This is a genomic window from Flavobacterium sp. RSB2_4_14, assembly GCF_051547085.1.
Lineage (GTDB): Bacteria > Bacteroidota > Bacteroidia > Flavobacteriales > Flavobacteriaceae > Flavobacterium.
The window spans coordinates 115344-173014 of the sequence record NZ_JBPTTL010000006.1; the positions used below are offsets into that span (position 1 = coordinate 115344).

Consider the following 57671-nt stretch of genomic DNA (forward strand, 5'->3'; position numbering starts at 1 on the left):
TAGCACCATTATTTTCGAGTGCTCAAGTTCTTCTTTCAGAAGATTTTAATGCATTGACTGTAGGTGATGTTTCTACAGAAATAACGGGAACAATTCCAGGGCAAGGTGATTATTTATTTTTTGCAAGTAATGGTACTGCTCCTACAACTTCAACAAATGCTGGTGTTACTAATTCACAGATTGTTTCTGGAGGTAATGCAAGTTTAGGTTTGCAATTTGAAGGGCCAAATGGAGACAAAGGAAGTCGTTACATGTGGCAAGATGGTTTTCCTGCGCTTTGGGCGGCTAGAGTGTCTGGTAACAATATTGTTGAGTTGGAATTAGATATTAATCCAGGTGCTGGAACAACAACTAGTAGAAATACTTTTGGAGCTTACATTTTTAATGCTGCTGGTGATAGAGTATTAGCAGGTTTCACAGTTAGAGCTGCTACACGTGAGTTATTTTTAGTAGCTTATTCTACACCAACAGGTAACCCTGTTGGAAGCTATACCTATTCATTGGCTGCCGCTCCAGGTATTCAATTACCAGCTGACACATTCAGTAGAATCGGAATTTCTTATAACAAAACTACAGGACAAGTTCTAATTAAAGGACCAGGAATTGCTGCTGCTGGTATATCAGTAAACGGAAGCGCAACAGGAACTGATCCTGCAGAAGTTGATTTTATTTCTTTTTCAGGTAATACTACTGCAGCACCTAATTCATCATCAGCTACAATGGTAATGGATAACCTTCAAGTTAAAGCTGTTTCAACTGGTTCGCTTTTAAGTGTTAACCAAGTTACAAATAATGTTGATTTTTCTGTTTATCCAAATCCATCAAGAGATTTAGTTACTATTTCAAATGATATGAATGCTGTTATTGAAACAATCGAAATGACAGACTTGAATGGAAGAGTTGTAAAATCTCAAAAAATAAATGCTACTGACGCTCAAGTTTCTATTAGTGATTTATCAACAGGAGTTTACATGATGAAAATCGTTACTGATCAAGGTACAGCTACTAAAAAAGTTGTTAAAGAATAACTTTTTTACAATAATTTATAAAAAAAGACTAAGCATTGCTTAGTCTTTTTTCTTTGTATCACTTCCCATCATTAGGAAAACAGCGCCAATTAATCCAATTATAACTAAAGCAAATACTCCAATCATAATGAAAGATCCATTTTCATGAGAATACAACGGTAACATCAAGTTGTTCATGATTTCTATTGTTTAGGTAATCAAAAGTATTTAAAATTGAACAATAGAAATATGACAATTGTCATACTAAAGAAATTTTGTTCTTAATTCCTCTGTGGGAATTAGGCAACTTTCTTTTTTACCATACCATTTGTAACGGTTTTTGGCAATGTAGTCGTAAATAGTATTGGTAATAACTTTAGGAAAAATGGAGCATAAACCTAAAATGCGGTATATTCCGCTTAACTCTTTGGCAATTTTAAAAGCGGCTTCCGATTTGAGGTTATAGGCAATTTCAGGTTCATACAAAATAATGCTATCTACCTTTTTGCTATCGACTCCTATATAATTTAAAATTTCTTGTCCTAGTTGTGATTGAATAGAAACGAAACGGAAAACATCTTTTTTATCGTGTTTTATAATTAATTGAACTGAGCTATCACAAAGATTACAAATCCCATCGAAGAGAATTATTTTTTTGTCTTTTGGAAGAGTTGAAATTTCCATATTTATGCTGAATTTAGTTGTTCTGATTTCATTTCAGAAACTCAGTATTATTTTGCTTGGACATATTCAAGTTGTTCTAAGTTTACTTTTGAAGTAAATACACCATAATTCACCACCGCTTTGTTTTTTTCAATTTTATCAATTGTTCCAACGGCTTTACCATCAAACATTCTTACTCGATCACCAACTTTCAAAATTACTTTTGGTTTTTCAGCTTCTGTTTTTTGGGCTTTTATTTTCTTTTCTTTTTTGACTTCTCTAATGGCTTCAACTTTAACTTGAACTTCCTCAATCACTTTCTTTTTGATGATTTCTTTTTCTACTCTTTCTTTAGCGGTAGCTTTTTTTCGTTTGGAATTTTCTATTTCCACTATTTTTAAAAACTCTCCAATCAATACTTTTTTATCTTTATTGTTAAAGTATTTCTCGGCAATATCATCAATTTTTTGTCCCATATAAATCAACCGTTGATTGGCATCATATAGCTCTTGGTAACGTTCTAATTTGTCCTGAATTTTAATGTTAATAGTTTCCATTTTTTTGCTTTCCTCTCGAGCTTTACTTTCTTCTTCTTTAAGATTTTGAGAGGTTTTCTCCAGTTTGGAACGCTCTTTTTGTAGTGTGGCAATCGTTTTGTCAAAGCGTACTTTTCCGCCTTCAATTTTCTTTTTAGCACGATTAATTAATCCATAAGGAATGCCATTTTTTTGTGCTACTTCAAAAGTAAATGAACTTCCTGCTTGACCAAGTATCAGTTTGTACATAGGTTCCAAAGACTTTTCATCAAAAAGCATGTTAGCATTACTGGCAAATGGCAATTCGTTGGCTAAAATTTTTAAATTGGAATAATGAGTTGTAATAATTCCATACGCTTCCCGATGATAAAACTCTTCCAAGAAAATTTCAGCCAAAGCGCCACCCAATTCTGGGTCTGAACCAGTTCCGAATTCATCAATCAAAAACAACGTTTTGGCATTACATTTTTTTAAAAAGTAATTCATATTTTTCAATCGATAACTGTATGTGCTCAAGTGATTTTCTATGGATTGATTATCGCCAATATCTGTTAGAATACGATCAAAAAGAAAGGTTTCGCTGCGTTCATGAACCGGAATTAAAATGCCACATTGCAACATTAATTGTAACAGTCCAACGGTTTTTAACGAAATGGTTTTTCCACCTGCGTTTGGTCCTGAAATGACGATAATTCTATTTTCCTTGTTTAATTCAATAGTTTGAGGATAAGTTGTTTCTTTTTTTTCGCTATTGTTTAAATATAAAATAGGATGATAAGCATCTCTAAAATACAATCGCTTTTCCTCTATAATATTGGGTAAAATCGCATTGATTTTTCGTGCGTATTTTGCTTTGGCAGCAACTACATCCATATCGCTTAAAAAGTCTTGGTATTGTTTTAATAAATCAATAAAAGGACGAATTTCATTGGAAAGTTTTTTTAAAATTCTGGTAATTTCTTCTCGCTCTTCATATTCAAGATTACTCAATTCTCTTGAATAGCGTAATGTTGCTTCTGGTTCAATGTAGGCAATACTTCCTGTCTTGGAACTGCCTAAAATAGAACCTTTTACTTTTCTTCTATACATTGCCAAAACCGCTAAAACTCTACGATTTTCAACAAAACTTTCTTTAATTTCATCTAAATATCCCAACGAATTGTATTGGCTCATGGCTTGGCCAAAACTTTGATTAACTTTGCCTCGAACCACACTCATGTCTCTTCGAATATTAATCAAATCAGGTGAAGCATTATCTTTGATTTCGCCATATTTATCAACTACTTCATCTATTTTTTGGATGATGTATTTGGTGTATTCAACTTGTGATGCTTTTTCGTTTAGCTTAGGATAGTAATCGTTGAATTTTTTTAGGAACAATAACATTGCATTCACTGTTTCCGAAAGAGTTGCTATTTTTCTAAAGCTACTTACTTCTAGAAAACTATCTTCAATGGCCAGGAATTTAATATCATTGGTAAGATTGTCAAATCCGTGATTGGGAATTGCATTGTTATTGGTAAACGAGGAAAGAAATTCAGAAGTTTGTATCAAAGCATTCACTAGTGTTTCCTTATTTTTAAAAGGAACTATTGCAAGCGCTTTTTCTTTCCCAATTTCAGTGTTGCATCGCTCTGAAATGGTTTGTAAAACCGTATTAAATTCTAAATCTTGTAATGTTTTATCTGTTATCGAAATCATTAAATCAATGTCTTTGCTTCAAAGTTACAAAGGATAAAATCCATATTGCAATTGAAAATAGTATTTTTGATAAAATTTTAAGAGATGTTAATCAAAATGCATTCTTCATGGCATGATATACTAAAGCCAGAATTTGAAAAACCCTATTTTCAACAACTTATTTCGTTTGTAAAATCGGAATATGAAACTAAAAAGTGTTTTCCTAAAGCGGACCATATTTTTGCTGCATTTAACCATTGTACTTTTGACAAAGTCAAAGTAGTAATTATTGGTCAAGATCCATATCACGGATTAGGACAAGCTAATGGTTTGTGTTTTTCGGTGAATGAAGGCATTGCTTTTCCACCATCGTTAATCAATATTTTTAAAGAAATCGCAACTGATTTGGATGTACCATTTCCTAAATCGGGCAACTTGGAACGTTGGGCAGACCAAGGAGTTTTACTGCTCAATGCTACACTAACCGTTAGAGAAAGTGAAGCAGGAAGTCATCAAAATAAAGGTTGGGAACTATTTACTGATGCCGTAATTCAAAAAATATCGGATGAAAAAGAGCATGTAGTTTTTCTTCTTTGGGGTGGATTTGCCAAAAAGAAAGGGGCGAAAATTGATAGAAATAAACATTTGGTTTTGGAAACCGGACATCCATCACCATTAAGTGCTAATCGTGGATTATGGTTTGGAAATAAACATTTTAGTAAAACAAATGATTATCTTAAAAGTATAGTAAAGGAAACAATTAATTGGTAAATATTAATTTACATTAAAATAATAATAACCTGCAGCATCAATATTCGCTGCAACAGAATTGATATTTACAATTAGATTACTAGAAGAACTTTCAGAACGCAATTCTACACTATTGGTTGAAGCACTATTGTATCCAAAACTCAAACGGTATTCACCAGCATTCAACAAAGGAAAACCAACATTATATTCATAGGTTTGGTCAGTATTATTGTATTCACAGATAGCATAAATATAGGAACCATTTTGAGCACTTCCTAAATTAATATCGAGTTGACTATCATTTACGGTGACAACTTCCCATTCGGTTGCATTTATTTTTCTTTCAATAAGATAAGTAAAAGTGAATTGAGTAGCGCCACCAGTTGAGTGATAGATATCTAATAATTCGCTTTGACCAACTTCGGGTAAGTATCTTGAGAAATCTGCATTTACATAAATAAAGTCACCAACACTGTAGGTTGGTTGTGTTTGAATGGTAACTAAATTGGGTACATCTATATAAATGTTATTGTAGAAACCATCATCGTTTGTGTCACAATTTGAAAGTAAAAATGCAAACGCTATGAGCAATAATTTTTTCATACTATTTTGTTTAAAATCTATACCCTAAATTAATACCAACTCTCGAAATCACATCGGGACTTTTTTCTCTATTAAAAAGATTGGAACCAAAACCTACCAAAACTTCTAAGGCAAAACTATCGTGAAAATACATTTTATATCCTAAACTGCCACCCAATCCAAAATCGGTGTATTGTGACTTTTCGGTAGCATAATAGGCATCCCCATTTTCATCAATTAGTCTGACTATTTCTTTATAATCGCCACCATTATAGGAACCAAAAATTTCGGCAAAATAATATCTCGTTTTACTTTTTGATAAAGCATAGCGAACATAAGGATTGAACTCATACTTAGGAACATTGTTTCTGTAGCCATTGTCAAAGTCTTCATTTAATTTATCGCTGTCTGAATAATTCACATTGATACCTATAGAATAGTCGTTGTCAAAAAATCTTTCATAGCTTACACTTAATTTGGTATAAACTATTGCAGATAAAACATCCACACGCAATTCGGTTTTTTTATTGGAAATTATTGAATTCTCCTGGGCTTGCGTGGCTAATGATGCTAAAAGCAGTAGACAAAATAATTTTTTCATTAAAGATTGTTTTATTTGAAAACGAATATAGTAAATAAAGTATTGTGTACTTGTTAAATATATAAAAGAATTAATCCAAGGTTAAAGCACCTAATATTTCTTCATTCATAAACGGACCACCAGGATATTTAGCAGTATAATCTAGATTGAGCCAAATATTACCTCTTTCATCTATGTGATAATGAATGGCATTATTTTTACTTTCTAGTGGGAAAAGTATTTTTTTTATAAGATAGTTGATACGCTCTAAATCTCTTTTGTTGCCAATATAAAGTTCGGGATAGATATGTCCTTTGGTATGAATTAATCTTGAAGTTCCTCCAATAGATTTTATACAAGCCACCATTAAAATAGAGTGGTCATCACAATCTCCTGAGAGATATTTTAGCGACTCAGTAGCTTTAGCAATGTAGTCATGACCTTTTGGATCGCTAACATAATTCCAGTTAGCATTTATTTCTTTGAAAATGGCAAAAGATTGTATGATTGTGAAATAGTCATGGTAACCTTTAATTTTTTTGAAATGTTTATTAATTGCCATAAAGGCAAAATCTCTGACTTTTGGGTTTTGATATTCTACCGCATCTAAAATTTTCGATTTATTGGGAAAAGGCATTAGTCTAGAAATGATAATGTCTTGCGGATATGGGTTTTCATCCATGGTATACATCATCGAACGGTAATCTTCAAAAATATTTTGAAAACCATACTTACCAGATAAGGTTCCAAATAAAAGCAAAATCAGATAGAGAATAACCGAAATTAAAGTCACTCTTCTCATAGCTCTTAAAATTAACTGAATAATTACAAGGATGAGAATAAATAATATAATTCTATCAACGTTATGTGCCCATTGGAGCGTGATGAAATTATTATGAGCAATGATGAATACAGGAATGGTTATTAAGACATTCAAGATAAATATGATAATCAAATCCCAAGGACTTTTTATCCTGAATATTTCTTTCAGACGCGGATAAGTGAGATTATTTAATTTGATCATGATGCCAATGGCAAAAGCTAAATGGCTTTTACTATTTCAGCAAAAGTACCCTTTTTATCTATAATTTTTAGGTCAAACAACTGATTTTGAATTTTGTTTAACACTTTTTCGTCTAGTGTTTTTTGAGACCATTTAGTAAGCGAAAGCCATTCCTGAATATCTTGTAATTGCTGATGGTATTTTGATGCCAAAGTCCTATCAATACTTGGAATTTCTTTAAATTCTGTAGTAGTGTTGTTAATAATGTCAATTATAAGAGAAAGGGTTTGCTTATTGTGTTCTAAAAATTCATTTCTTACCGCAATTACAAAGCAAGGCCAAGGAGTTGGACAATCGGCAACGCGACGAAAAATTCCTTTATCTACTAATGGTTTGGTCATAAATCGTTCCCACATAAAGTAATCAGCAGCGCCATTAGTCAGAGCTTCAATGGCACCATCAATGGTATTTACTATTTCAAATTGCAGGTTATTGGTATCCCAATTTTGATTTTGAGCATTGACATATGCCATTAAATGCGAACCTGAACCATAGCGTGAGATAGCTACTTTGGTGTTTTCTAAATCAGCTAGTGTTTGGTATTTTGAATTAGCAGCAACATGAATCCCCCAAATCAATGGACTTTCCACATAAACTTGTACTATCGAACTTGGATTTCCTCCAACAATATCTTTTACAATTCCTTCGGTTAAAATAACAGCGATATCCGTTTCACCATCACGTAGCATTTGACACATTTTACCTGTGCCTTCTGGAATGTCTGTCCATTGTAAATCAATACCAACTTGTTCAAACTCGCCATTGTCAATACACATATGCCAAGGCAAGTTAAAATGTTCTGGAACTCCAACGATTTTGACTTTCTTCATGTTATTTTTTCAAGTTAGGATTTTCCATCAACCACCAATTCCAAATAACACCATCTTTATCTGGATAACTTTCCATCATTTTCATACCTACTTTACTAAGGATATGATTGGAAGCACCATTTTCATGATGTGTATAGGCGTTCATTTTGTCAATGTTCATTTGATTAAAACCATAATCAAGCCAAGCGATGGAAGCTTCGGTAGCATAACCTTTGCCCCAATGTTTTTCATTCAAACGATAACCATAATCATAGAAATTAGTATTCCCGTTTTCAACATGGTCATCTATATATTTTATGCCTGTCCAACCAATAAATTCTCCAGTTTCTTTGAGTATTGTAGCAAAACGACCAATAGTATTTCTTTCATATTGGCTACGAACATACTCAATGGTTTTAATGCTTTCTTCTATGGCTTGTGTCGGATTTTGCCAAAGGTATTTGTGTACTTCTGGATTACTATCCATAGCAAACATGTCTTCAGCATCAGAAAGTTCCAATGGTCTTAATAGTAATCGTTCTGTTTCCAATACTAATGTCATAGTTTATCCCGCCAATTTATCTAATGCATATGCAATCAAAGCATCAACCGCTTTATAAGGATCTTCACTAAATGTTCCTGTAGCTCTATTAGCAATGATGGCGTTTAAGGACAAACACTCATGACCTAACAATTTACCCAAGCCATAAATAGCGCCAGTCTCCATTTCTAGATTGGTCATTTTTATTCCATTGTAGTCAAAGCTATCCATTTTGCTATTTAAGTTTGCATCTTGAATTTCGAGACGTAAAACGCGTCCTTGTGGACCATAAAATCCACCTGCAGTTCCAGTAAAACCTTTATAAATTTGAGTACTTTCCAAGCGTTTTTCTAGTGTTTCAGAACAAGATATTACATAAGGTCTGCCTTTTCGCATATCCCAATCGGTTTGTTTTATAAAAGCATCTTCTATGTCTTTTTCAGATATATCATCTATCAGATAGGAGCGAAGCATATTGTCTAAGCCTAATCCATAGGTACTCATAACCATACTATCGCAAGGAATATCTGCTTGTAATGAACCCGAAGTTCCTATTCGAATGATGTTTAACGAAGTTAAATTTGCTTTAGGTTTACGGGTTTCTAAATCTATATTCACTAAGGCATCCAATTCATTCATAACAATATCAATGTTATCCGGACCAATTCCGGTGGACATGACAGTCATTTTTTTACCTTTGTAATAGCCTGTTTGGGTTTTAAATTCACGCTTTTGAGTAGAGAATTCAATACTATCAAAGAATTGCGTTATTTTTTCCACTCGGTTTTGATCACCTACAAAGATGATGTCGTGTGCAATATGTTCGGGTTTCAGATTTAAGTGGTAAACACTACCGTCTGGGTTTAATATTAATTCTGAAGATTGTATCATTGTTTTTTTTGTTTATAGTTTCAAGTTTGTGGTTTATAGTTTCAAGTTTCTGACCACTAAATACTGATCACTGAATGCTACTTTATCCACCAACACGTTTGGTTTTAAAACCTTTATCCTTTAGGATGTTCATTATTTTATCGCGATAATCGCCTTGAATGATGATAGCTCCATCTTTGAAAGTGCCACCTACACTGAGTTTTGTCTTTATTTCTTTGGCTAATATTTTAAAATCTTCATCACTGCCTTCATAGCCTTCTATGATGGTAGTGGCTTTGCCTTTTCGCTTTTCGTATTTGCAAATCATAGGTTCCTTTTGAATAAAAAGTTCATGTTCTTCTTGAAACACTTCCTCTTTTTCGGTGGATGGTTCGTGGTCTGGAAAAAGTTTTTTTAGTTGTTCCTGTAAATCCATTATATTTTATAAAAAACCAAAAAAGACATCAAGCAAATAACTCAATGTCTTTAATGAAATTATTGAATTAACCTTTATTTTTTCTTTAATCCTAATTCTACTAGTCTTTCATCAAGGTATTCACCTGCTGTGATGTCCTCAAATCCCTTTGGATTATTAGCATCAATACACTTCTCTAGACAGTTTAAAGGCATATCACTAACGGGATGCATAAAAAACGGAATAGAAAAACGCGATGTTCCCCATAACTCTCTTGGCGGATTCACCACTTGGTGAATAGTAGATTTCAATTTATTGTTGGTGTGACGGGATAACATATCGCCTACATTAATCATTAACTCATCGGGTTGTGCCATAGCATCAATCCATTCGCCATCATGATTTTGTACTTGTAACCCTTTGCCTTGTGCACCCATTAATAGTGTAATCAAGTTGATATCACCATGAGCAGCTGCACGAACAGCACCGTCTTTTGGCTCATCGGTAATAGGTGGATAGTGAATTGGTCTCAGGATACTGTTACCGTCTTTGATGTAATTATCAAAATAAAATTCATCTAAACCAATGTACAATGCCAACGCTCTCAATACATAAATACCTGTTTTTTCCAGCATTTTGTAGGCTTCTTTTCCCACTTCATTAAAGTGTGGTAATTCAGCAACCGTTACATTATCTGGGTATTCATGAGCGTATTTTGACCCTTCGCTAACATATTGTCCAAAGTGCCAAAACTCTTTCAAGTCTCCAGCCGAACGCCCTTTGGCATGCTCTTTTCCAAAAGAAACATAACCACGTTGTCCACCAATACCCGGAATTTCATATTTCTCTTTGGTTTCCAATGGAAGTCCAAAGAAGTTGCGTACTTCCGAATATAAATCTCCAACTAATTTGTCATCTAAAAAATGACCTTTTAACGCTACGAAGCCAATATCTTCATAAGCTCTTCCGATTTCATTTACAAACTTTTGTTTACGTGCCGGCTCATCCGACAGGAAATCACGTAAGTCAACACTAGGAATTTGTTGCATACTAAAACTTTATTGTTAATAACTTAAACTGGAAAAATTCCAATCATAACTACAAATGTAACGATTTTTTAAATATGCAAAACCAAAGTTATTAACAATAAGCAAGACTGAATGGTCTACTCAGTCATTGATAATGAGTTAGCTTTTATCTATATTCTTTTCTGTATTTTCTGTTTTCTATTTACCAAATAACTAAACACTTTTTAGTACTTTTGGTCGACTTTATAATCCAACAAACCAACATGAATTTCGATAGAAAAGAGTTGTCCAATATTCAATTATTGGATTTATATAAAAGACTGCTTAAACCCAGATTGATAGAAGAGAAGATGTTAATCTTATTGCGTCAAGGAAAAGTGTCTAAATGGTTTTCTGGCATTGGGCAGGAAGCGATATCCGTAGGTATTACTGCTGCCTTGGATAAAGACGAATACATTTTACCGATGCACCGCAACTTAGGAGTATTTACCGGAAGAGACATACCATTACACCGCTTATTTTCGCAATGGCAAGGCAAGAAGACTGGCTTTACCAAAGGAAGAGACCGCTCGTTTCACTTTGGTACGCAAGAGTTCAATATTGTGGGTATGATATCGCATCTCGGTCCGCAAATGGGTGTTGCCGATGGAATTGCACTAGCCAGTAAACTTAAAAAGAACGGAAAAGTTACTGCTGTATTTACTGGTGAAGGCGCTACTTCTGAAGGTGATTTCCACGAGGCGTTGAACATAGCTGCCGTATGGGATTTGCCTGTGTTGTTTGTCATTGAAAATAATGGCTATGGTTTGTCTACACCAACTAATGAGCAATACCGTTGTGAGAACTTAGCTGATAAAGGTGTGGGTTATGGTATGGAAAGTCATATCATAGATGGGAATAATATTTTGGACGTTTATACTAAAATAGCCGAGCTAAAAGCGTCAATGGTTGCCAATCCTCGACCAGTGTTATTGGAGTTTAAAACTTTCCGTATGCGTGGGCACGAAGAGGCGAGTGGTACTAAATATGTCCCACAAGAGTTGATGGATATGTGGGCTATCAAAGACCCAATTGCCAATTATAGAGAGTATTTACTTCGCATTAGCGTTTTATCTGAGGAAGAAGACGAGAAAATAAAAGCGGCTATAAAATCAGAAATCGATGAACATTGGGCGATTACACAAGCCGAACCAGAGTGCGTAGCTGACTTAGCCGAAGAGCTTACCGACATGTATGAACCTTATGAATTTGAAGCTATTACTCATGGTGATACAGTAGAGAATATCCGTGTGGTAGATGCTATATCGAATGCTTTACGTCAATCAATGGAACGTCATGAGAACTTGGTTATCATGGGACAAGACATAGCGGAGTATGGTGGCGCATTTAAAATTACCGATGGTTTTGTAGAACAGTTTGGTAAAGACCGTGTTCGCAATACACCCATCTGTGAAAGTGCTATAGTATCTGCAGCCAATGGTTTATCCATAAACGGTTTCAAAGCAGTTGTAGAAATGCAATTTGCCGATTTCGTTTCTTCTGGTTTCAATCCTATTGTTAACCTTTTGGCAAAACAACATTACCGTTGGAATGAAAAAGCCGATGTAGTAGTGCGCATGCCATGTGGTGGTGGCACACAAGCCGGACCGTTTCACTCACAGACTAATGAAGCTTGGTTTACTAAAACACCCGGACTAAAAGTAGTCTATCCTGCTTTTCCTTATGATGCCAAAGGCTTATTAAACACGGCCATCAACGACCCAAATCCGGTGATGTATTTTGAGCACAAGCAACTATATCGTTCCGTTTACCAAGACGTACCAACTGATTATTACACGATACCTTTTGGCAAAGCGGCACTTTTGAAAGAAGGAAATGATGTCACTATCATCTCTTTTGGTGCTGGAGTTCACTGGGCATTAGAAACTTTAGCCAAACATCCTCAAGTGAATGCTGACCTAATTGACTTACGTAGCTTACAACCGTTAGATACTGACGCTATTTTTGCCTCAGTGAAGAAAACCAATAAAGTAATTATACTGCAAGAAGACACGCTTTTTGGTAGTGTGTCTAGTGATATTTCAGCCATGATTATGGAACAATGTTTCGAACATCTCGATGCGCCTGTGCGCAGAGTAGGTAGTCTTGAAACCGCTATTCCGTTTGTAAAAGCACTTGAAGACCAATACTTACCTAAAGACCGTTTTGAAAGCACTTTGTTAGATTTATTGGCTTATTAAAGTTATCAAAATCTATACTTATTTATAATATTTAAATACAAAATAATCATAGAATGAAAATTGACCAATTAACCTTTACCAGATTTATAGCTTCAATTTCAATAGTTATATTTCATTTTGGAGGAGGTAGTTATGTCTTTAATAATGTTTTTCTATCTTTTATTTTTGAGCAAGCTAATCTTGGAGTAAGTTATTTTTTTATACTTTCAGGTTTTGTAATGATAATAGCTTATTATCAAAAAGAAAGCATTCCTTTTTTTAGTTATATAAAAAATAGGTTAGCACGTATTTATCCCATTTATTTTGTTGCTATCTTTTTATTAATTCGGATTAGTATTTTTTCGGGGATTTCTTTAACCGATGTTTTCTTAAATTTATTAATGCTACAAGCATGGATACCTGGGAAAGCATTAGGTATAAATTTCCCGGGTTGGTCGCTATCAGTTGAACTTTTTTTTTATTTAATATTCCCTTTTGTATTTAACTACTTTTATAAAAAAGTAAACTTTAAAATAACTGCAATTTGTATAATAGTTTTTTGGGTTTTAAGCCAAGTATTGTTTTATTTTACTACTCAAAACCAAGTAATTAATCTATTTTATTACACTCCTAAAGATCTAAGTTATCAACCTTTTATGCACTTAAACCAATTCTTAATTGGAAATCTTCTAGGATTGTATTTTGTAAATAATTATAAGAAAGAGACAAAAGATTTTACGTTACCAATTGTTTTGATTTTAGGACTATTATTATTTGTATTTAAATTTAATATTGGCATGTCTTATCACAATGGATTATTAGCTTTTTTATTTGCGCCTTTAATCTATTTTATAGCAATAAGTTCTGGAAAAATTGCTGCTTTTTTTAGTAAAAAGATATGCATATTCTTAGGTGAAATAAGTTATGGTATTTATATTTATCAATGGCCTGTTTGGAGTATAATTTCGGATTATAAATTAAATAAATACTTCGGAATAGACAAAGTAACTGATTTTACATTTTCATTTTTATTACGCTTATCTATATTGATATTTATAGCAGCAATGAGCTATGTGTATTTTGAAAAACCTATACGGAATAGATTAAAACAGTTAATCTAATATATAGACTATCAAATACTTAAAAATCATAAAAGATAGTAATATTACAGATTGAAATAAAAAATAAAATACTTTTATTACTTATATCTTTGATGGTTTTTAGATAATTTTAATTCAATTTCTTTCTTCTATTTTGTTTCCAGCTAATAAAAAAGAGTGTTCCAATACAAAAAAGAGGACCAGAAATGAAGAGATAGGCAGTCCAATCAAATCTTCCCCATGCGATAATAATGTACAATATACCTAATATGGAATAAATTATTGCACCCAATAATTCTTTATACCAAGCTATAAAAAGAACTAAAAGTACTAAATAAGTTGGTGTTAAATGCACTAAAAACGCGAGTGCTTTATCCCAAAATTCTAAATTTTCCTCAAAAACATCCAAAGCAAAAATACTCACAAAAAGCGCAAAACAGATACTCAACACTCGAGCCAACCATGTAACTTTAGTAGTATTATGATTAATTATTCTCATCCTGTTATTGTTGTGAATTTAACAGAATAAAGTTACTCAATTTCTTTTGAAAACAGTATGACAATTGTCATGCTATTACCGTTTTGTGCAAGGTTTTTTGCTTTTAAATTTTAGCCCACACACTACCAAAAGTTTGTTTTAAACAGGGTTGTTCACTTCATCGTCTTCTTTGTCCTCTACCTCAAATTCATTGTTAAGAAAGGTCTCTAATTCTTGCTCATCCTTTCGGTTTTTTTGAATTAAAAACACCACTAAAACAATAACTAAAATGCTTAATCCTCCTATGATATACCAATTGATTTCCATGACGTTTTGTTTTTAATAAAGATACAAAAAATATGTAATGTAATTGTTATCAGCACATTGCTAAATGGTTACTTCAAAAGTTAAAAATACTAGCTAAGAAAAAAAAATATGATTTTTTTTTGTTTAACAAAAAATATTTATATAATTTTACCTACATATACATTAGATACCCCACTATCTACCTAAAACAAATGCTTATGACATCTAAAGAATTCAAAGTGTTGTGGGAAGCTATTACAGAGCTTCGAACTATTGTCTTAATGACAACGCCATCAACTTCCGAGGAAGTTTTTTTGACAAGCAATCAAGTGATGAAAATGCTCAACATTAGCAAAAGCACGCTCTACCGAATGCGTGTTAACAAATTCATTACGCCAGTAATGGTTCATAAAAGGTATTATTATCCAAAAAGTCTCATTACACAGGAAATTCTTGAACGAGCACAAAGAATTCAAGACCAGTCCAACTTTTTTGATGAAAGTTAGTCTTCGACTAAACTGTTTAAAATAGCTAGGGATGGAAACTTGATTGCTAGTGTTTTTATTATTTGAAAAGTATAGAAAAATGGATTACAACACAGGGCCAAAAGAATTGGAACTACCGTTTCTCGTATCCATTATTTTTCCTGCCATATACGCCATAGGCATATAAGCTACAAACAAGTCTAACATCGAAAACCAAACCGGTGAAGGCAAAGATAATACCATATAAAAACCACCCACCAGAAACACCAATCCGATACTCAAAGCAATTTTAAAACGATGTGTGGCAGCAATTCCAGCTGCTACCAATGCGCCCACAAAGGTACCCAAGGCATGAGCCAGAAAGGGAAAGATAAAATGTTGTGGTTCAAATAAGCGCATCGAAGCCGCTAATCCTTCTACAGTAGTAACATCTGCGCCCTCGGGTGGCGGAATTATGGATGGTCCTATGGCTATAAACAGTGAATTGACAGCACTGCCAATGACAAGCCCTAACACAACGGCTATCGTATTTTTTACAGTAGTATTCATAAAAAAATGGTTTTACAGGTTGGTATTGTAAAGATACAAATTAAATGAATGACGAATAATTTTAATGTAATGATGTTGGTTTTTGCATTGTTTATAGTACTCCCCAACGGATTGAAAAGTTATATAACCAAGTGTACCATTATTCTAGAACTAGCACAACCAAGAAGTTTGACGAACCATTTTCTTTCCATCTCAACGCTATGATAAATGCCACAAACTTTTTTCATACCTTTATTCTTGTAAGCAAACCAACAAGATGAACAGTCTAGACCAATTACACTATATAGCCCAAACGTTTCCTAATACCGATAGAATGCCGGTATTCTTCTTTGGTCACGGAAGTCCTATGAACGCCATTCAGGAAAATCAATTTGTAAAAGGGTTCAGAAATAGTATTAAAGATTGTGTAAAACCAACAGCTATCCTCTGCATTTCTGCTCACTGGTATACCAAAGGCACCAAAGTAACCGCCATGGAATTGCCTACAACCATACATGATTTTGGTGGTTTTCCTCAAGCCCTTTTTGACGTGCAATATCCTGCACATGGAAGTCCTTTACTCGCCAAAGAGACCAAACACTTGTTGCAACCAATTCCTGTAGAGCTTAACGACAATTGGGGATTAGACCACGGTACTTGGTCGGTGGTAAAACACCTATATCCGCTTGCTGATGTACCCGTTATTCAACTCAGTATTGATTACTCGCAACCGCCAGAGTATCATTACCAACTGGCACAAAAGCTACATGCCTTGCGCCACAAAGGGGTACTCATTATAGGTAGTGGCAACATAGTGCATAATCTTAGATTGGTAGATTTTTATAATATGGACAAAGATAACTATGGCTATGATTGGGCGATAGAAGCTCATGACACCATTAATAAATACCTATTGGAAGGCAACTACAAACCACTATTGCACTATGAAAAACAGGGTAAAGCACTGCAACTAGCCATTCCAACACCCGAACATTACTTGCCTTTACTCTACGCATTAGGACTGCAACAAAAAGGAGAAAGCATCACCCTTTTTAATGATAAGATGGTTGGAGGAAGCCTAAGCATGACCTCATTAAAAATTGCTTAAAGATTATAAGGTATTTTTACAATTTTCTCCAACGGATTGAAATCTGTATTTATGATTTACCCCAACGGATTAAAATCCGTTGTTACAATATCTTCCGTCCCTCTGGAACTTGGACAACGGTATAGAGCCATCGGCTCGGCACATTTTGTAGGGTAGGGTTTTAACCCTATCCATAAAACAAAACACAAATAATAATTAAATCAAATCATTAAACAAATAACGTTCATCGTAGGGAATTTCAAATTTATTCAGATAATCCAAATATTCATCTTTAAAGGATTGATTGGCGTGATGTTGTTCTTGATTGGCTACATATTTATAAACCGCGTCAATTTGGGAATGACTGTATGAGAAAACACCATACCCATCTTGCCATTCAAATCGATCTAAAATCAATTTATTATCATTGATATATTTTGATGATTTGGCTTTTACAGTTTTCATCAATTCTGATATGGATACTGTGGGTTTAAGTGCTAAGAAACAATGAACATGGTCTTCTGTACCATTTACAATAATAGTTTTACAGCCAGTTTCGTTTATCAAATTGCCAATGACTCCAAAAATGGTTTGTCTCCAGTCTTTATGTAAAACACTTTCTCGGTATTTAACCGCAAAAATAAATTGTAGGTACACTTGGTGATAGGTATTTGCCATTTTATTTTCTTTTTATAATGGTTGTATTATGAATGTAATTTTCTTGGTATGTTATTTTTTAATTGGTTAAAATCTACCGAATCTTCGGGACTACAAAATGTATCGTTCCTATGTCAATGGTTTAAAACCTCCCGAATCCTCAGGACTACAAAATGAATTGTTCCTACGGAACTTTATATGAATTTTGCATTATTCCCCAACGGATTGAAACGTTTTGATATCATATTCCCCAACGGATTAAAATCCGTTGCTACAATATTTTCCGTTCCTCCGGAACTTGGACAACGGCATAGAGCCATCGGCTCGGCACATATTGTAGGGTAGGGTTTTAACCCTATCCGTATAGCAAAACAAATATTTTTTATTTATTTCTACAATATTCCCCAACGGATTAAAATCCGTTGCTACAATATCTTCCGTTCCTCCGGAACTAAAACAACGGCACAGAGCCATTGGCTCGGCACATTTTGTAGGGTAGGGTTTTAACCCTATCCATTAAACGAAACACGTCTTGTAGGGTAGGATTTTAACCCTATCCACAATAAAAAATTAATCTAATTATTTAACGCTAATCTACCAAATCCCTTCCAATCTTCCTACAAAAGTGAATATTTTTTCCATTTCTGTTCGCCTTTTCTTCGGGTCTTCTTCGGAAAAAAGGCCTGTTTTCCGAACAAAACCCAACCCATACCCGAACAACACCCGAACAAACATCAAAATAGGACTGTTTTAGGGGTCAATAGGTGTCATGTGAGTTCAAAAGGGTTTCTTTGGGTTCAAAAGCGTTCAATACCGTTCAAGCTATTGTGCAGTGTGTGAGCTTGTTATAGCTTTGTTTTCAATCAGTTACCTCATGGGCTGACACGTTTTAGTAATAACCCAAAAAAACACAAAAACTATGGGAACGTACAACAAAGGAATTTTAGGCCCTTTTTCAGGGAAAGTAGGAACGGTAGTAGGAGCCAATTGGCGCGGTAAGTTCATTATGCGCTCTTTGCCCGTTAAAACCGATCGATTACCCACCAATACACAACTTTTGCAACGCGAAAAGTTTACCTTGGTCAGTGAATTTTTAACCCCAATGTCACCAGTTATTACCCGCTATTACGGTCTTAATACTGGCGATAAAACCAGAATGAACCAAGCCATGTCGTATCATCTTAAAGAAGCGGTGACCTATGTTGACCCTGATTTTATCATTGACTTCAACAAGGTGCAAATCAGTAAAGGTGATTTGATTGGGGTACAAAATCCTACGGTGGCTGCCGTGGGTAGTGACAGTGTCAAGTACAATTGGCTCAATAACTCAGGGCAAGGTGCAGCGAAAGCAACTGACCAACTCGTGGTCGTGCTTTATGCGCCACTATCGGGTTTGTATTATTATTTATTGACTGCTGCTGCCCGTGTTGATGAGTCTGTTACGGTGGTATTGCCAACATTCTTCAATGGGCTAGAGGTACAAAGCTGGATTACTTTTGCTTCTGAAGATGAAAAAAGCTACGCTACCAGTATTTATATGGGTAGTGTAGTGGTGAGTTAAGCGTGTAGTTCAAAGATCAAAGTAGGCAGAATAAAACCTGATGGGTATTGGTTTCCTATCAGGTTTTATTAGGTTTTATAGTGTTATTATTTTGTATTTATTTGATTTCCAATGTTACCTTTTCGTTGAAATGTAAAACTTAACATTGAATTTTGGATATATAACCTACATTTGTTAATACTAAGTCAATATTGAATTAACAATATTAAATAAATAGCATTATGATAAAACGAACGACACCTGCAAAAGCCAAGGCAACACCTGTCACTGAACCAGACACTACAACCGCTGCTGCACCCGTTATAGAAGAAACAATTGATATTGTAACAGTAACAGTTATTGAAGAAACACCAACAGAAGAAACACCAAATGAAACAGAAGTCAGCAATGACGAAAACACCACAACTATGACGGATAAAGAGAAAGAAAAAGCAAAAAAAGCTAAGGATAAAGCCAAAGCCAAAAAAGCTGCTGAGAAGAAAAAGGAAAAAGCTAAAAAAGAAAAAGCAAAGGATAAGGCAAAAGCGAAAGCCAAAAAAGAAAAGGAAAAGAAAAAAGAAAAAGCAAAGAAAGCCAAGGCTAAAGCTAAAAAGAAAAAGAATTCTAAAAAGAAAAAATAGTAATTATCCCCAATATGTTTTTGACCTATTGGGGATTTTTTTTTGAGGTAGTTATAAAAATTAACCCAAACAAAGATTTAAATCCTGTTTGGGTTTAACTAATGTAGGTTTACATTAAGGACAAACTATTTTTATTTTTCCAAATCCATTTTACATTTCGGACATTGACCCGGTTTATCGCTAGTTACTTCTTTGTGCATAGGACAGGAATACTTGCCTTTACTTTCATTGTTACAACAATTGCCTTTTCCTTTTCCGTTTCCTTTGGCAGCACACATAGTACCACTCATATCGATGCAGTCACCTTCTTTCATTTTCATTTTCTTACCGTCTTTCATAACGCATTCCCCATTTTTCATGCATTTGGTGCCATTTTTTAGGGTTACGTCTTTGTTCATCGCTCCCATTTTACCGTCTTTCAAACACATCATTTTACCTTCTTTCATCGTGTAGCAGGTTGTGGATGATGTTGCTTTGGTTTGAGTTTGACTATACGAAGATGTTGTTGTCATAAAAAATGCAAATACCATTATAGTAACTAAACCCGATGTAAATCTGTTAATTTTTTTCATAATCAATATCATTTAATTTCCGTCAGTGCCGCTGTTGCTCGTTCTTCAGTATTGCTGTTGCCCACATTAATTTTGCTGAATAGTGCACTATAAATTTACAAAAAAATTGTTGAGCTAACTGGGTTTCTATCTTATTACTTGCTTAAGAATGAAAAGGAAATAGAGGAATATGGGTGCTATTTAAAAGTAAAAAACCACTCGCTTTTGCGAATGGTTTTCAGTATCAGTTATCATGTTAATCCGTTGGGTTTAGTTAACCAAATCTTTAATTATTGATTACCTAAAAAATGCAACCACATAGGCACAAAGAAAAAAAGATTGAGATAGCCCAATTCTTGGGTTCATATAGCTATGGTTTTCTCGAATTAAGTGAAACGACTTTCATTGTTTACAAAAACTTTGTTCTTAATTAGTTAAAAAAGCTATGAAAATTTCTTAATACCTATCGGATAATGTTATTAAATTAGTTATGTGCATGTTTAGCGCCACAGCATTGTTGGTGCATATAGCTTTCACTTTCTTCATGCCAAGGGAAGTTGGCATTGTATTTCGAGTTTTCCCAATAGAAAGGTTTACGGTTTTTTGGTTCGTTGCCTTCCTCGTTCATGGTTTCTGAATTATACATTCTACCATTGGCAATGGTATAGCGCAGTGATGCCGAATTTTGAATGTCGTCCAAAGGATTTTTGTCCAATACCAATACATCGGCTAGTTTACCTACTTCTAAAGAACCAATGTCTTTGCCAGCACCGATATAGTTGGCACTATTGATAGTAGCCGTTTTTAAACTCTCTAGGTTGCTCATACCACCTTGGTTGATACTCCACAATTCCCAGTGTGCTCCCATACCTTGCAACTGACCGTGAGCTCCCATATTGACTTTTACTCCTTTATCGGCTAACGATTTTACGGCTTTAGAAGTTAGGATGTGGTCGTTTTGATAATCTTCTTCTGGAGCCATGATGCGGTAACGTGAACGGGAATCAATAATAGCTCTTGGGGTAAATTGTAAAAGCTTTTTGTTTTCCCAAACGTTGGTTTTTTGATACCAATAGTATTCTGAATTTAATCCGCCATAATTTACAATTAGGGTAGGCGTATATCCTACTTTGCTAGTACCCCAAAGTTCCAAAACATCTTTATAAACGGGTGTTACAGGAATGTTGTGTTCTACTCCTGTGTGTCCGTCAATCACCATAGTCATATTGTGAAAGAAGTTAGAACCACCTTCGGGAACTACATTGATACCTTCTTCACGAGCAGCTTGCAGTACTTGTTGGCGTTGGTCACGACGCGGTTGGTTATAGCTTTTCACCGATAGGGCACCAAAGGCTTTAGTTCGTTTAATGGAAGAACGTGCATCGTCAAGATTGTTAACTACTGCTTTAAAATCGCCATCGGCACCATATAATATAAATCCGGTAGAGTAGATACGTGGTCCTACAATGGCACCACTTTTCACCATTTCCGAAAGGGTAAATATTGATTCAGTGTTGGATGATGGGTCGTGTAAAGTAGTAACTCCAAAGGCAAGGTTAGCATAAAATTGCCAGTTTTGTTGTGTGGTTAAACCATAACGGAATGCACCTACGTGTGCATGGGCATCCACCATACCAGGCATTAGGGTTTTGCCTTCTAAGTTATATACTCTAGCATCAGTAGGAATGGCAATTTCTGTTGCTGAACCCACGGCTTCAATTCGGTTTTGATTGATGATAAGTGTCCCTTTTTCTATCACTTTATCACCACTCATAGTGATGATTCGCGCATTGGTCAATGCCAATCGCCCTTTTGGTTTGTCAACCTTTGATGTTAATCCTATTTTAATACCACTATTGGTTGGTTTTTCAACTTTCTCTGGCGATCCTGGCAAAAAAGTAAAACGATCCTTTATATCATTGGCATAATAAACATCACCCAATGTCCAAAGTACTTTTTGGCTGTTGCCACTCCAATGAATGTTTATACCCGAGTCTTGTGTCAATTCTGAAACTGGTACAGCCGTAGTTTTGTTGTCTAAATCTACTTCTTGTCCGTTCATGTTTAAAGGCGCTACGTAGGCTTTGTGTAGATGGGTAAAGGCAATCCATTGGTTATCAGGACTAGGCACTAATCGGTTGGCATATTTTGATTTGATGTGTGTGCGTTCGTCTTTGCCATTCAAATCCACACTTTTTAATTCTTTGGTTAAACTTCCAAAAAACACACCACCAGTTTGGTAGAAAATGCGAGTGCCTTCTTTAGTAAAAATTGGAAACTCTCCAGCAGGAGTTATAAACTTACCAGCACCACCAGAAGCATTCATGGTGTAAATACCTGGTTTTACTGTAAAAGCATTCCCTTGGTCAAGGTTTCCATTTTCTTTTCGATATACTATAGTCTTGCCGTCAGGTGATAGAGAAGGTGTTCTGTAAATCCCTTTTGTATTGGTAAGTTTTACAGCATTTTTGCCATCTATCCCTATTTTTCTAATGCTACCCAGTTCTATATCATTCCAGGTTACATACAAAATACTTTTACTATCTGAAGTGAAAGTCGGTTCCGCTTCAAAGTCGGTTCCGTTGGTCAATCGTTTAGGAGTACCATTAGGTAATTCTTTTTTCCATAAATAGCCTAGTGCTCTAAAGACAAGAGTCTTTCCATCTGGAGAGGTTACCGCATCGCGTATCATCTTTACCGTGAAATCAGTATCAGGCACTTGTGTTTCAAAATGCACTCTATCGGCAATGTCAATCGCTACATCAACTGTGAAAGGTATAGTAGTAGCTACCGAAGTTTTGGTATTTAACTTTTGAATTTTCCCTCCAAACCAGATGATGATGTCTTCATTATTAGGCATCCAATTGAAGTTGGGATACACACCAAACATAGCCCATGCGGTTTGTTGGTCTTTATCGAGTTTGTCGCATACAGGCCATTCTTCGCCAGTTTCTAAATCGTGTAAGTACAACACCGTTTTAGTTCTTACGCGTTTGATAAAAGCAAGCTTTTTACCATCTCTCGATAGTTGAGGTCGAGCCGCACCACCTGGTCCGCCAGTAACGGTTTCTGTTTTTCCCGTTTCAAATTCGTAGCGATAGATGACATAGATTTGACTGTTAGGATCTTTGTTGTATTGAAAAACACCGCCTGGAGCCATATCTTCGCTGTAATACATATATTTTCCGTCAGGTGAGATTATAGGTTCATTGACATCTTGTTGGTCATTTTTACGTTTGGTAAGTTGCACGCCTGTACCACCACTAATGTGGTATTGCCACATTTCTCCAGCACCAGCAGAACGTTGCGAAGTAAAGTTCTTTCTTCCTACTAGATAATTGCCATTGGGCATCCAAGCTGGATTAGTCATCAATCTAAAATCTTCTTTGGTAACTTGCTTGGCATTGCTACCATCGGTATTCATTACCCAAAGGTTATCACCGCCACCAGCATCGCTCGTAAAGGCAATCTTTTTGCCATCGGGACTAAAACGCGGTTGGATTTCAAAAGGAATTCCCGAACGCAACACTTTGGCTTTGCCACCAGCTATGGGTAAACTATAGATATCACCCAATAAATCAAAAACAATAGTACTACCATCTGGACTAACATCTAGATTCATCCAAGTGCCTTCGGTAGTAGTAAAGTTGTGAGTTTTGTAGTTAAAGCTATCACCAGGTTTGGCTACATCCCATTTGGGTGGTTCTTTATCGGTTTTAGCAGGTTCTTGAGCATTGGAAATTTCAATTGAAAATAGACAAACGAGTAGATAAATTATTTTTTTGTACATATGAAAATGGTGAGTTTTAATTAGAGTTGATAAAGATATAAATAAAAAGATTCTGTTTCAAAAACTAGTGAGAAGTAAAAGATAAATCAAAGTGTTAAAGTTGAATTTGTTTTAAAAAGTATATCCTTAACCATTTGATAACAAAGTAATTTCAAAATTGATGTAACATTTATAGAAGTTGATTTACTAATGTTTTCAAAAGTTAACAAAAGAAATTATTTTATTTAAAATATTAAGATTTATAAATAGGTATAACAACGGTATTGCTATTAACCACTTAAAATACAACACTATGACAAAACTAGTATTCAAAACCACTTTTTTAATTATGATAGCCGTTGCATCAGCGGTTGGTCAAGAAATGACTTGGAAAAAACTAACAACAGAACCTTATGCTGGAAAACAAGATGACATCACTTTTGTTGATAAGAACACGGGTTGGTATGTTAACGGCTATGGCAAGATATTCCACACAGCAGATGGAGGAACTACATGGGAAAAACAACTAGAACAAAAAGGGACATTCTTCAGATGTATTGCATTTGTAGATAAAAATATTGGCTTTGCAGGTACTGTAGGCACCGATTATTTTCCGAATGTAACCGATACTATTCCGTTGTATGGCACCAGAGATGGTGGAAAAACATGGAAACCTGTTGCTTATAAAGGACCTTATGTAAAAGGATTGTGTGCTATAGAAGTAGTAAAAGAACAGTACATCAACCATGGGAAAATTGATAACAAAGTGCATTTGTTTGCCGTGGGAAGAGTAGGTACACCAGCCAACATGATGGTGTCACATGATGGTGGTACCACTTGGACTTCTAAGAGTATGAATGAAGACTGCAAAATGCTCTTTGATATAAAGATGTTAAATAAGAATGAAGGTTTTGCTGCAGCTGCTACCAATGAAGACATCACTTTATCAAATGCTTTGATATTAAAAACAGCTGATGGCGGAAAAACATGGCAAAAGGTTTATCAATCTACTCGACCATATGAAACTACTTGGAAGATTGCCTTTCCTTCACTCAAAGTAGGCTATGTAACCATACAGTCTTATAATCCTGATACCAATGTAAAACAACAGCGTGTGGCAAAAACCACAGACGGAGGAAACACTTGGGTTGAATTGAACTTGGTAGAAGATGCTGGAGCTCGGGAGTTTGGAATAGCTTTTATAGATGAAAATCATGGTTTTGTAGGCACTATGAATAGCGGTTTTGAAACTTTTGATGGCGGTTTAACTTGGCAAAAAATAGATTTAGGAAGAGCTTGTAATAAAATCAGATTGTATAAGGACGAACAAGGAACTACTTATGGTTATGCCATAGGAGTGAATGTATTTAAACTTTAAAACTATAAATATGGAACCAAAAAAAGTAAGATCAATAACTCCGTTTAACAGAGTGTTGTATGTTTTATTTATTCTATTAGCAGTGTATCAAATTTTTGTAAAAAAGGATTATATAGATGCTACAGCTAGTTTAGGAATAGGATTGATTTTCGACCCTTTCAATCCAAATCAGCCATGGCAAGAGAGACCAATGTGGCAGAAAGTTTGGTTATTTGTTCACTTAGCAATTGTAGCATTAGTATTTGGTTTAGGTGTTGGACTAGGAGATAGATAATTTAGCTTATACGATTTGTAAATTAGAAATTATAAAAGAGTAATTATTAATACGACCTGATAGGTGATTTATCCCTATCAGGTTTTTTTATAACTATTTTAATTTTTTACTTTTCACAAATTATTATTTTGTAACTTAGAGTAAATAATAGTTTTAAAAAATAAATATATGTGGTGGCATTACGTTTTAGTTTTTATAGGTGCCTTTATTTTTGATGTAGTGCCTTTTCCATTTCCTCCAGCTTTTACCATCATGGTATTTATGCAAATAGTGTTTAAGTTAAATGTTTGGTTGGTAATATTAATTGGAGTAGCGGGTTCTATATTTGGCCGATATGTCCTCACACTATATATTCCTCGAATTGCTGGGAGTATTTTCAACCCCGATAAGAATGAAGATGTTCGGTTTTTGGGTAAAGTTTTGAAAGAAAAAGGATGGAAAAGTCAAATGGTAATCATTGCTTATTCTTTATTGCCGTTACCAACAACACCTTTGTTTATAGCTGCAGGTATGGCAAAGTTAAGACCAATATATATTATTCCGGCATTCTTTGTGGGCAAATTTACTAGTGATACAGTATTGGTTTTTTTTGGAAAATATGGCACAGAAAACACTGAAAAAATGCTTCAAGGCGCCTTTTCATGGCAATCTTTTCTTAGTTTAGTTATTGGGATTTTATTATTAAGTGCTTTGTTATTTATAGATTGGCGTTCACTTATTCAAAAAAGAAAATTCAAGTTAAACTTCAGAATTTGGAATTAAAAAATCCCGATTACTCGGGATGTAATAAGTTATTTTTTATTCAGTTTACTGTTATTGTATCCATATAAAAAGTAGAATACTAATCCAATAACAAGCCACATTCCAAACCATTGCCAATTAGAAACCGCCATACCTGTTAGTAAATAACAACAAGAAATAAGACCAAGTAAAGGTATGAGTGATAAGTTTTTAAGATATGCCAAAACTGCCATCACAATACACAGTATAATGAAAACCACCATTGGTATATTGGTCATAAAAAAATCATCAGAATAGCTAAAAGTATCTGGAAAGAAAGTAGGTAAGTAGTATTGCACTAAACCGAAAGCTCCTAGACATAGTAATGGGAAAATATATTTTGAGTTGATGTAAGGTATTCTAAATTTCCCTTTAGTAGCACGTTCTGCTAGCTCACTTTCGCTTTGTGGGGAAAGCATCAATACACCACCACAAACTAATACAAAAGCAAACAAGGTTCCAATACTTGTGAAGTCTAGAACAAAGTTTTCATCGGTAAAGAAAATAGGAATACCTACAACCATCCCGGTTATTATGGTGGCAAATCCAGGTGTTTTGTATTTAGGATGTATTTCGGCAAACTTCTTTGGCATAAGACCATCACGACTCATGGTCATCCAGATACGCGGTTGTCCCATTTGGAATACTAATAATACGCTAGTCATCGCTACCACAGCTGCAATAGATACTATGAATAACATCCATTTTACGCCCTTCAAGGCAAAGATTTCAGCTAAAGGATCACTCACGCCTAATAAGGTATAAGATACCATTCCGGTGATGACTAAAGCCAAAACAATATAGACAACAGTACAAATCACCAAAGAATTAATCATCCCTTTGGGTAAGTCGCGTTGCGGGTTTTTGCTTTCCTCTGCTAAAGTCGATACCGCATCAAAGCCAATATAGGCAAAAAACACAGCAGAAACACCACCCATAACACCGCCAAAACCATTTGGCATAAATGGTGTCCAGTTGTCAATGTCAATATAAAAAGCACCAACAACAATTACCAAAACGATAATAGCCAACTTAATATAAACCATTAAGTTGCTGATGTTTCTAGATTCTTTTGTACCACGATAAACTAAATACGTTATCAAAATATTGATTAAAACCGCAGGTAAATCGAAGATAATACGCAATCCACTTACCATTGGAGCGGTATTCCAAGCGTTAAAACCTTCACCTGCTTTATTGGCAAGTATAGCATCATAAGCCGATTGGTAGTTGATAGTTAGCCATGCAGGCAAGTGAATACCAAAGGTTTCCAATAGGTTAGTAAAATAACCACTCCACGAAAAAGCTATATAAATATTTCCAATAGAATACTCCATGATTAGTGCCCAGCCAATTATCCAAGCAAACAATTCACCAAAAGAAACATAGGCATAGGTATATGCACTACCCGAAACAGGAACACGAGAGGCAAATTCAGCGTAACACATAGCGGTAAATCCACAGGCAACGGCGCAAATGATATATAAAAAAATAACTCCTGGTCCACCAGAAAAACAAGCATTACCAATAGCACTAAAGGTACCACCACCAATAATGGCAGCTATTCCAAAGAACGTTAAATCTTTTACGGTTAAAACTTTGTGTAGTCCAGTATGTTCTCCATCTCCACCTTCTTTTACGATAACTGTAGTTGATTTTTTTCTAAAAAGGTTAGCTATTGACATGGTTTTGATTTTAGTTAAGTTAGGAAACAAATATATAAAACTATATTTAAAAGAAATGAGCCCGACTTACTATCGAGCTCACTATCATTTAAATTAATTATTCTTCTTGTTTCACTTTAATTTAAGGACGTTTTTTTATGGAGTAAAGATTGTTTTATAATTACTCCAATACCGATAAATCATGAATAGATTACCTAGGAATAATAAACCTGCTATGGGTAAATTATCGGGTGTCATAAAATAATTAATCAAAAGAATATTCAATGTAACAGGCAATATAACAATATTGGCTAAGGTTACATACTTGCCACTCACATACGAAAGGCCACACAACAGTTCAACGCTCTTAGCCAATGGCATTAAATAGGAAGAAGCAATAAGCCCAACTTGAAAGGCCTTGAAGTCACCAGTGGTGACTGGTTCTGGAAAAAGTTTCAGAAAGAAACCAATTGAAACAAAAAGTAAAAATAACCCAATTAGTGTACGAATAATAATAGTTACGATTTTCATAATTATTGAAGTTTTTTTGGTTGGTCTTTCAAAGTTAAACAAAAAATACCAAAGGTGTGCACCAATGGTATTTATTTCATTATCAGTAAACTGTGTTTTATTTTTTTAAATATTTTTTATAAATTAACAAGCCTAGCACTACCAACACAATAATAGACCAAAGTTGTACAACAAAGGCAATAATGCTTTCCAATATAAACCAACCCGTTTTCAAACTGTCAAGGATTTGTAAACCAATGTGTGGTCGATACCTATTGATACTTTTTTCATTGGCAACCAATTCTTGTTTGATAACTTCTCTTTGATACAAATACAAAGTAACGGTACTGAAATTGACTTGATCTTCCAAGCTGAGGTTGTTAATCACCGTATTGTCATTCTCCGTTTCCTTGTCTAAAAGATTGTTTTCTGCTTCATTAATTTCTTTTAGCTTTTTTCCTTTGCTATCAATGTCTTTTTCTAATCGTTTTTGATGGTTGTTAAGCCTTTTTTGAGCCAGTTTATTGGATAATAATTGCAACGCAACATCATCTGCTTTTATCAATCGGCTATCCAAAAAATCAATTTCTTTTGCCATCGATTTTAAAACTGTGTCTAGTTGTATGTTGGGAACACGAAGCGTAATGGTATTATCAACGGTGTAATGAGTGGTTTCCAAAATACTGTCTTGACTTACTTGTGTTTCATCATGATTGTTGATGTTGCTTTTTAAATCGGTAAAGGTTATAAAACCACCATGTTTAGCTACTATATTTTCGATAGCATAAGTTGACTTGGTTACGTTCTTAACTTTAAACTTTAAATCGGCAGTTCGCACAAACTTTCGATGGCTTTCTTTTTTTTCTAAAGCTGCTTTGGAGGAAATAATTTCAGTACTAGTAGTGTCACCAGTTGTTACAGAATTTGCTTCTTCTGAAGCGTCAGCTTGTTTACACGCAAAGGCAATTCCAAGTAGGAGTAATGCCAAACCCAATTTTGATACCTGTTTCATTTTAAAATTTGTTTAAATAGTTATTAATAGATTACAATTCTTGTATTTACTTTGTTTTCAAAAAGGTTAGTGTAATTTTCTATCAATACTATTCAAATGAATTTTGGGTTACATGCTTTCTTAATTCCTACTAAAAAGCATGCCAAAATTTTCAGCTTTCTTCATAAGTAGTAAGAATTATTTTTGTCGTAATTTTGAATGCCAAAAAATACAACTACTTGAGAACTGTTATTTCGAAAAAAATTGAAAATCCCGAAGCATTCAAAAGCCAATTGTTGGTTTGGTCTCAGCAGTTTCGAGAAGTAGTTTTTTTGGATTCTAATAACTATCCATCCCAGTATTCTAGCTTTGATTATGCTCTTGCAGTTGATGCTTTTACGGCTATCAAAACTGATTGTCACAATGCCTTTGAGGATGTAAAGCAGTACCAACAGCAAACCAAAGATTGGTTGTTTGGCTATTTGTCCTATGATTTAAAAAATGATGTAGAAGCATTGCAGTCGGCTAATTTTGATGGTTTAGATTTTCCCGATTTGTTTTTCTTTCAACCTAAAAAGTTGTTTTTTGTAAAAGGGAATGAACTCGAAATCCACTACTTGTTTTTATGTGATGATGAACTCGAAAGTGACTTTCATGATATCATCAACTACAAACCACAAACCACAAACCACAAACCATTAGACATCAAACAACGAACTTCTAAAGAAAGTTATCTCCACAAAGTAAGCGCAATGCTTGAACACATTCATCGTGGCGATATCTATGAAGCTAATTTTTGTATGGAATTTTATGCTGAAAATGCCAGTATAAATCCGTTAGACATATACCAAAAATTAAACAGTATTTCCAAACCACCATTGGCAACTTTCTTTAAAAATAATCATCATTATTTGCTTTGTGCTTCTCCTGAACGCTATTTAAGAAAAGAAGGAAACAAAGTTATTTCGCAACCCATCAAAGGAACAGCCAAACGTTATTTGGATACTGTTTTAGACGAAAACTCCAAAAAGGAATTGTCAGAAAACCCAAAAGAACGTTCGGAAAATATCATGATAGTTGATTTAGTGCGCAATGATTTATCACACACTGCTTCCAAAGGTTCTGTGGAAGTGGAAGAGTTATGCAAAATTTATTCTTTTGAACAAGTGCATCAAATGATTTCCACTGTAGTGTCAACAGTAGATATTGCAACATCTCCAATAGAAATTATCAGAACCACTTTCCCTATGGGAAGTATGACCGGCGCACCAAAAATCTCCGCAATGAAAATCATAGAAGAATTAGAAGATACCAAGCGTGGTTTGTATAGTGGCGCTGTGGGTTATTTCACCCCAACCAATGATTTTGATTTCAATGTTGTTATCCGAAGTATTTTGTATAATGCCCAAAATGAGTATTCATCATTCTCGGTGGGAAGTGCCATTACCTCACAAGCTATTCCCGAACAGGAATATGAAGAGTGCTTGTTGAAAGCAAAAGCCATGTTTGAGGTACTTAGTGAATAAATAGGTAAGTTGATAATCCTTTTAAAATAATAGTATAAATATCTTTATATTTACAATTAATCATTAATTAGATTCAAAATGAGAAAACATTTAATTATCCTGCTACTTGTTATTTCTTATAATTTATTCTCACAAGAGAATCTAGTAAACCTTTCTAAAATAAACTTTTGCCCACTAACATTAGATGATTTAAAAAAGTTAGACCCTGATATTAAACTCGTAGCCATTGAACAAAAGGATTTTTGTCGTGGTAATTCTACAGAAGATGGAAGTTCAGAAATTAGATTTGGATATAAAAGTAATTTATTTCCAGGAGTAAGATTTTACGAACCAAAAAATGACCAAAATTTAATTCAAAAGATACATTTAACTAATGAATTCAAAGGGTATTTACCCGATGGAAAATTTGTAGAAATTAAAACTTTACTTGTGTCAAATGTTATACAGATGTACACTTCACAGATTATATCGACACCAAATAAATGTTTTAATTATTACGAGATGATAAAAGATGAAGGTCAAGATATTGTTTTGACAATTTATAAAACAAACAAAGTTATACAAGATAGAAATCAAGTTACATATCAGGAACAGTTAACACAATCAATAGATGTTTCATTTGAGTGCTATTATGATTATGTAGAAGAAAAATATAAACCACTTTACATTATTGATGGAAAAGAAACTAATGAAAAAGAATTTTTGGCTTTGAATCCAGAAAGAATTAAGTCGGTGAATGTTTTAAAAGACAAAAATGCAGAAACTAAATATGGTAAAAAAGGGAAGAATGGAGTAATTGAAATTAAAACTCTGTAAATATCTACTTTCAAAAATGCTAACTAAATTCCAAAATCATATTAACACTAACCTTCCTTTTCTCAAAGAAAAGAAATTGTTGCTTGCTGTTAGTGGCGGAATTGACAGCATGGTTTTAGTGCATTTGTGTCATCAATTACAGTTAGATATTGCGGTAGCACATTGTAATTTTCAGTTGCGTGGCACTGAAAGTGATGATGATGAAAACTTCGTCAAATCACATACTGAAAAATTACAAATTCCAATATATTTTCAAAAATTTGATACTGCGGCTTTTGCCAAAAAGCAAAAGTTATCCATCCAAGTTGTGGCGCGAAACCTGCGTTACGAGTGGTTTTATTCTCTTTTGGCCAATCATAATTTTGATTATATTCTAACAGCACATCACCTAGATGATAGTGTGGAAACCTTTTTAATCAACTTTACTCGTGGCTCTGGAATAGAAGGTTTAACAGGAATTCCAGAACAAAATGATAAAATTATTCGGCCTTTATTACCTTTTTCCAGAAATGAAATTGAAATTTTTGCCAAAGAAAATGCTATCCAATGGCGAGAAGACAGCAGTAATACTTCGGATAAATATTTGAGAAATAAACTGCGACACAATGTAATACCGATACTGAAGGAACTCAATCCCAGTTTTCTGGCTTCGTTTGAAAATACCATTAGCCATTTGAAACAAACCCAAGCATTAGCTGCTGATGCATCTAAAAGTCTGTATTCAAAAGTTGTTACCGAGGAAGAAAATCATACCACTATAGACTTAGTGAAACTATTGAAACAAGAAAATTACAAAGCTTATTTATTTGAATGGTTGCAACCTTTTGGTTTTTCTGATTGGATAGCGGTTTATGATTTAATCAATGCACAATCAGGTAAACAAGTATTATCTGCATCACACATTCTTTTAAAAAATCGCGATAGTTTACTCTTATTTCCAAAGCAACACGCTACCAATGATGCTGTTTTTTGGGTGCAAAAGGAACAGTATGAAGTTAAATTTCCCTTAAAACTATCTTTTTGTAACATAGATTACATTTCTAATCCTTCAAGTCATACTATATTTGTTGACGAAAATAAATTACAGTTTCCGTTAACCATTCGTCGTTGGAATGAAGGTGATATTTTTCATCCTTTTGGCATGTCTGGAAAAAAGAAATTGAGTAAATATTTCAAAGACGAGAAGTTTTCGCTTCTAGATAAAGCAAATACATGGTTGCTCTGTTCCAATAATGAAATCGTTTGGATAATTGGGAAAAGGCAAGATGACCGATTTAAAATACAAGAAAGCACAACTTCAATTTTAAAAATAAACTACACTGAATAATGAGAAAAGCACTTTTTTTTCTTTTAACGATTTTGGCTTTTGCCAATGGAAATGCACAAATTGTAAAACCTGTTAAATGGTCAACTAAAGTAGAAAAACTATCGGATTCCGAATTTAATTTGGTGATGGAAGGAAAGATTGATGATGGTTGGCATGTATATTCTCAATTCACTCCAGAAAATGGTCCTTTGCCTGCCGTATTTAGTTTTGAAAACAGCAAGGGTAACTATGAATTAGTTGGCAAGACCAAAGAAAGTCCCTATAAAAAACAATACAATGATATATTTGAAGTAAACGAATATTATTTTGAAAAGAAAGTTACGTTTACCCAAAAAGTAAAAATTACCAATTCCAATATAACTGCTATAAAAGCCAAATTGGATTACCAAGTGTGTCTAAATTCTTGTATTAATGATGACGCTGCATTTACTTTTGCCATACCAAAAAGTACAGCAACAACTTCAGTTTCAAATACTGTAAATGCAGATACCGTAAACGTTGATACTACACAAACGGTTCAAGAAGTAGTAAAAGCTACACCAACTGTGGAAACTACTGAACCCAAAAAAGCAGACGATAGAGGATTGTGGACTATTTTCTTTTTGGCATTTCTTGGTGGGTTTGCCGCTTTGCTAACACCATGTGTTTTTCCTATGATACCAATGACAGTGAGTTTTTTCACCAAACAAAGTAAAAACCCTGGACAAGGAAAGCGTAATGCTATTTTCTATGGAATTTCAATCATAGCTATTTATGTTTTATTAGGTTCTATTGTAACCACAATTTTTGGTGCCGAAGCGTTAAATGCTCTGTCAACTAATGTTTGGTTTAATTTATTTTTCTTTTTATTATTAGTAGTTTTTGCGGCTTCATTTTTAGGAGCTTTTGAAATAATGTTACCTAATTCTTGGGCAAATAAAGTAGATAAACAAGCCGATAGAGGCGGAATTGTTGGTATACTTTTCATGGCATTGGCCTTAGCTATAGTTTCTTTTTCTTGTACTGGACCAATTGTAGGAACGCTTTTAGTTGAATCGGCTTCCAAAGGTGGCATTGCGCCAATTGTTGGAATGCTTGGTTTTTCATCAGCATTAGCGTTGCCGTTTATGTTGTTTGCTATGTTTCCAAGTTGGATGCATTCGTTACCAAAATCTGGTGGATGGTTAAATACCGTTAAAGTTTCCCTTGGATTTTTAGAATTGGCTTTGGCATTTAAATTTTTATCCAATGCCGATTTGGTTTTGCAATTACATTTATTGGAAAGAGAAGTATTTTTAGCCATTTGGATTGGGGTTTTTGGAGTTTGGGCATTGTATTTATTTGGAAAAATAACAACACCACATGATAGTCCATTAGCACATATTTCTGTGGGTAGATTGTCTCTAGGAATGTTGGTTTTAGCATTTACCGTTTATATGATACCTGGATTATTTGGCGCACCATTAAAACTTATTAGTGCTTTTCCACCACCACAATCATACAGTGAAAGCCCAACAGGATTTTTTGGAAGTGCATCCGATCTTAAAGAAGATTTACCCAATGGAGCAAAAGTTGGAGAACATGGTATTATTACCTTCACTGATTATGAAAAGGGTTTTGCTTACGCCAAAGAAGTAAATAAACCTATCATGCTTGATTTTACAGGTTTTGCTTGCGTCAACTGTCGTAAAATGGAAATCAATGTTTGGTCTGATGAAAAAGTGTTATACCATCTTAAAAACGAAGTGGTTTTAATTTCGCTATATGTAGATGATAAACGTGAGTTACCAAAAAATGAACAATATATTTCCAAAGAAACAGGTAAAAAAGTGGTTACTATTGGAAACAAATGGACCGATTTTATCATTACGCGTTATAAAACCAACACGCAACCCTATTATGTTTTAACGGATTTGAACGAGCAAAAACTAAACGAACCTATAAGCTATACGCCAAACATTGAGGAATATGAAGCTTGGATGAAAGAAGGAATTAGTAAATTCAAGAAATAATTTCTTTTCAGACATATTGACGCAACCAATTAGGGTTTTTCATATCTTTAGTGTAAACTAAAACTATCCTTATGAAAAAATTACATTTTATTTTCTGTTTACTTGTAATACTAGTTTCGATTTCAAGTTGTAATCCAAATGATGATTTCAATAATAATTCCGAACCAAACGATGACACTTTTGCTGAGAATTTCGGTAGTACAGTTTCAAGAGATTTTATTGGTCAAGTAGTTGATATATATAATGATCCAATTCAAGGTGTTACCATTAAAATTGGAACTTCCACAACCCAAACCGATGTGAATGGTATTTTCATTATCAATGGTGCCAATGTGTATCAAAAGTTTGCATACATCACTGCCAAAAGTCCTGGATATATTGATGGTTCACGTTCAATGGTTCCCACTACAGGTAAAAACAATGTAAAAATTATGTTATTGCCCAATGCTCCATTGGAAACTGTTCAATCTGGAGTTGCAAGCGAAGTATCTATTTATTCTGGAACAAAAGTGGCTTTTGATGGTGCTTTTGAGGATGAAAATGGCAACAATTATTCTGGTGCCGTTCAAGTTTCGATGTTTCATTTAACACCAACCGATGAAAATATTAGCAAACTGATGCCAGGAATGTTATACGCACAAACAGAAACCAATCAAGAAGCTGTTTTGGAAACCTTTGGGATGATGAACGTTGAACTTCGTGGAAGCGCAGGGCAAAAACTTAATATCAAAGAAGGTCACACTGCCGAAATAACCATGCGAATTGACGACAGTCAAATAGCAACAGCGCCAAGTTCTATTCCGCTTTGGCATTTTGATGAAGAAAAAGGCTATTGGAAACAAGATGGTGTTGCTACAAAAGTGGGTAACAAATATGTGGGCGAAGTTTCCCATTTTTCATGGTGGAATTGTGATGCTTTTGCACAAATGGTAACGTTAACAGTAACAGTAGTTGATGGTAATGGAAATCCAGTTTCTAATGCAGGTGTTGGTTTGATTGTAACAGGAAATACTTGGCCAGCCATGGGTTTTACTAATAATAACGGACAAGTTTCGGGTTTAATTCCTGCCAATCAAACGTTGACTTTAAATGTATATGCTTCCTATTACACTTGTGGAGCGAATAATATTATTTATACCACAGCTATTGGTCCGTTTAGTTCTAATACTACGTTACCTAATATTGTTATCAATAATTCATCCACCACTTTAAGTTCAAATGTAGTAGGAACTTTAGTAAAATGTAATAATACGCCTGTTACCAATGGCTATGTATTATTAAATAGATATGGAACTACTTCTATTTCAACGGTAACAAATGGTGCCTTTAGTTTTAATGAAATTTATTGTCCAAATGATACCCAGTTCACCTTGAAAGGGTTTGATGTAGAGAACTTACAGCAAACAGATTCTATAGCTTATAATTTTACAGCTCCAATCACCAATATTGGTAATCTTCAAGCGTGTACCGCTATTAATGAATTTATTTCCTATCAAATTGATAATGAGCCAACGGTATTTTTAATTCAAAACGTTAGTGGTGGAGCATCAGGAATAGGAACACCAAATACAAATGGGTTCTATTTAATTGCTTCTAATGCGTCAGGAAGTTTATATATTTGGGGAAACACTAATATTCCAGGAATTTATACCACAGCACAATTCTCAATAGAAGGTCAAGGCATTGGTGATATTTCTTCCACTACTAACAATACAATTCAGTTTAATTTAAATCAGGTTGGTGCTGTGGGAGAATATATTGATATGACTTTTAGCGGTACTTTTACTGATAGTAACGGATTACATACTTTAACTGGTGTAGCTCACGTTATCCGAGATAATTAAAGCAAAACTAGTTCAAACAAAAAATCCCAACATCGGTTGGGATTTTTTTATAATATATCTTTCACTTCACTTTTCAAGAAACTCAATGCAAAATTACTCGGTGATTGACTTTCTAATAAATTATTGAGGATCGTTTCACGAAGTTTATCAGCGCTATCTACTTTATCGCTCATATTGGTTTGCATAATATTTTGAATAGTAGTGTTTTTTGCTGTTAAGATGATGGTCCAACATTCATCAGAAACATAAATCTGTTGGGTTAAATTGTGTTCATACTCTTGTTCGATATGTTGAATAAGCAATCTTTCGTACTCTTTTTTGTCTGTACTCAAAGGTGCCACTCTAATCAATAATTTAGCTGCATTGATTCGTTCTAGGAACAAAGCTAATCTTTCATAAGCTTGCAGTCTAAGTGGCAAGGATTGTTTTTGGTTTTGTCTTTGTACTAACCAACGTCTTGTGTTTTGTTGGTCATTAAAGTAGGATTGAAATAAATAATAGGCAACACCACCAGTAATCAATGCAGGTAAAGTGTAAAAAGCAAGTTCAAGGATTTTATCTGAGTTCATAATAAATATTGACTTAAATTGTTGACAAATATAATAGAAATACCGGTAAATCTGTATTGCATTTCAAGTCAACTAACATTAAATTTGTCCAAAACGATTTTCAACCTTAGCACCTCAAAATGCAACAATACATTTCTCAACTAAACGAAGCCCAACAAGCGCCAGTATACCAAAAAGATGGTCCAATGATTATCATTGCCGGTGCTGGTTCTGGAAAAACGCGAGTGCTTACGGTGCGTATTGCCTATTTAATGAGTTTGGGTGTGGATGCGTTTAATATTTTGGCACTAACATTTACCAACAAAGCCGCACGCGAAATGAAAAAGCGTATTGGAGATATTGTTGGTGCTGCAGAAGCCAAAAACCTTTGGATGGGAACATTTCACTCTGTATTTGCTCGAATTCTTAGAAGCGAGTCTGATAAACTTGGTTATCCATCAAATTTTACCATTTATGATACGCAAGATAGTGTGCGATTGATTTCGGCCATTATTAAAGAATTGCAATTGGATAAAGATATTTATAAGCCAAAACAAATTTTAGGCAGAATATCATCCTATAAAAACTCTTTAATTACCGTAAAAGCCTATTTCAATAACCCCGAATTGCAAGAAGCTGATGCCATGAGCAAAAAACCGCGTTTGGGCGAAATCTATCAGCATTATGTAGAGCGTTGTTTCAAAGCTGGTGCGATGGATTTTGATGATTTGTTGTTAAAGACCAATGAACTTCTCAACCGTTTTCCCGATGTTTTGGCAAAATACCAAGATCGATTTCGATACATTTTAGTAGATGAGTACCAAGATACTAATCATTCGCAGTACTTAATTGTACGCGCTTTGAGTGATCGATTTCAAAATATTTGTGTCGTAGGCGATGATGCCCAAAGTATTTATGCGTTTCGTGGCGCCAATATCAATAACATTCTCAACTTCCAAAAAGATTATGAAAATGTAAAAACCTATCGGTTAGAACAGAATTATCGTTCCACAAAGAATATTGTAGAAGCCGCTAATTCTATTATTGATAAGAATAAAACCAAGCTGGATAAAATTGTTTGGACTGCCAACGATCATGGTGCCAAAATAAAAGTACACCGCAGTGTTACCGATGGTGAAGAAGGACGATTTGTAGCTAGTGAAATCTTTGAACAAAAGATGCGCAATCAAATGTTGAACGGACAATTTGCTATTTTGTACCGAACCAATGCACAATCACGTGCTATGGAAGATGCGTTGCGCAAACGAGATATTCCGTATCGAATTTATGGTGGTTTGTCTTTTTATCAAAGAAAAGAAATCAAAGATGTGTTGTGCTATTTGCGTTTGGTTATTAATCCAAAAGATGAAGAAGCATTAGTTCGTGTTATCAATTATCCGGCAAGAGGAATTGGAGACACTACGGTCGAAAAATTGACTGTTGCTGCCAATCATTACAAGCGTTCCATTTTTGAAGTCATGGAAAATATCGATAAAATTGATTTGAAACTCAATTCGGGAACCAAACAAAAGATAGAAGATTTTGTTACCATGATTAAGAGTTTTCAAGTGATCAATGAGCAACAAGATGCTTTTGTGTTGACTGAACATGTGGCAAAGAAAACAGGACTAGTTCAGGAACTTAAAAAAGATGCAACACCCGAAGGAATTGCCCGCATTGAGAACATAGAAACCCTTATGGGTGGAATAAAAGATTTCATCGAAGGACAAAGAGAAATTGATGGTGCTCGTGGTGCGTTATCTGAATTTTTAGAAGACGTTGCACTCGCCACCGATTTAGATAAAGACACTGGCGATGATGATAGAGTAGCGCTGATGACCATTCACTTGGCAAAAGGTTTGGAATTTCCATACGTTTTTATAGTAGGATTGGAAGAAGATTTATTTCCAAGTGCGATGAGTTTGAATACACGAAGCGAACTGGAAGAAGAACGCCGATTGTTTTATGTAGCGTTAACTCGTGCCGAACATCAAGCGTATTTAACTTATGCACAATCAAGATATCGTTGGGGAAAATTGACCGATGCCGAACCTTCGCGTTTTATAGAAGAAATAAAAGACGACTATTTGGAATACATTAATCCATCAGATGCTGGAGGTTATCGTTATAAACCAACAATGGATTTAGATATTTTTGGAGATATTGATAAATCCAAACTCCGATTGGCAAAACCCATTGGCGGAACACCACCAAAAAAATATGGAGAAGAACCTGTTTCCTCCGCTAATATTCGTAAATTGAAACCGGTTGGCAAAGCTCCAAGCAATACCAATTTGTTTGATAACAAATTAACTGTAGGTAATATAGTCATGCACGAACGTTTTGGAAAAGGAGAAATTGTAAACCTCGAAGGTAATGGTGCCGATAGAAAAGCCGAAATCAAATTTGAAGTAGGCGGAATTAAAAAACTCTTATTGCGATTTGCGAAGTTGGATGTGATTGGATAAAATTAGTTTCAAGCTGTTTTGTAACCCGAAACCCGAAACTTGAAACCCCGAAATAAAAAAAATGAGTGAATTCATAAAAATATACGAAGATAAACCCAACGAAGCTGCGATTAAAAAAGTTGTGGATGTGTTGCGTAACGGAGGTTTAATTATTTATCCAACCGATACTGTTTATGGTTTGGGGTGTGATATTACCAATACGAGAGCATTGGAACGCATTGCCAAAATAAAAGATATTAAATTAGAAAAAGCTAATTTCTCTTTTATCTGTCATGATTTAAGTAACTTATCCGATTATGTGAAACAAATTGACACCGCTACTTTCAAAATATTAAAAAGAGCTTTGCCTGGACCATACACTTTTATTTTGCCAGGGAATAATGATTTGCCAAAAGAATTCCGAAAAAAGAAAACCGTTGGAATTCGTGTTCCCGATAACAATATTGCACTCGAAATAGTTAAAATGCTAGGTAACCCAATAGTTTCAACTTCTATTCATGATGAAGATGAAGTATTAGAATATTCCACTGACCCAGAATTGATTTTTGAGAAATGGCAAAACAAAGTGGATTTAGTTATTGATGGTGGTTATGGTGACAATATTGGTTCAACTATTATTGATTTATCGGGCTACGAACCAGTAGTCGTTAGAGAAGGAAAAGGCGATCCAGATATTTTTTAGTAATCAGCATACAGTCGCAGTATTCAGAAAATAAAAGCATAAAAAAAACGTCCCAATTTCTCGGAACGCTTTAGTCTATTATCTATAAGTCTATTTTCTATAATCTCCTCAAAAACTATTGTTTCGTTGGAGTTTTCATTTCTTTTTCAATCATTTCATAGAACTCATCAATTTTTGGAAGTACAACAATACGAGTTCTTCTGTTTTTAGCTCTATTATCAGCTGAATTATTATCTACTAAAGGAATGTACTCACCACGACCTGCAGCAATTAACTGAGATGGTTTTACACCTAATTCTTTAGTTAATACTCGGATAATAGCCGTTGAACGTTTCACGCTCAAATCCCAATTATCAAGTAATACGCCATTTCCAACATAAGGAACATTATCAGTGTGACCTTCCACCATACATTCAAATGTTGGTTTGTCATTTACAACTTTTGCTACTTTACCTAATATTTCTTTAGCTCTGTCGCTCACATTGTAACTGCCACTTTTAAATAATAGTTTATCAGCGATAGAAATGAAAACTACTCCTTTTTCTACGTTAACTTCAATATCTGGATCAGAAATACCCACTGAACTTTTTAAACTGGTAACCAAAGCTAGAGTAACGCTATCTTTTTTTGTTAATGCATCTTGCATTCTGGAAATTTTCAAATCTTTTTCTTTGATAGTTTCTAATGCTTTTTCGATATTTTGAGCACCTTTTGTAGATAAAACAGTCATTTCTTTTGAACTGTTTATTAAGTCGGAGTTTGTTTGCTTCAAATATTCAGCTTGTTTAGCCAATGCGTCTTTTTCAGATAAACATACATTTAGTTTTACTGTGGCTGAATTCAATAAATCTTGACATTCCTTGTTTTTTGCTTCAAGTGCAGCAAATTCTTTCTTTGAAACACAAGAAGTCAATGTCAGGAAAACTAACGAAAGGGAAATAAATACTTTTTTCATAAGATATAAAGATTAAATTTTAACAAATTTACGAATTATTTAAGATTACAAGATCATTTTTAAATGATAAAATCTTGTTAAAAAAGCTTTCCAAAAACAGTGCCGTTTTTTATGAAATAGCGATACACAATGCTTTTCGTGTGATAGTAGTTCACACTATGTTTTCCATTTCTTTTCTTTAAAGTTTTATTAATCAATCCGTAAAATGAAAAATGTGCTTTCAGTATGGCAAAGCAATGCACAAACTTTCCAGTAAAAATAAATTGAATCCCAGCCAAACCATCTAGACAAAGTCTTGTAAATAGAATGGGAACCAATTTGTTTTCAGGTAAGTTTTTGGTGAGCATCAACAATGAATTCCTAAAGTTAAGAAATGTTTTCTTGGGATTGCTTTCTTGTAAAGTGGCAGCACCTACATGATAGACTACTGATTTTGGAGTATATTTTGCTTTGTAGCCAAGGTTAAAAGCACGCCAACACAAATCAATCTCTTCCTGATGGGCAAAAAAATCATCATCAAAACCATTTAGTTTTCGGTAGACTTCTTTTCTGATAAAAAAACAAGCACCACTAGCCCAAAAGATTTCTATTTCATCATTATATTGACCGTTGTCTTTTTCAATAGTGTCAAAAATACGTCCACGACAATAAGGGTATCCATATTGGTCTATAAATCCACCAGCAGCACCAGCATATTCAAAATAATCTTTACGTTTATAATCTAACAATTTCGGTTGGATGATACCAATGTTAGGTTCATTTTCAAATAATGATAGAATAGGAGTGAGCCAACCTTCAGTAACTTCTATATCAGAGTTTACCAAAGCATAATATTCCTCTTCAACTTGTTGTAATGCCACATTGTATCCTTTGGCAAAACCATAATTACCCTCATTATGAATGATTTTTACACTCGGAAATTTGGTTTTAATTACTTCAATTGAGGTATCTGTTGAAGCATTATCCACCACATAAATTGTAGCTTCATTCGAATACTTCACCACCGAAGGCAAAAACAACTCCAATAATGTTGCTCCATTCCAGTTTAATATGACTACGGCTATTTTCTTTTCTATCATATATTCGTACTATTATCTAAAATCGGGTAGTTCTTCTAAAAAAACATAAGTTTCTTTCTCAAAGTCCATTTGACAAAAGTAATGATTTAGTCCATTAGTAACCATCAAGTATTGGGCATTCAGTTTCAAGTTGTAACGTGCAATTTGGTCAAAAGTATCTTGGTTTATTCTCACTTGAGGCGCTTTGCATTCTATCAATAAAAATAATTCGCCATTTGGTTTAAAAACAACAATATCATAACGCTTGTTGATGTCATTTATTTTAATCAACTTTTCTACGTTGAGGTATGATTTGGGATATTTTTTTTCTTGTAGCAAGAACTGAACTGTGTGTTGACGCACCCATTCTTCTGGAGTAAGAATGATGAATTTTTTCCTAATGTCATCAAAAATAGACACTTTATTTTCACTATTTTTGAAGCGAAAGTTATAGGAAGGAAAATTGAGTTTTTGCATTATTAGTGTTTATTGTTTTTGGTTTATAGTTTATTGTTATGGCGAAGATATTAAAATTTGAGGATTTAGAAATTTGGCAACAAGGAAGAGAGATTTGTAAATTTGTTGAATATTTATTTGAAGAAACAAATTTAGGTAAAAGATATTCTTTGATGAATCAAATGGATAGAAGTTCAGGTTCTGTTATGGATAATATAGCAGAAGGTTTTGAGAGAAATGGAAATAGAGAGTTCATACAATTTTTAAGTATAGCTAAAGGTTCTTGCGGCGAAGTCAAATCACAAAATTATAGGGCTTTTGATAAAAATTTAATTTCAGAAGAACAATTTGAAAAATTGAACGTCATGACAGATGAATGTAAAAACAGAATTGCAGCCATGATGAATTATTTAAATAACTGTGAGATTAAAGGTTTAAAGTTTAAATAACAACAAACCATAAACTATAAACCACAAACATAAAATGGACGAAGTAGTTAAAATCATCAACGACATCAAAGCGGGTAACATCAAACCAATCTATTTTTTGATGGGGGAAGAACCTTATTACATTGACAAAATAACAGAGTATTTGGAAAACAATCTTCTAACCGAAGATGAAAAAGGATTTAACCAAATGGTGTTGTATGGAGTTGACACTACCATTGAAGATATTGTGTCGAATGCTAAACGTTATCCAATGATGGCTGAACGTCAAGTAGTGATTGTAAAAGAAGCACAAAATTTAGTCAAAACTATCGATAAACTAGAGTCTTATGCCGAAAATCCTCAACCTACAACGGTTTTGGTTATGGCTTATAAATACAAAACACTCGACAAACGCAAAAAGATTACCAAAACGCTCGACAAACACGGTTTAGTTTACGAGAGTAAAAAAATGTATGAAAACCAAGTGGGACAATGGATTAACCGTTTGTTGCACACTAGAGGTTATAGTATAGAACCAAAAGCTAACGCTATGTTGGTGGCATTTCTTGGTAACGACTTAAGCCGAATTGCCAATGAACTCAATAAACTAGAAATAATTTTACCAAAAGGAAGCACTATAACTCCACACCATATCGAAGAGAATATAGGATTCAGCAAAGACTTTAATGTGTTTGAATTCCGAAAAGCCATTGGCGAGAAAAATCAATTAAAAGCGTATCAAATAGCCGATTTCTTTGCTCAAAATCAAAAAGAAAATCCGATGGTATTGATAAATGGCCAAGTGTTTTCGTTTTTCTCTGGTTTATTGCAATATCATGGACTAAAAGATAAAACACCTAATAATGTTGCTAAAGTCCTTAGAGTAAATCCTTATTTTGTTAATGATTATATTAGTGCTGCCAAGAATTTTCCAATGAAAAAAGTGAGCAGTATCATTGCTGCCTTGCGTGATATTGATGTTAAAAGTAAAGGAGTTGGGGCTAATGCATTACCTTTAAGTGATTTGTATAAAGAAATGCTGATTAAGATTTTTAATTAGCTACCCGCTATTGCTGTACCAAAAATACCAACGGCAAGTTCTGCCCAAACAAGCACAAGTAACATAAGTAGTACCAAGCAAATAACAATGCGATGACTTCTTTTTGGCACTTTCCTTATTACAAACTCACATAGTAAACCTATTCCCAATAGTAATACACCAGCAATTATAAAATCAGCTAGTGTCCAGTTTACTTCTGTTGAGAACTGCATCGCTACTAATGGAATAAGTAATAAGAATGCTACGGCAACAACTATTGCAAAAAGTCTTTTATTCTCTTTAGTCATTGGTTCTTTATTAATTGAAAGAAAAGGTATTCCCATAACAGAAGGGATTTACTTTACTGCCCTGAAGAAACTCCGTTTTTAATTGGAGAGGAAAAAGTGGCAGTTCCGTTCCAGTTACCAGCACCTCCTGTTGGACTAACATAATAACCCTTTGCTTCTGTGTCTGAATAAACTATTATTACATCACCTGAAGCAAAAGCTCCTTTAATGGGTGAAGTGAATGTCACAGTGCCATTCCAATTACCTGCTCCTCCGGTTGGACTTACAAAATAACCTTTTGCTTCTGTATCTGAATATAAAACAGTTATGAAATTTGATGAAATTGCACCTTTTATAGGCGAAGAAAAAGTTGCAGTTCCATTCCAATTACCAGCACCTCCTGATGGACTAACATAATAACCTCTAGCTTCAGTTGCTGAATAAATAATGTTTGTATAATTTGATGAAACTCCACCAATAATAGGCGAAGAAAAAGTTACAGTCCCATTCCAGGCACCAGCTCCGCCGGTCGGACTTACATAATAACCTTTAGCCTCTGTATTTGAATACACTATAATTGTATAATTAGATGCTGTAGTTCCCATAATAGGTGTCGAAAAAGTTGCAGTACCATTCCAACTACCAGCTCCACCAGATGGACTAACATAATAGCCTTTGGCTTCTGTATCTGAATAAATAACAGTTAAACCACCTTTGATAGCACTATTTTTATTTTCAGAAACAATAACGTTATTGATACTTTGTTGCGAAGAAACATTTCCGGATAACAATGCATACGGCACACTCATTAATTGATTTGTTCCTACATTAGTATAATTAGTTCCACCTGCTGGATCAACTTCTACTTTTAAAAACTTAGAATTTGTACCCCAATTAATTGTTGAAAAGGTGCCTAATGAAGGTGTACCTTGTCCAATATTTAAATTAAACAACCCTTGTGCGTTTGTTGTTTTTGTATACGTTTCTGAATAAACAACTGTGCCTGTAATGGAATTGTCAAGAATGCTAATTTTTACGCCAACATTTCCATTGGTAATGGGATTTCCACCCGAGTTAAATGCAACTGCTTGATAACTTATTCCTTGTGGAATTTGTGAATAACTACTAATTGTTATTAGAAATGTCAATACTAAAAATATTGATTTTTTCATGAATTTAACGTTTAATGATTTTAAATGATTTAATTTTATGATTATCTGTTTTAATAATGTAAGTGCCTGTTTGTAAATTAGATAAATTAATTTGATTAATAACAACATTCTTATTTTCGATTAATTTTCCGTTTAAATCGAAAATATAAATCTTTTTAATGTTTTCATTTTTTAATTCGAGAAAAACCGAATGTGAAGTTGGGTTAGGATAAAATTTTAATATTTCTGATGCTTCTACATCAGCAATACCCAGTGAAGTAAATTCAATCCTTGAAACAACACCAATAACTCCAGAACTTGCCTCATTTTGATTTATTGGAGTTACAAATACTTCGCCAACAGAATAAATAAGATCATTATTTGAAACAGCGCCCGAATTTGTTGAAGATAACGTTTGTCCATAAATAATCGGGATAAATCCAAGACTAATTATAGTTATGTAAGTTCTGTTCATTTATAATAAGTGTTTTTTTGCCATCTCAATTTAGTAATTTGTAAATATAGAAAATAATATTTGGATATTTATGCTTCTATTTTGTGTGTAGTTGTAGGTTTTAGCAACAGGCTTAAGGCAGTTAGGTTTTTTACTTTTATACATCCAAACTAAACTGTGAAGAAATGAAATCGGATAGTTTGTAATCCAATTCGGTTATCCCATTTTTATCATGAGTAAATAAAGAAAACGTTACTTTTGAGCACTGAAAAACCTCATAATCAGGATGGTGATGAATTTCATCAGCATATTTTGCAATTTTAACTAAAAAGGTTGCCAATTCAGTTTGAGATTTAAATTCAAAGGTGTTGACTAGTTTACCGTTTTTTATTATCCAAGACATATTTTAATATTTACCGTTTAATAATTCCCCACCAATAGCTGATCTTGCTTCAATTCCCAATTTTTTCATCATTTCATAAGTTGTACATACTGCTGCCGAAGTCACTGGAATGCCACATTCCGCTTGAATTAAATCGATAGCTTCCAAAGAAGGCATTTGCACACAAGCCGAAGCCACTAAAACATCCACATCCGTTAAATCCAATTGTTTGTAGATTTCCAATAAGTTCATTGGATTTTGGGCTGCAACTTCTAAATTATCGGGAATTTCTAAAGCAATACTTTGTTTCACTTTGATGCCTTGGTTTTCGATATAATCTACCACCATGTCTGTAAGTGGTCGCATGTATGGTGTGATTATTGAGATTTGTTTGGCACCTAAAACTTTCAAACCATTAATTAATGCTCCAGCCGAAGTGACAATTGGAGTAGGGAAATCATTCGCCACAGTTTCTTGATGTAAATTCACTTCCGAAACACAATGATAACCTCTTCCCATGCTCATGATAGCTACTAAGCACGCATAACCCATTACATCAACATGCGCATCTGACAATTCTTGTGCACACTTTAAACTCATAGCATCCATAGCTTCAAGTTCTTCTTTGGTTACTTTTTTCATGCGCATTCTACTGCTGTGAAACGTGAAACGTTCGGGTAGAATGGTTTCACGGGAACGAAAAATTGCTGGTATTTCAGTTTCCATCGTTACGTTCGATGATGGAACTATTTGTCCTATTCTGTATTTCATTTTTTTATTTTTTTGGAACACAGATTTGAGAAATTTGAGAAATTTTAATAATTATTCTAATTTCTCAAATCTGTGTTTCTTTTAAATTAAATTTCTTTTACTGTATTCACAATCGTACCAATTCCTTCTACAGTGGCTTCTACAACATCGCCATCACACAACCATTCTTGAGGATTACGTCCTGCGCCAACACCTGCTGGAGTTCCAGTGGCAATGATATCGCCAGGTTCAAGTGTGAAAACTGTACTTAAATCTTCAATCAAATCATTAATGTTGAACAATAGAAATTTGGTGTTTGAATTTTGTTTTTCTACACCATTTACTTTTAACGATAAATTTAAATTATGTGGATTTTCAATTTCGTCTTTGGTTACTAAAATTGGTCCCATTGGGGCGAACGTATCTTGTCCTTTGGAAACAATCCATTGTCCTTCACGACGGCAATCACGAGCCGAAATATCGTTGATAACCGTGTAGCCAAAAACATAATCCATTGCTTCGGCTTTTGGCACATATTTTCCTTTTTTACCGATAACCACTGCTAGTTCCACTTCCCAATCTAATTGTGACGTCAGTTTGGTGTTTTTGATGATTTCAGTATTGGTTCCTGTAACGGTTGTAGGTGGTTTTGAAAAGATAATAGGTTTTGCTGGTAATTTTCCAGTGGTGTCTAATGTTCGTGCACTTTCTGCAACATGTTCTGTATAGTTTAAACCAATTCCAATGATATTTTTCCTTGGTTTTTGAATAGGAGCAAGGATGGTAATTTCGTCAATCGAATAGGCAATTTCTTCAAAGAAATCTTCAGGAGTTTCGGCAATCATAACATTGAGTTCTTCGATAAGTTCAATACCCATATCGATAAGCTCCAACATGTCTGTTGGTAACGGAAAATTGGATATTTCTCCAAAATCTTCCATGTCAACCACTTGATTGTTATGAATAAACCCTAATCGTGGTTCGGTGTCTTTAGTTTTATAAGTAAGTAGTTTCATAGCTGTTGTTTTTCAATTTTTAGGGTTTTTATTGTGTTTTCTTTGGTTTTAATTTCGAGAGAATAGCTGAGTTTTTTTTGTCCTTCTCTTTTCAAATTCAAAATGTCACAAAAATTTAGGTCACTTATTTTTTTGGCATCAATACTTAATATTTCATCACCAAAACTCATTTCTTTAGCCAAATTTTCATCCCAAACTAATCCGATTACAAATTTATTATCTAAAACCGTTGGAACATATTTTGGAATAGTATTTTCTAAGGAAATCGTTTCATTGGCCTCGAAGTAGGCATTCTTATTTTTGAAATCAATAATTAAATCGGAATAATTTAAAAACTCTAAACCAATTCTCGAATTATTATCATCAGTAGTATTGATAACTAAATTTTTTATGGAAGTATTATTCAATATTGCTTTTTCTACAGTCAATAAATGTTGTAAAGTTGGCTTTCCAGCACCAAAAAGACCAACACTGTTTAAACCTTCTGATTTACCCAAAATTTCAAAAATTTTATGTTCTTCAAAAATGGTAAAAGCTCTATTTGACATTTCATACAAACCATCCATTCCTGTATCTATCAAAACCATATCAGATGCTTTTTCTTTATTCTTTCCGATAAAATCAAACTCAATATAAGGTGATTTTTGACTTCCTATTAATTTAATTTTTGATGGTTTTACTCTAGGATTTATGTTTTTTATGTTATCGGTTAAAGTGATTTTTTTTTCAGATTTACTTATTTTAATGACAGAATTCAGCAATAAATTACTGCCTATAAAACCATCAATTTTAAAACATCCCAATAAGTTGTGATTGTCTAAATCATAAACCAATGCTGCTTGATTTTCAAATATCAATCTACCAATTTCTAATTTTGGAATTTGAACAGATTGCATGGATTGATTTAAATTATTGGCGTCATTTACATTAATAGTTTTTGTTTTTTCTAATTTTAAGTCATCAAAAACTTTTTTAGAAATAATGTTTGGTGCGCCAGTATCTAATAAAAAATGATATTCTTTCCCGTTAATCATAACAGGAAAAACTATTTTGTCATACACTAATTCAAAGTTAATTTCCTCAAAATATTTTTTTTCATTTATAGCGCCAATATCAAAATTGACCTCTTGAGAAAAAATAGTTGTGGTAATGAATAGTATAAAAAAGGATATAAATTTAGTTTTCATTCAATGCTTACTATTACACTAATTTTAAAATCGTTGGTTAGTTTTAATTAAAATATTTGATGTCCGTTATTTTCTTCAAATTCTCTTCCTTGAAATAATCCTAATTTTTCAATTACTGGCAAATCATTGAAATTAAACAAACAAGCATCTTCGGTTTCTGATAAATTATGATGTTCATGCCATGCCCACGAAGGAACACAGAATATATCCCTTTCTTTCCAGTCAAAGCGTTGTCCGTTGATAATAGAATAACCTTTTCCTTTAGCACATTGATAGACAAAAGAACCAGTGTGTTTGTGTGCTTTTCCTTTGAAACCTGCTGGTAATAATTGCATGGAAGCGCTCATGGTTTGCATCACATGTCCGCCAGTTAACGGATTGGAATACTGCATTAAAATTCCATCAAAAGGATTGACATCAGTTACTTTTTGTGTTTCCAATAACGCAGGATACACTTTACTCCATGAATATTTGAATAAAGGAGAATACGGTTTGTCCCAAGATTTATCAGCTGGAATTAAACCCGAACAACCATAAGCAATTGGGGAGTAATTTATTGGTGCAACCAAAGCTTGTTTGCCATCATACACCGCATAATCATTAGCTTCCAAAGCATTTACTAATGGAATATCTAATCCGTCTTGCCAAATGCATGTTTGTCCGTCAGCTTCTACACCGTGTTCGTGCCAAGTAGAATTGGGCGTAATCACAAAGTCATTGACTTCAAGCATAATTTTATTACCATCGACTACGGTGTATCCTTTTGAACCTTCCATGATAAAACGCAATGCCGATGCTTTGTGTCGGTGAGCCGAAGTGCTTTCGCCTGGACGTGTAACTTGAATTCCAGTGTACAACCAACCCACGGCTGCAGAAACATCTTTACGTTTGTCATTTACAAGATAAACAACGCGTCTTCCGGCTTGTTCTGGTGTAACTAATTCTGATGATTTTAAAACTAATTCTCTTAAATCATCATATTTCCAAAGCATAGGAACGGATGAACTTCTTGGTTCCCAAGGTTCGATATCGTTGGCAACTGTCCAAAGTGCACCAGCACCAAGAGTTTCTAATTCTTTATAGTAAGCTTCTAGTTCTGGTGTGTCCTGAACTCGAGCTCTTCCTATTTGATCGTCTGAAAATTTATCTTCCATATTGTTTTATTTTTCAAACCATTAAGATAGTTGAGAAAATTAAGAAGTATACTTAATGAAACTTAATTCCTTAATGGTTTATTTTTTTATTTCTTATTAAACTCCTCGTGATTATCAATAAAGGTAATCTTTCTCGTTGGTGCTGTATTTACCCGTAAATCAAAAATATCAAATCGGTTGTAATGCCCAAGGATATCGTGCATTTGCTTCGGTTGAATGCATTTTTCCAAATCAATATCAGCATAAATGATACCTTCATCATCAATTAATGCTTCCCCAATTACAGCACCGTTTGGACCGATAAACCCAGAGAAAGCAGAGTTTTTGCGAGTTAACAATTCATCCACATTAGGAACATCAGCACGCAAAGCGTCTTTGATTTCTTGTGAAATAGTAGAACACGAAACAATGGTAAACAATTTACCTTCAAAAGAATGGGCTGCAGCACGGATTTTAATCGCTTCTGCCATATCATAATCTGGTGGAGCAACAGGAAGTGAAATGTAATTGGCAATGTGAATTAACTCGCCTTGTGAAAGCAACGTAAAACGCGCTAACGTATTGGTGTTTTCTCCACAAGCTAACGTTCCTATTGGACCAACTTCTGTATCATATACTTTCAGTGAAGAACCATCACCACTTGTCCAAGTCAGTTTTTCAGCCCAAGTTGGCACTAACTTTCGGTGTTTTCCAATTAAATTACCGTTTTTATCGATGATTAAATTGGTGTTATAAATTTCACCATAACTTTCACCACGTTCGTTAATTCCGATAACGATGTGGATGTTGTTGTCTTTCGCGGCTTTAAATAACGGTTTCATAGATTCATCAGTAACAGCCACTGAGTTTTTATACAATTGCTCATACCATTTACTACCTTGAACAGGTGTCATAATCCAGTTCCAATAGGGATAACCAGCTACGAACACTTCAGGAAAGGCAATCAATTGCGCACCATTTTGACTAGCTTCTTTGATAAAAGAAATAGCTTTTGCTATTGTTTTTTCTACATCCAGAAAAACGGGCGAGGTTTGTACTGTGGCGGCTTTGAATTTTTTAAAGTCCATAAATAATTACGAATTACTAATTACGAATTTTGATATTTTTTGTTTCATATCCTCATTAAAAGCTTCTGCTTTAATATTACCTCTATCATCAGAAATGCCAACATTTACCAATGTCACTTCGCCTTCTAAACTGGTTTTACCTTGTTCATCTTCAAATCTGAAACCGCAATGAACCGAAGCACCACCTAATTTTATCACCCAAAGTTTTTTGGTTAATACTTCACCCAAACGAGCTGGTTGTTTGAATTGTACTTTCAAATCAACTGTTGGGATACCATTGGTTTCATGGATTTTAGAAAAAGGTCTCTCGAGCGCTTCTTCAAACCAATCTTCTACCAAATCATTCAGCATTTCCAGAAAGCGTGGATAGAAAACTATACCAGCGTAATCCACATGTTTGAAACGTATTTTTTCTTGTTTTGTAAATTGCATATGTTATTCTTTAAATACTAATTTAGACTAATTGTTATTTTCTATTTCTCCAAAGTATGTTATACCGAATTCTTTAAATGTATCTTGAAGCCCTAAAGCACATCCTGAAAAGCTATTAAAATTATCAGAACTTCGACTACCGTTACAATCAAAACATAATTCTATGTATCCAAATATTTTATCATTTTCATCATAAAACAAAATCGCATGTCGTGGATCATAACAAGCAGCGGCATAATTTTCTGTCTTACATTTTATAAGTCCATTTTTTAGAATTTCAATTTGTTCTTTATTTAAGGAAATTCTATTTTTTAAATACTTTTTATTTATTTCAAGTTTACCGTTTTTAATGTAATTTATTTTAAAAAAATCAGGATTGTCTTCTTTATTCCATTGATTTCTGTCAATGTATGCCAAAATTTCAATTCGTTTCACATTCTCAAAGTTAGAATTTATTTCTTTTTTAAGTTTTAAATTACAAGAATTAAAAATAAAAATAACGAATAAGAATGTAGCTAATCTAATTACATGATTTGGTAAAATCTTAATACTTAATACTCCCATCCTAATACTTGTAACTATTTCAGTTTAAATCGTTGTATTTTTCCAGTCTCTGTTTTTGGCAAAGCTTCGGTAAAATATATTACTCTTGGATATTTATATGGTGCAGCTACTTCTTTGAACCAGTGTTGAATATGGTTCTTCATATTATCTGTAGCTTTACTTTTTTCTTTTAGCACAATGTGAGCGCAAACTAGCATTCCTCTTTCTTCATCAGGTAATCCAACAACTGCGCATTCTAATATTTCTTCATGGGTCAAAAGCACACTCTCCACTTCGATGGCTGCAATATTATACCCCGAAGAAATAATCATATCATCGCCTCGTGCCACAAACCAAAAATACCCTTCTTCATCTTGGCGGAAAATATCTCCTGTGATGTTCCAGCCATTTTCTACATATTCCTTTTGTTTGTCTGTTCTATTCAAATATTTACAACCTGTAATACCTCGAACGGCTAATCTTCCTGGCTCATTAGTAGCTACTTCATCGCCATTCATATCTATAATTTTTGCTTCATATCCAGTGATGGCTTTTCCTGTTGCGCCAGGTTTCATATTGGCTTCATTGGATGATATAAAGATATGCAACATTTCGGTAGCGCCAATACCATCAATAATTTTTAATCCGGTTGTGTTATACCAGTCTTCCCAAACCTTTAACGGTAAGGTTTCTCCAGCAGAGACACATTTTCGTAAACTAGAAATATCAAAGTCATGCACTTTGGTGGTGATAATTCGCCAAGCTGTTGGTGCTGTAAAACAGATGGTAATTTTATATTCCTGAATGGCTTGTAAAAGCATATCAGGACTTGGTTTTTCTAACAGAAAAGTAGATGATCCAAAATACATTGGAAACAAAACCAATCCGCCTAATCCAAAAGTAAAGCCAATCGGTGGACTTCCTATGAAAATATCTTGAGCAGTTGGTTGTAATGAATAGGATGGAAATGCTTCGCAAATGTTTAAAATATCTTTGTGATAGTGCGAGGTCATTTTAGGCAATCCAGTAGTTCCAGATGTAAATCCGATTAAGGCGATACTGTCTGCTTTTGTATAGTAATTGGAGAATGTTTTAGGTTTACTTTGCATCAATTCCTCTAAATGAGAATTGCCATAATAACTAACAGATTTTATAAAATCTGACTTTACCAAATGCATTTCATCGGCCAAATTATGGTCGCAAAAAGCATGACTAATCTCGGCACAATCGATAATAGTAGTTAATTCTTTGGAACGTAGTAAAGGCATCGTAGCCACCACAATTCCGCCCGCTTTTAGTATTGCAAACCAACACGCCACCATCATAGGATTATTGGCAGAACGGATTAAAACTCGGTTGCCTGATTTTAATCCCAAATCATCGATTAATACATGAGCAATTTGATTGGCTTTATCATATAAGTCTTGATACGTCCAAGTTTCTTCGAAAGTTCTTAGGCAAATAGTATTTCCTCGACCTTCTTTGATATGATTATCCAAAAGCCTTTCGACACAATTAAGCATTTCAGGTCTTTGAAACTGAGGTAAATCTAAAAACACATAGTCGGGTTGCAAGTCTATGCTTGGTAAATTATCGTGAGCAAAATTGTCTTCGTAATGCTTCATGATTTCTTATTACTCTTTGGTTTCAATGCTTTTTTCATTCCTTCAACTTGCTTTCTTTCAGTGGCTTTAAGAGGATACAAATGCGAGCTTCCTGCTTTGTATTGGCTTGGAATATCAGTAGCTTCATATTGTTCATAGGCTTGTGCATTTCTCACAAAGTTAGCATCAGCCAGTAATGGTCTTCCAAGTGCTACCAAATCAGCTCTTCCGTTTAAGATAATGGTATTGATTTGGTCAATATCTTGTATGTAGCCTGCAGTTATGGTTGGAATGTGTATCGTATTTCTAACAGTGTCAGCAAAAGGCGTTTGCCACATTCTACCAATTTGTGGCTTTTGATTAGCAACTGTATTTCCTGTAGAAACATTGATGATGTCAGCGCCAGCGTTTTTGAAAGCTGAGGCAATAGTGATTACCTCTTCTTCGGGAATACCATTTTCTACCCAATCGGAAGCGGATATTCTAACAGACATGGGTTTGTTTTGTGTAAATACTTTTCGCATTTCATTAAAAACGCGTAATGGAAACTTCAATCGGTTTTCGATACTTCCACCAAATTCATCAGTTCGGATATTGGTTAAAGGCGTTAGGAAAGAAGCTAAAAGGAAGCCATGATGTGCTTGCAATTCTATCATGTCAAAACCTGCTTTGTCTGCATTTTTAGTCGCTTGAACAAATTGCTCCACAATCAAATCCATGTCAACTAAGCTCATTTCTCTAGGAATAGGTAGTTTTTCATTGAATGCTATTGGCGAAGCCGAAATCAAATCCCAAGGTAACGCTATGGGTTCATTATTACCTTCCCAAGGTTTTTTAGTAGCTCCTTTTCTGCCAGAATGGCCTAGTTGAATTCCTATTTTAGTTTTAGTATTATTGTGAATAAAATCGGTTATGTTTTTCCAGTCAACTAGTTGTTCTTGAGTATATATACCAGCACAACCTAAAGTAATGCGGCCAGTTTCTGAAACAGCTGTCATTTCGGTAAGAATTAAACCAACACCACCTGTTGCTCTGCTTCCGTAGTGTACTAAATGCCAATCGGAAACTTTTCCATTTACTGCAGAATATTGTCCCATTGGCGACATGACAATGCGGTTTTGTAATTCTAAATCTCTAAGTTTTAATTTGGTGAAAGCCGCAGGCAAAATTTGATTATTGCCATTGCTATTGAAATTGTCATTGAATTCTTTTAAAACTTTATCAGTAAATGATTTGTCGCGTAGGCGAAGATTTTCATAAGTAACTTTTTTGGAACGTGTCATACAACCAAACGCAAACTGATAGAATGGATGTTGGTTGTTTCTATCCATATTTTCAAACCAATCGAGTGAAACTAAAGCCGCATGTTGAATCATCTCCACAGTGTTTCTTCTAGTTTTGTCATATTGTTCGAAAGCGGCTTGCACATTGTTTGGATTAGCAATTACAGCATCGGATAATCCTATAGCACAATCCATGGCTAGTTTTGTTCCTGAACCGATGGAGTAGTGGGCAGTAGCTTTGGCATCACCAAGTAAAACGATGTTGTTGTGGTACCAATTTTCATTGGTCACGTGAGGAAACTGTCGCCAATGTGATTTATTAGAAATTAGAGGATGTCCGTCGAGTTCTTCTGAAAATATTTTGGAGATTTTGGCAATGGTATCTGCTTCGTTGGTGACTTCAAAGCCATGCTTTTGCCAGGTTTCGTCACTGCACTCAAATATCCAAGTGCTCATACCTTCTTGGTATTGATAGCTGTGGGCTACAATTACACCGTGTGGTGTAGTTCTGAAGAAATAGGTAAAAGCATCCAATGGTTTGGTGGAACCTAACCACACAAAGCGATTCTTCTTTAAAACGATTTTGGTGCAAAACTCTTTTTCATATTTAGTGCGTATGCCACTAGCAATACCATCGGAAGCTAAGATGATATCTGCATCTTGATATTGATTTAGATCATCTATGTTTTGCTCAAAGTGAAGGTTTACACCTTCTTCTAGACAACGTTGTTGGAGTAATTGCAAAAGGGTTTTACGAGAACAACCACAAAAACCATTGCCGGCAATGCTTACCTCTTGTCCGTCTCTAGCAATAATAATGTCATCCCAATAGGCAAACTGGCTTCGGATGAGTTCATAGGATTGCATGTCACGTTTTAGAAATTCTCCTAGAGTTTCATCGGAGAAGACCACACCAAAACCAAAACTATCATCTGGTTTGTTGCGTTCGTATATATCGATTTGGCAATGAGGCATTGCTTTCTTGGTTAGTATCGAGAAGTATAGTCCGCCTGGACCACCACCTATAACTGCTATTTTCATAATTTTATGGAACGCGGATAAAACGGATGTTTTGCAACGCGAATTATCGCTGATTTGTTATTTTATTTTTAGTTTTTTTGGAACACAGATTTAAGAAATTAGAGAGATTTTAAAAATTATTATAATTTCTTTAATCTATGTTCCTTATTCAGCTATTCTTTTGATGGAAAATAATTCCCCCAGTTTCGCATAGTTCGAACCCGCCAATCTTGCAATGGGTTTATAGTTTTCTAAATTGATCTTATAATTATCAAGCAACACACTATCATCAAAATGCATCATCACAATGCGGCCTATAATTACACAAGCACCACCATTTTTATGATCTTCCAGAAAATAATGGTGGACTAATTCGCATTCAAAAGTTATGGGACTTTCTTTTACACGCAATGGTTTTACGATTACGGATGGAATAGACTCAATTCCTGCCATTTCGAATTCATCTACTTCGGGAGAAACGCTTTTAGCTGTGCTATTCATTTGTTCTGCCAAGGCTTCGGTAACCATGTTTACTACAAATTGTTTGGTAGCCAAAACGTTGTTCAAGGTATCCTTATTGGTATTGTTTCCTCTTCCTGCAGAGAACATGACATGTGGTGGATCTTCGCCAACGGCGTTGAAATAGGAGAAAGGGGCTAAATTATTAATACCGTCTTCACTAATACTGGAAATCCAGCCTATAGGTCTTGGGATAATAGAA

At 34.4% G+C, this 57671-nt stretch carries 58 protein-coding genes (2 of these 58 cut by a window edge); 20 read left to right on the forward strand and 38 right to left on the reverse strand.

Translation table 11 applies throughout. The features are described from left to right. Positions 1-1028 carry the 3' portion of a T9SS type A sorting domain-containing protein gene (locus ACSVH2_RS11360; protein ID WP_438093303.1) on the forward strand. 31 nt of this gene lie to the left of the window's left edge, so the window shows 1028 of its 1059 coding nt (coding positions 32-1059); its start codon lies beyond the left edge, outside the window; it ends in the stop codon at positions 1026-1028. A 39-nt stretch (positions 1029-1067) separates the two neighbouring features. On the opposite strand, the gene ACSVH2_RS11365 is transcribed toward ACSVH2_RS11360, so the two are convergent. The 3 genes from ACSVH2_RS11365 to ACSVH2_RS11375 all read right to left on the reverse strand — a co-directional run bounded on the left by ACSVH2_RS11365 (position 1068) and on the right by ACSVH2_RS11375 (position 3907). Then, positions 1068-1205, reverse strand: coding sequence for a hypothetical protein (locus tag ACSVH2_RS11365; protein WP_438093304.1), 138 nt, complete (start codon positions 1203-1205; stop codon positions 1068-1070). 66 nt (positions 1206-1271) lie between these two features. Beyond that, the gene (locus tag ACSVH2_RS11370; RefSeq protein ID WP_438093366.1) at positions 1272-1685 is read right to left on the reverse strand and encodes a thiol-disulfide oxidoreductase DCC family protein; all 414 of its coding nucleotides are present in this window, start codon (positions 1683-1685) and stop codon (positions 1272-1274) included. Between the two features lie 53 nt (positions 1686-1738). Beyond that, positions 1739-3907, reverse strand: coding sequence for an endonuclease MutS2 (locus ACSVH2_RS11375; protein WP_438093305.1), 2169 nt, complete (start codon positions 3905-3907; stop codon positions 1739-1741). Between the two features lie 84 nt (positions 3908-3991). Between ACSVH2_RS11375 and ACSVH2_RS11380 the strand changes: the two genes are divergently transcribed. Continuing rightward, positions 3992-4657, forward strand: coding sequence for a uracil-DNA glycosylase (locus ACSVH2_RS11380; protein ID WP_438093306.1), 666 nt, complete (start codon positions 3992-3994; stop codon positions 4655-4657). Between the two features lie 3 nt (positions 4658-4660). Here the strand turns inward: ACSVH2_RS11380 and ACSVH2_RS11385 are convergent, their stop codons facing one another. The 8 genes from ACSVH2_RS11385 to ACSVH2_RS11420 all read right to left on the reverse strand — a co-directional run bounded on the left by ACSVH2_RS11385 (position 4661) and on the right by ACSVH2_RS11420 (position 10545). Further along, positions 4661-5239: a hypothetical protein gene (locus ACSVH2_RS11385; protein ID WP_438093307.1), complete on the reverse strand. Its 579-nt coding sequence runs from the start codon at positions 5237-5239 to the stop codon at positions 4661-4663. 10 nt (positions 5240-5249) lie between these two features. Next, entirely contained in the window at positions 5250-5819 is a 570-nt protein-coding gene (locus tag ACSVH2_RS11390) for a DUF3575 domain-containing protein (protein WP_438093308.1), read from the reverse strand. Between the two features lie 70 nt (positions 5820-5889). After that, the gene (locus ACSVH2_RS11395) at positions 5890-6822 is read right to left on the reverse strand and encodes a transglutaminase (protein ID WP_438093309.1); all 933 of its coding nucleotides are present in this window, start codon (positions 6820-6822) and stop codon (positions 5890-5892) included. A 17-nt stretch (positions 6823-6839) separates the two neighbouring features. Next, positions 6840-7691 carry a substrate-binding domain-containing protein gene (locus ACSVH2_RS11400; RefSeq protein WP_438093310.1) on the reverse strand — a complete coding sequence of 284 codons (852 nt, stop codon included), beginning with the start codon at positions 7689-7691 and terminating at the stop codon, positions 6840-6842. A 1-nt stretch (position 7692) separates the two neighbouring features. Beyond that, positions 7693-8232 carry a GNAT family N-acetyltransferase gene (locus tag ACSVH2_RS11405; RefSeq protein WP_438093311.1) on the reverse strand — a complete coding sequence of 180 codons (540 nt, stop codon included), beginning with the start codon at positions 8230-8232 and terminating at the stop codon, positions 7693-7695. A gap of 3 nt (positions 8233-8235) precedes the next feature. Then, the gene (locus tag ACSVH2_RS11410; RefSeq protein WP_438093312.1) at positions 8236-9102 is read right to left on the reverse strand and encodes a nucleoside phosphorylase; all 867 of its coding nucleotides are present in this window, start codon (positions 9100-9102) and stop codon (positions 8236-8238) included. Positions 9103-9184: 82 nt separating this feature from the next. Beyond that, complete coding sequence (locus tag ACSVH2_RS11415) at positions 9185-9517, reverse strand: translation initiation factor (RefSeq protein WP_438093313.1); 333 nt, start codon at positions 9515-9517, stop codon at positions 9185-9187. A gap of 74 nt (positions 9518-9591) precedes the next feature. After that, positions 9592-10545 (reverse strand): isopenicillin N synthase family dioxygenase, encoded by a 954-nt coding sequence (locus tag ACSVH2_RS11420; protein WP_438093314.1) that lies wholly within the window; start codon positions 10543-10545, stop codon positions 9592-9594. Between the two features lie 242 nt (positions 10546-10787). Here ACSVH2_RS11420 and ACSVH2_RS11425 point away from each other — a divergent pair, with 242 nt between their 5' ends. Further along, entirely contained in the window at positions 10788-12764 is a 1977-nt protein-coding gene (locus ACSVH2_RS11425) for an alpha-ketoacid dehydrogenase subunit alpha/beta (protein ID WP_438093315.1), read from the forward strand. 53 nt (positions 12765-12817) lie between these two features. Further along, a complete protein-coding gene (locus ACSVH2_RS11430; RefSeq protein WP_438093316.1) occupies positions 12818-13864 on the forward strand; it encodes an acyltransferase family protein in 1047 nt (348 codons plus the stop codon). A 109-nt stretch (positions 13865-13973) separates the two neighbouring features. Here ACSVH2_RS11430 and ACSVH2_RS11435 read toward each other — a convergent pair whose 3' ends face one another. Both ACSVH2_RS11435 and ACSVH2_RS11440 read right to left on the reverse strand, forming a co-directional pair. Continuing rightward, complete coding sequence (locus ACSVH2_RS11435; protein ID WP_438093317.1) at positions 13974-14342, reverse strand: DUF7670 domain-containing protein; 369 nt, start codon at positions 14340-14342, stop codon at positions 13974-13976. Positions 14343-14480: 138 nt separating this feature from the next. Then, positions 14481-14648 (reverse strand): hypothetical protein, encoded by a 168-nt coding sequence (locus ACSVH2_RS11440; protein ID WP_438093318.1) that lies wholly within the window; start codon positions 14646-14648, stop codon positions 14481-14483. A gap of 197 nt (positions 14649-14845) precedes the next feature. Between ACSVH2_RS11440 and ACSVH2_RS11445 the strand changes: the two genes are divergently transcribed. After that, positions 14846-15133: a helix-turn-helix domain-containing protein gene (locus tag ACSVH2_RS11445; RefSeq protein WP_438093319.1), complete on the forward strand. Its 288-nt coding sequence runs from the start codon at positions 14846-14848 to the stop codon at positions 15131-15133. A gap of 84 nt (positions 15134-15217) precedes the next feature. Here ACSVH2_RS11445 and ACSVH2_RS11450 read toward each other — a convergent pair whose 3' ends face one another. Then, positions 15218-15661: a hypothetical protein gene (locus ACSVH2_RS11450; RefSeq protein ID WP_438093320.1), complete on the reverse strand. Its 444-nt coding sequence runs from the start codon at positions 15659-15661 to the stop codon at positions 15218-15220. A gap of 256 nt (positions 15662-15917) precedes the next feature. Between ACSVH2_RS11450 and ygiD the strand changes: the two genes are divergently transcribed. Next, the gene (gene ygiD / locus ACSVH2_RS11455; RefSeq protein ID WP_438093321.1) at positions 15918-16748 is read left to right on the forward strand and encodes a 4,5-DOPA dioxygenase extradiol; all 831 of its coding nucleotides are present in this window, start codon (positions 15918-15920) and stop codon (positions 16746-16748) included. A 195-nt stretch (positions 16749-16943) separates the two neighbouring features. Here ygiD and tnpA read toward each other — a convergent pair whose 3' ends face one another. Next, complete coding sequence (gene tnpA, locus ACSVH2_RS11460; RefSeq protein WP_438093322.1) at positions 16944-17405, reverse strand: IS200/IS605 family transposase; 462 nt, start codon at positions 17403-17405, stop codon at positions 16944-16946. An 898-nt stretch (positions 17406-18303) separates the two neighbouring features. Between tnpA and ACSVH2_RS11465 the strand changes: the two genes are divergently transcribed. Both ACSVH2_RS11465 and ACSVH2_RS11470 read left to right on the forward strand, forming a co-directional pair. Then, positions 18304-18945, forward strand: coding sequence for a DUF6266 family protein (locus tag ACSVH2_RS11465; RefSeq protein WP_438093323.1), 642 nt, complete (start codon positions 18304-18306; stop codon positions 18943-18945). 221 nt (positions 18946-19166) lie between these two features. After that, positions 19167-19565 carry a hypothetical protein gene (locus ACSVH2_RS11470; RefSeq protein WP_438093324.1) on the forward strand — a complete coding sequence of 133 codons (399 nt, stop codon included), beginning with the start codon at positions 19167-19169 and terminating at the stop codon, positions 19563-19565. Between the two features lie 131 nt (positions 19566-19696). Here the strand turns inward: ACSVH2_RS11470 and ACSVH2_RS11475 are convergent, their stop codons facing one another. Together ACSVH2_RS11475 and ACSVH2_RS11480 are read right to left on the reverse strand one after the other, a co-directional pair. Then, positions 19697-20137 carry a DUF6799 domain-containing protein gene (locus ACSVH2_RS11475; protein ID WP_438093325.1) on the reverse strand — a complete coding sequence of 147 codons (441 nt, stop codon included), beginning with the start codon at positions 20135-20137 and terminating at the stop codon, positions 19697-19699. Positions 20138-20600: 463 nt separating this feature from the next. Then, positions 20601-23906 carry an amidohydrolase family protein gene (locus ACSVH2_RS11480; RefSeq protein ID WP_438093326.1) on the reverse strand — a complete coding sequence of 1102 codons (3306 nt, stop codon included), beginning with the start codon at positions 23904-23906 and terminating at the stop codon, positions 20601-20603. Between the two features lie 292 nt (positions 23907-24198). On the opposite strand from ACSVH2_RS11480, the gene ACSVH2_RS11485 reads away from it, so the two are divergent. The 3 genes from ACSVH2_RS11485 to ACSVH2_RS11495 all read left to right on the forward strand — a co-directional run bounded on the left by ACSVH2_RS11485 (position 24199) and on the right by ACSVH2_RS11495 (position 26299). Then, positions 24199-25263, forward strand: a complete 1065-nt coding sequence (locus ACSVH2_RS11485; protein WP_438093327.1) for a WD40/YVTN/BNR-like repeat-containing protein — start codon at positions 24199-24201, stop codon at positions 25261-25263. A gap of 10 nt (positions 25264-25273) precedes the next feature. Then, positions 25274-25537: a hypothetical protein gene (locus ACSVH2_RS11490; protein ID WP_438093328.1), complete on the forward strand. Its 264-nt coding sequence runs from the start codon at positions 25274-25276 to the stop codon at positions 25535-25537. Between the two features lie 168 nt (positions 25538-25705). Beyond that, positions 25706-26299, forward strand: a complete 594-nt coding sequence (locus ACSVH2_RS11495) for a hypothetical protein (protein ID WP_438093329.1) — start codon at positions 25706-25708, stop codon at positions 26297-26299. A gap of 29 nt (positions 26300-26328) precedes the next feature. Here ACSVH2_RS11495 and ACSVH2_RS11500 read toward each other — a convergent pair whose 3' ends face one another. From ACSVH2_RS11500 to ACSVH2_RS11510, 3 genes are all read right to left on the reverse strand, one after another. Next, positions 26329-28002: an amino acid permease gene (locus tag ACSVH2_RS11500; RefSeq protein ID WP_438093330.1), complete on the reverse strand. Its 1674-nt coding sequence runs from the start codon at positions 28000-28002 to the stop codon at positions 26329-26331. Positions 28003-28137: 135 nt separating this feature from the next. Next, the gene (locus ACSVH2_RS11505) at positions 28138-28512 is read right to left on the reverse strand and encodes a DoxX family protein (protein ID WP_438093331.1); all 375 of its coding nucleotides are present in this window, start codon (positions 28510-28512) and stop codon (positions 28138-28140) included. A 97-nt stretch (positions 28513-28609) separates the two neighbouring features. After that, positions 28610-29503 carry a DUF4349 domain-containing protein gene (locus tag ACSVH2_RS11510; RefSeq protein ID WP_438093332.1) on the reverse strand — a complete coding sequence of 298 codons (894 nt, stop codon included), beginning with the start codon at positions 29501-29503 and terminating at the stop codon, positions 28610-28612. 218 nt (positions 29504-29721) lie between these two features. On the opposite strand from ACSVH2_RS11510, the gene ACSVH2_RS11515 reads away from it, so the two are divergent. The 5 genes from ACSVH2_RS11515 (at position 29722) to ACSVH2_RS11535 (ending at position 36986) form a co-directional block, all read left to right on the forward strand. Continuing rightward, a complete protein-coding gene (locus ACSVH2_RS11515) occupies positions 29722-31008 on the forward strand; it encodes an anthranilate synthase component I family protein (RefSeq protein ID WP_438093333.1) in 1287 nt (428 codons plus the stop codon). Positions 31009-31086: 78 nt separating this feature from the next. Beyond that, positions 31087-31824 carry a hypothetical protein gene (locus ACSVH2_RS11520; protein ID WP_438093334.1) on the forward strand — a complete coding sequence of 246 codons (738 nt, stop codon included), beginning with the start codon at positions 31087-31089 and terminating at the stop codon, positions 31822-31824. 16 nt (positions 31825-31840) lie between these two features. After that, complete coding sequence (gene tilS / locus ACSVH2_RS11525) at positions 31841-33151, forward strand: tRNA lysidine(34) synthetase TilS (protein WP_438093335.1); 1311 nt, start codon at positions 31841-31843, stop codon at positions 33149-33151. Then, positions 33151-35142 (forward strand): cytochrome c biogenesis protein CcdA, encoded by a 1992-nt coding sequence (locus ACSVH2_RS11530; protein ID WP_438093336.1) that lies wholly within the window; start codon positions 33151-33153, stop codon positions 35140-35142. Before tilS ends, ACSVH2_RS11530 begins: the two co-directional genes overlap by 1 nt. Positions 35143-35213: 71 nt before the next feature. Next, positions 35214-36986, forward strand: coding sequence for an Ig-like domain-containing protein (locus ACSVH2_RS11535; RefSeq protein ID WP_438093337.1), 1773 nt, complete (start codon positions 35214-35216; stop codon positions 36984-36986). Between the two features lie 47 nt (positions 36987-37033). On the opposite strand, the gene ACSVH2_RS11540 is transcribed toward ACSVH2_RS11535, so the two are convergent. Continuing rightward, positions 37034-37555, reverse strand: a complete 522-nt coding sequence (locus tag ACSVH2_RS11540) for a hypothetical protein (RefSeq protein ID WP_438093338.1) — start codon at positions 37553-37555, stop codon at positions 37034-37036. A gap of 119 nt (positions 37556-37674) precedes the next feature. Here ACSVH2_RS11540 and ACSVH2_RS11545 point away from each other — a divergent pair, with 119 nt between their 5' ends. Together ACSVH2_RS11545 and ACSVH2_RS11550 are read left to right on the forward strand one after the other, a co-directional pair. Continuing rightward, positions 37675-40002 (forward strand): ATP-dependent helicase, encoded by a 2328-nt coding sequence (locus ACSVH2_RS11545; RefSeq protein ID WP_438093339.1) that lies wholly within the window; start codon positions 37675-37677, stop codon positions 40000-40002. Between the two features lie 61 nt (positions 40003-40063). Beyond that, positions 40064-40684 carry an L-threonylcarbamoyladenylate synthase gene (locus ACSVH2_RS11550; protein WP_438093340.1) on the forward strand — a complete coding sequence of 207 codons (621 nt, stop codon included), beginning with the start codon at positions 40064-40066 and terminating at the stop codon, positions 40682-40684. 115 nt (positions 40685-40799) lie between these two features. On the opposite strand, the gene ACSVH2_RS11555 is transcribed toward ACSVH2_RS11550, so the two are convergent. The 3 genes from ACSVH2_RS11555 to ACSVH2_RS11565 form a co-directional block, all read right to left on the reverse strand. Further along, entirely contained in the window at positions 40800-41639 is an 840-nt protein-coding gene (locus tag ACSVH2_RS11555; protein ID WP_438093341.1) for an OmpA/MotB family protein, read from the reverse strand. A gap of 77 nt (positions 41640-41716) precedes the next feature. Further along, positions 41717-42718 (reverse strand): glycosyltransferase family 2 protein, encoded by a 1002-nt coding sequence (locus ACSVH2_RS11560; RefSeq protein ID WP_438093342.1) that lies wholly within the window; start codon positions 42716-42718, stop codon positions 41717-41719. 12 nt (positions 42719-42730) lie between these two features. Then, complete coding sequence (locus ACSVH2_RS11565; RefSeq protein ID WP_438093343.1) at positions 42731-43174, reverse strand: type I restriction enzyme HsdR N-terminal domain-containing protein; 444 nt, start codon at positions 43172-43174, stop codon at positions 42731-42733. Between the two features lie 38 nt (positions 43175-43212). Between ACSVH2_RS11565 and ACSVH2_RS11570 the strand changes: the two genes are divergently transcribed. Both ACSVH2_RS11570 and holA read left to right on the forward strand, forming a co-directional pair. Beyond that, the gene (locus tag ACSVH2_RS11570) at positions 43213-43602 is read left to right on the forward strand and encodes a four helix bundle protein (protein ID WP_438093344.1); all 390 of its coding nucleotides are present in this window, start codon (positions 43213-43215) and stop codon (positions 43600-43602) included. A gap of 34 nt (positions 43603-43636) precedes the next feature. Then, complete coding sequence (gene holA / locus ACSVH2_RS11575) at positions 43637-44641, forward strand: DNA polymerase III subunit delta (RefSeq protein WP_438093345.1); 1005 nt, start codon at positions 43637-43639, stop codon at positions 44639-44641. Here the strand turns inward: holA and ACSVH2_RS11580 are convergent. From ACSVH2_RS11580 to ACSVH2_RS11645, 14 genes are all read right to left on the reverse strand, one after another. Next, positions 44638-44964, reverse strand: a complete 327-nt coding sequence (locus tag ACSVH2_RS11580; protein ID WP_438093346.1) for a hypothetical protein — start codon at positions 44962-44964, stop codon at positions 44638-44640. The genes holA and ACSVH2_RS11580 overlap by 4 nt on opposite strands. A 17-nt stretch (positions 44965-44981) precedes the next feature. Continuing rightward, positions 44982-46079, reverse strand: coding sequence for a hypothetical protein (locus ACSVH2_RS11585; RefSeq protein WP_438093347.1), 1098 nt, complete (start codon positions 46077-46079; stop codon positions 44982-44984). 4 nt (positions 46080-46083) lie between these two features. Continuing rightward, a complete protein-coding gene (locus tag ACSVH2_RS11590; RefSeq protein ID WP_438093348.1) occupies positions 46084-46533 on the reverse strand; it encodes a T9SS type A sorting domain-containing protein in 450 nt (149 codons plus the stop codon). Between the two features lie 136 nt (positions 46534-46669). Beyond that, entirely contained in the window at positions 46670-46915 is a 246-nt protein-coding gene (locus ACSVH2_RS11595; protein ID WP_438093349.1) for a 4a-hydroxytetrahydrobiopterin dehydratase, read from the reverse strand. A 3-nt stretch (positions 46916-46918) separates the two neighbouring features. Continuing rightward, the gene (locus ACSVH2_RS11600) at positions 46919-47665 is read right to left on the reverse strand and encodes a maleate cis-trans isomerase family protein (RefSeq protein WP_438093350.1); all 747 of its coding nucleotides are present in this window, start codon (positions 47663-47665) and stop codon (positions 46919-46921) included. Positions 47666-47751: 86 nt separating this feature from the next. Further along, positions 47752-48660 (reverse strand): fumarylacetoacetate hydrolase family protein, encoded by a 909-nt coding sequence (locus ACSVH2_RS11605; protein WP_438093351.1) that lies wholly within the window; start codon positions 48658-48660, stop codon positions 47752-47754. Then, positions 48657-49847, reverse strand: coding sequence for a retropepsin-like aspartic protease (locus tag ACSVH2_RS11610; RefSeq protein WP_438093352.1), 1191 nt, complete (start codon positions 49845-49847; stop codon positions 48657-48659). Before ACSVH2_RS11610 ends, ACSVH2_RS11605 begins: the two co-directional genes overlap by 4 nt. A 47-nt stretch (positions 49848-49894) precedes the next feature. Then, positions 49895-51001, reverse strand: a complete 1107-nt coding sequence (locus ACSVH2_RS11615; RefSeq protein ID WP_438093353.1) for a cupin domain-containing protein — start codon at positions 50999-51001, stop codon at positions 49895-49897. An 86-nt stretch (positions 51002-51087) separates the two neighbouring features. Beyond that, on the reverse strand, positions 51088-52068 hold the full coding sequence (locus tag ACSVH2_RS11620) for a carbon-nitrogen hydrolase family protein (RefSeq protein ID WP_438093354.1): 981 nt from the start codon (positions 52066-52068) through the stop codon (positions 51088-51090). Between the two features lie 6 nt (positions 52069-52074). After that, positions 52075-52500, reverse strand: coding sequence for an acyl-CoA thioesterase (locus ACSVH2_RS11625; protein WP_438093355.1), 426 nt, complete (start codon positions 52498-52500; stop codon positions 52075-52077). Positions 52501-52527: 27 nt separating this feature from the next. Continuing rightward, entirely contained in the window at positions 52528-53064 is a 537-nt protein-coding gene (locus ACSVH2_RS11630; protein ID WP_438093356.1) for a hypothetical protein, read from the reverse strand. A gap of 14 nt (positions 53065-53078) precedes the next feature. Beyond that, positions 53079-54668, reverse strand: coding sequence for an AMP-binding protein (locus ACSVH2_RS11635; RefSeq protein ID WP_438093357.1), 1590 nt, complete (start codon positions 54666-54668; stop codon positions 53079-53081). Continuing rightward, entirely contained in the window at positions 54665-56971 is a 2307-nt protein-coding gene (locus ACSVH2_RS11640; RefSeq protein ID WP_438093358.1) for a bifunctional salicylyl-CoA 5-hydroxylase/oxidoreductase, read from the reverse strand. Before ACSVH2_RS11640 ends, ACSVH2_RS11635 begins: the two co-directional genes overlap by 4 nt. Positions 56972-57115: 144 nt before the next feature. Further along, a protein-coding gene (locus ACSVH2_RS11645; protein WP_438093359.1) for a flavin reductase family protein crosses the window boundary here: on the reverse strand, positions 57116-57671 show its 3' portion. Its footprint extends 56 nt past the window's final position; 556 of the gene's 612 nt are visible here — the last part of the coding sequence; its start codon lies beyond the right edge, outside the window; its stop codon occupies positions 57116-57118.

Excerpts from the sequence above, each read along its gene's own strand:
- ACSVH2_RS11365 (WP_438093304.1), bottom strand. The coding sequence starts at position 1,205 with ATGAACAACTTGATGTTACCGTTGTATTCTCATGAAAATGGATCTTTC.
- ACSVH2_RS11375 (WP_438093305.1), bottom strand. The coding sequence starts at position 3,907 with ATGATTTCGATAACAGATAAAACATTACAAGATTTAGAATTTAATACG.
- ACSVH2_RS11380 (WP_438093306.1), top strand. The coding sequence starts at position 3,992 with ATGTTAATCAAAATGCATTCTTCATGGCATGATATACTAAAGCCAGAA.
- ACSVH2_RS11385 (WP_438093307.1), bottom strand. The coding sequence starts at position 5,239 with ATGAAAAAATTATTGCTCATAGCGTTTGCATTTTTACTTTCAAATTGT.
- ACSVH2_RS11390 (WP_438093308.1), bottom strand. The coding sequence starts at position 5,819 with ATGAAAAAATTATTTTGTCTACTGCTTTTAGCATCATTAGCCACGCAA.
- ACSVH2_RS11395 (WP_438093309.1), bottom strand. The coding sequence starts at position 6,822 with ATGATCAAATTAAATAATCTCACTTATCCGCGTCTGAAAGAAATATTC.
- ACSVH2_RS11400 (WP_438093310.1), bottom strand. The coding sequence starts at position 7,691 with ATGAAGAAAGTCAAAATCGTTGGAGTTCCAGAACATTTTAACTTGCCT.
- ACSVH2_RS11405 (WP_438093311.1), bottom strand. The coding sequence starts at position 8,232 with ATGACATTAGTATTGGAAACAGAACGATTACTATTAAGACCATTGGAA.
- ACSVH2_RS11410 (WP_438093312.1), bottom strand. The coding sequence starts at position 9,102 with ATGATACAATCTTCAGAATTAATATTAAACCCAGACGGTAGTGTTTAC.
- ACSVH2_RS11415 (WP_438093313.1), bottom strand. The coding sequence starts at position 9,517 with ATGGATTTACAGGAACAACTAAAAAAACTTTTTCCAGACCACGAACCA.
- ACSVH2_RS11420 (WP_438093314.1), bottom strand. The coding sequence starts at position 10,545 with ATGCAACAAATTCCTAGTGTTGACTTACGTGATTTCCTGTCGGATGAG.
- ACSVH2_RS11425 (WP_438093315.1), top strand. The coding sequence starts at position 10,788 with ATGAATTTCGATAGAAAAGAGTTGTCCAATATTCAATTATTGGATTTA.
- ACSVH2_RS11430 (WP_438093316.1), top strand. The coding sequence starts at position 12,818 with ATGAAAATTGACCAATTAACCTTTACCAGATTTATAGCTTCAATTTCA.
- ACSVH2_RS11435 (WP_438093317.1), bottom strand. The coding sequence starts at position 14,342 with ATGAGAATAATTAATCATAATACTACTAAAGTTACATGGTTGGCTCGA.
- ACSVH2_RS11440 (WP_438093318.1), bottom strand. The coding sequence starts at position 14,648 with ATGGAAATCAATTGGTATATCATAGGAGGATTAAGCATTTTAGTTATT.
- ACSVH2_RS11445 (WP_438093319.1), top strand. The coding sequence starts at position 14,846 with ATGACATCTAAAGAATTCAAAGTGTTGTGGGAAGCTATTACAGAGCTT.
- ACSVH2_RS11450 (WP_438093320.1), bottom strand. The coding sequence starts at position 15,661 with ATGAATACTACTGTAAAAAATACGATAGCCGTTGTGTTAGGGCTTGTC.
- ygiD (WP_438093321.1), top strand. The coding sequence starts at position 15,918 with ATGAACAGTCTAGACCAATTACACTATATAGCCCAAACGTTTCCTAAT.
- tnpA (WP_438093322.1), bottom strand. The coding sequence starts at position 17,405 with ATGGCAAATACCTATCACCAAGTGTACCTACAATTTATTTTTGCGGTT.
- ACSVH2_RS11465 (WP_438093323.1), top strand. The coding sequence starts at position 18,304 with ATGGGAACGTACAACAAAGGAATTTTAGGCCCTTTTTCAGGGAAAGTA.
- ACSVH2_RS11470 (WP_438093324.1), top strand. The coding sequence starts at position 19,167 with ATGATAAAACGAACGACACCTGCAAAAGCCAAGGCAACACCTGTCACT.
- ACSVH2_RS11475 (WP_438093325.1), bottom strand. The coding sequence starts at position 20,137 with ATGAAAAAAATTAACAGATTTACATCGGGTTTAGTTACTATAATGGTA.
- ACSVH2_RS11480 (WP_438093326.1), bottom strand. The coding sequence starts at position 23,906 with ATGTACAAAAAAATAATTTATCTACTCGTTTGTCTATTTTCAATTGAA.
- ACSVH2_RS11485 (WP_438093327.1), top strand. The coding sequence starts at position 24,199 with ATGACAAAACTAGTATTCAAAACCACTTTTTTAATTATGATAGCCGTT.
- ACSVH2_RS11490 (WP_438093328.1), top strand. The coding sequence starts at position 25,274 with ATGGAACCAAAAAAAGTAAGATCAATAACTCCGTTTAACAGAGTGTTG.
- ACSVH2_RS11495 (WP_438093329.1), top strand. The coding sequence starts at position 25,706 with ATGTGGTGGCATTACGTTTTAGTTTTTATAGGTGCCTTTATTTTTGAT.
- ACSVH2_RS11500 (WP_438093330.1), bottom strand. The coding sequence starts at position 28,002 with ATGTCAATAGCTAACCTTTTTAGAAAAAAATCAACTACAGTTATCGTA.
- ACSVH2_RS11505 (WP_438093331.1), bottom strand. The coding sequence starts at position 28,512 with ATGAAAATCGTAACTATTATTATTCGTACACTAATTGGGTTATTTTTA.
- ACSVH2_RS11510 (WP_438093332.1), bottom strand. The coding sequence starts at position 29,503 with ATGAAACAGGTATCAAAATTGGGTTTGGCATTACTCCTACTTGGAATT.
- ACSVH2_RS11520 (WP_438093334.1), top strand. The coding sequence starts at position 31,087 with ATGAGAAAACATTTAATTATCCTGCTACTTGTTATTTCTTATAATTTA.
- tilS (WP_438093335.1), top strand. The coding sequence starts at position 31,841 with ATGCTAACTAAATTCCAAAATCATATTAACACTAACCTTCCTTTTCTC.
- ACSVH2_RS11530 (WP_438093336.1), top strand. The coding sequence starts at position 33,151 with ATGAGAAAAGCACTTTTTTTTCTTTTAACGATTTTGGCTTTTGCCAAT.
- ACSVH2_RS11535 (WP_438093337.1), top strand. The coding sequence starts at position 35,214 with ATGAAAAAATTACATTTTATTTTCTGTTTACTTGTAATACTAGTTTCG.
- ACSVH2_RS11540 (WP_438093338.1), bottom strand. The coding sequence starts at position 37,555 with ATGAACTCAGATAAAATCCTTGAACTTGCTTTTTACACTTTACCTGCA.
- ACSVH2_RS11545 (WP_438093339.1), top strand. The coding sequence starts at position 37,675 with ATGCAACAATACATTTCTCAACTAAACGAAGCCCAACAAGCGCCAGTA.
- ACSVH2_RS11550 (WP_438093340.1), top strand. The coding sequence starts at position 40,064 with ATGAGTGAATTCATAAAAATATACGAAGATAAACCCAACGAAGCTGCG.
- ACSVH2_RS11555 (WP_438093341.1), bottom strand. The coding sequence starts at position 41,639 with ATGAAAAAAGTATTTATTTCCCTTTCGTTAGTTTTCCTGACATTGACT.
- ACSVH2_RS11560 (WP_438093342.1), bottom strand. The coding sequence starts at position 42,718 with ATGATAGAAAAGAAAATAGCCGTAGTCATATTAAACTGGAATGGAGCA.
- ACSVH2_RS11565 (WP_438093343.1), bottom strand. The coding sequence starts at position 43,174 with ATGCAAAAACTCAATTTTCCTTCCTATAACTTTCGCTTCAAAAATAGT.
- ACSVH2_RS11570 (WP_438093344.1), top strand. The coding sequence starts at position 43,213 with ATGGCGAAGATATTAAAATTTGAGGATTTAGAAATTTGGCAACAAGGA.
- holA (WP_438093345.1), top strand. The coding sequence starts at position 43,637 with ATGGACGAAGTAGTTAAAATCATCAACGACATCAAAGCGGGTAACATC.
- ACSVH2_RS11580 (WP_438093346.1), bottom strand. The coding sequence starts at position 44,964 with ATGGGAATACCTTTTCTTTCAATTAATAAAGAACCAATGACTAAAGAG.
- ACSVH2_RS11585 (WP_438093347.1), bottom strand. The coding sequence starts at position 46,079 with ATGAAAAAATCAATATTTTTAGTATTGACATTTCTAATAACAATTAGT.
- ACSVH2_RS11590 (WP_438093348.1), bottom strand. The coding sequence starts at position 46,533 with ATGAACAGAACTTACATAACTATAATTAGTCTTGGATTTATCCCGATT.
- ACSVH2_RS11595 (WP_438093349.1), bottom strand. The coding sequence starts at position 46,915 with ATGTCTTGGATAATAAAAAACGGTAAACTAGTCAACACCTTTGAATTT.
- ACSVH2_RS11600 (WP_438093350.1), bottom strand. The coding sequence starts at position 47,665 with ATGAAATACAGAATAGGACAAATAGTTCCATCATCGAACGTAACGATG.
- ACSVH2_RS11605 (WP_438093351.1), bottom strand. The coding sequence starts at position 48,660 with ATGAAACTACTTACTTATAAAACTAAAGACACCGAACCACGATTAGGG.
- ACSVH2_RS11610 (WP_438093352.1), bottom strand. The coding sequence starts at position 49,847 with ATGAAAACTAAATTTATATCCTTTTTTATACTATTCATTACCACAACT.
- ACSVH2_RS11615 (WP_438093353.1), bottom strand. The coding sequence starts at position 51,001 with ATGGAAGATAAATTTTCAGACGATCAAATAGGAAGAGCTCGAGTTCAG.
- ACSVH2_RS11620 (WP_438093354.1), bottom strand. The coding sequence starts at position 52,068 with ATGGACTTTAAAAAATTCAAAGCCGCCACAGTACAAACCTCGCCCGTT.
- ACSVH2_RS11625 (WP_438093355.1), bottom strand. The coding sequence starts at position 52,500 with ATGCAATTTACAAAACAAGAAAAAATACGTTTCAAACATGTGGATTAC.
- ACSVH2_RS11630 (WP_438093356.1), bottom strand. The coding sequence starts at position 53,064 with ATGGGAGTATTAAGTATTAAGATTTTACCAAATCATGTAATTAGATTA.
- ACSVH2_RS11635 (WP_438093357.1), bottom strand. The coding sequence starts at position 54,668 with ATGAAGCATTACGAAGACAATTTTGCTCACGATAATTTACCAAGCATA.
- ACSVH2_RS11640 (WP_438093358.1), bottom strand. The coding sequence starts at position 56,971 with ATGAAAATAGCAGTTATAGGTGGTGGTCCAGGCGGACTATACTTCTCG.